This window comes from uncultured Microbulbifer sp., assembly GCF_913055755.1.
Lineage (GTDB): Bacteria > Pseudomonadota > Gammaproteobacteria > Pseudomonadales > Cellvibrionaceae > Microbulbifer.
Genome location: NZ_CAJXKH010000018.1, coordinates 1 through 46,360, shown reverse-complemented (window position 1 = coordinate 46,360; position 46,360 = coordinate 1). Strand labels below are relative to the sequence as shown.

General features: G+C 59.5%; 38 protein-coding genes. 14 read left to right on the top strand and 24 right to left on the bottom strand.

Features of this window, described 5'->3' with window-relative positions; all coding sequences use genetic code 11:
- The 5 genes from QZ511_RS05380 to cydP all read right to left on the bottom strand — a co-directional run.
- Window positions 1-249 (bottom strand): hypothetical protein (locus QZ511_RS05380; RefSeq protein WP_295800090.1); only part of this gene is annotated, 249 nt, incomplete at its 3' end.
- Between the two features lie 44 nt (window positions 250-293).
- The gene (gene cydX, locus QZ511_RS05375; RefSeq protein ID WP_295800086.1) at window positions 294-413 is read right to left on the bottom strand and encodes a cytochrome bd-I oxidase subunit CydX; all 120 of its coding nucleotides are present in this window, start codon (window positions 411-413) and stop codon (window positions 294-296) included.
- 12 nt (window positions 414-425) lie between these two features.
- Window positions 426-1,559: a cytochrome d ubiquinol oxidase subunit II gene (cydB, locus tag QZ511_RS05370; RefSeq protein ID WP_295800083.1), complete on the bottom strand. Its 1,134-nt coding sequence runs from the start codon at window positions 1,557-1,559 to the stop codon at window positions 426-428.
- 11 nt (window positions 1,560-1,570) lie between these two features.
- Window positions 1,571-3,142: a cytochrome ubiquinol oxidase subunit I gene (locus QZ511_RS05365; RefSeq protein WP_295800081.1), complete on the bottom strand. Its 1,572-nt coding sequence runs from the start codon at window positions 3,140-3,142 to the stop codon at window positions 1,571-1,573.
- Window positions 3,143-3,331, bottom strand: a complete 189-nt coding sequence (gene cydP, locus QZ511_RS05360) for a cytochrome oxidase putative small subunit CydP (protein WP_295800078.1) — start codon at window positions 3,329-3,331, stop codon at window positions 3,143-3,145.
- 430 nt (window positions 3,332-3,761) lie between these two features.
- Here cydP and QZ511_RS05355 point away from each other — a divergent pair, with 430 nt between their 5' ends.
- Together QZ511_RS05355 and QZ511_RS05350 are read left to right on the top strand one after the other, a co-directional pair.
- Window positions 3,762-4,739 carry an alpha/beta hydrolase gene (locus QZ511_RS05355; RefSeq protein WP_295800073.1) on the top strand — a complete coding sequence of 326 codons (978 nt, stop codon included), beginning with the start codon at window positions 3,762-3,764 and terminating at the stop codon, window positions 4,737-4,739.
- A gap of 228 nt (window positions 4,740-4,967) precedes the next feature.
- Window positions 4,968-6,044: a peptidase M42 gene (locus QZ511_RS05350; RefSeq protein ID WP_295800070.1), complete on the top strand. Its 1,077-nt coding sequence runs from the start codon at window positions 4,968-4,970 to the stop codon at window positions 6,042-6,044.
- On the opposite strand, the gene QZ511_RS05345 is transcribed toward QZ511_RS05350, so the two are convergent.
- From QZ511_RS05345 to mltF, 5 genes are all read right to left on the bottom strand, one after another.
- Window positions 6,023-6,367, bottom strand: a complete 345-nt coding sequence (locus QZ511_RS05345; protein WP_295800066.1) for a hypothetical protein — start codon at window positions 6,365-6,367, stop codon at window positions 6,023-6,025. The two genes, QZ511_RS05350 and QZ511_RS05345, sit on opposite strands and share 22 nt — an antisense overlap.
- Before the next feature lie 146 nt (window positions 6,368-6,513).
- Window positions 6,514-8,232: a D-lactate dehydrogenase gene (gene dld, locus QZ511_RS05340; RefSeq protein WP_295800062.1), complete on the bottom strand. Its 1,719-nt coding sequence runs from the start codon at window positions 8,230-8,232 to the stop codon at window positions 6,514-6,516.
- A gap of 15 nt (window positions 8,233-8,247) precedes the next feature.
- Entirely contained in the window at window positions 8,248-8,532 is a 285-nt protein-coding gene (locus QZ511_RS05335) for a PepSY domain-containing protein (RefSeq protein WP_295800059.1), read from the bottom strand.
- A gap of 45 nt (window positions 8,533-8,577) precedes the next feature.
- Window positions 8,578-8,997, bottom strand: a complete 420-nt coding sequence (locus tag QZ511_RS05330) for a hypothetical protein (protein WP_295800056.1) — start codon at window positions 8,995-8,997, stop codon at window positions 8,578-8,580.
- Between the two features lie 131 nt (window positions 8,998-9,128).
- Complete coding sequence (gene mltF, locus QZ511_RS05325) at window positions 9,129-10,601, bottom strand: membrane-bound lytic murein transglycosylase MltF (protein WP_295800054.1); 1,473 nt, start codon at window positions 10,599-10,601, stop codon at window positions 9,129-9,131.
- A 532-nt stretch (window positions 10,602-11,133) separates the two neighbouring features.
- On the opposite strand from mltF, the gene purL reads away from it, so the two are divergent.
- From purL to QZ511_RS05310, 3 genes are all read left to right on the top strand, one after another.
- A complete protein-coding gene (purL, locus tag QZ511_RS05320; RefSeq protein ID WP_295800049.1) occupies window positions 11,134-15,012 on the top strand; it encodes a phosphoribosylformylglycinamidine synthase in 3,879 nt (1,292 codons plus the stop codon).
- 230 nt (window positions 15,013-15,242) lie between these two features.
- On the top strand, window positions 15,243-15,572 hold the full coding sequence (locus tag QZ511_RS05315; RefSeq protein WP_295800047.1) for a DUF1801 domain-containing protein: 330 nt from the start codon (window positions 15,243-15,245) through the stop codon (window positions 15,570-15,572).
- 72 nt (window positions 15,573-15,644) lie between these two features.
- Complete coding sequence (locus QZ511_RS05310) at window positions 15,645-15,968, top strand: TfoX/Sxy family protein (RefSeq protein WP_295800045.1); 324 nt, start codon at window positions 15,645-15,647, stop codon at window positions 15,966-15,968.
- Between the two features lie 57 nt (window positions 15,969-16,025).
- On the opposite strand, the gene QZ511_RS05305 is transcribed toward QZ511_RS05310, so the two are convergent.
- On the bottom strand, window positions 16,026-17,144 hold the full coding sequence (locus QZ511_RS05305) for a cation diffusion facilitator family transporter (protein WP_295800042.1): 1,119 nt from the start codon (window positions 17,142-17,144) through the stop codon (window positions 16,026-16,028).
- Between the two features lie 240 nt (window positions 17,145-17,384).
- Between QZ511_RS05305 and QZ511_RS05300 the strand changes: the two genes are divergently transcribed.
- Entirely contained in the window at window positions 17,385-19,400 is a 2,016-nt protein-coding gene (locus QZ511_RS05300; protein WP_295800041.1) for a DUF3604 domain-containing protein, read from the top strand.
- Window positions 19,401-19,455: 55 nt separating this feature from the next.
- Here the strand turns inward: QZ511_RS05300 and QZ511_RS05295 are convergent, their stop codons facing one another.
- From QZ511_RS05295 to QZ511_RS05260, 8 genes are all read right to left on the bottom strand, one after another.
- A complete protein-coding gene (locus QZ511_RS05295; RefSeq protein ID WP_295800039.1) occupies window positions 19,456-21,024 on the bottom strand; it encodes an arylsulfatase in 1,569 nt (522 codons plus the stop codon).
- Window positions 21,025-21,097: 73 nt separating this feature from the next.
- On the bottom strand, window positions 21,098-22,162 hold the full coding sequence (locus QZ511_RS05290; protein ID WP_295800036.1) for an HAD family hydrolase: 1,065 nt from the start codon (window positions 22,160-22,162) through the stop codon (window positions 21,098-21,100).
- A gap of 184 nt (window positions 22,163-22,346) precedes the next feature.
- Complete coding sequence (locus tag QZ511_RS05285) at window positions 22,347-23,576, bottom strand: BatD family protein (RefSeq protein WP_295800034.1); 1,230 nt, start codon at window positions 23,574-23,576, stop codon at window positions 22,347-22,349.
- Complete coding sequence (locus QZ511_RS05280) at window positions 23,573-25,159, bottom strand: VWA domain-containing protein (RefSeq protein WP_295800030.1); 1,587 nt, start codon at window positions 25,157-25,159, stop codon at window positions 23,573-23,575. Before QZ511_RS05280 ends, QZ511_RS05285 begins: the two co-directional genes overlap by 4 nt.
- Complete coding sequence (locus QZ511_RS05275; protein WP_295800028.1) at window positions 25,156-26,175, bottom strand: VWA domain-containing protein; 1,020 nt, start codon at window positions 26,173-26,175, stop codon at window positions 25,156-25,158. Before QZ511_RS05275 ends, QZ511_RS05280 begins: the two co-directional genes overlap by 4 nt.
- Entirely contained in the window at window positions 26,172-26,705 is a 534-nt protein-coding gene (locus tag QZ511_RS05270; protein WP_295800025.1) for a DUF4381 domain-containing protein, read from the bottom strand. Before QZ511_RS05270 ends, QZ511_RS05275 begins: the two co-directional genes overlap by 4 nt.
- A complete protein-coding gene (locus tag QZ511_RS05265) occupies window positions 26,692-27,738 on the bottom strand; it encodes a DUF58 domain-containing protein (RefSeq protein ID WP_295800022.1) in 1,047 nt (348 codons plus the stop codon). Before QZ511_RS05265 ends, QZ511_RS05270 begins: the two co-directional genes overlap by 14 nt.
- 24 nt (window positions 27,739-27,762) lie before the next feature.
- Entirely contained in the window at window positions 27,763-28,782 is a 1,020-nt protein-coding gene (locus QZ511_RS05260) for an AAA family ATPase (protein ID WP_295800019.1), read from the bottom strand.
- 280 nt (window positions 28,783-29,062) lie between these two features.
- Between QZ511_RS05260 and QZ511_RS05255 the strand changes: the two genes are divergently transcribed.
- Window positions 29,063-31,264: a multiheme c-type cytochrome gene (locus tag QZ511_RS05255; RefSeq protein ID WP_295800017.1), complete on the top strand. Its 2,202-nt coding sequence runs from the start codon at window positions 29,063-29,065 to the stop codon at window positions 31,262-31,264.
- A gap of 93 nt (window positions 31,265-31,357) precedes the next feature.
- Here the strand turns inward: QZ511_RS05255 and QZ511_RS05250 are convergent, their stop codons facing one another.
- The gene (locus tag QZ511_RS05250; RefSeq protein ID WP_295800013.1) at window positions 31,358-32,869 is read right to left on the bottom strand and encodes an arylsulfatase; all 1,512 of its coding nucleotides are present in this window, start codon (window positions 32,867-32,869) and stop codon (window positions 31,358-31,360) included.
- Between the two features lie 125 nt (window positions 32,870-32,994).
- Window positions 32,995-34,002: an AraC family transcriptional regulator gene (locus QZ511_RS05245; protein WP_295800010.1), complete on the bottom strand. Its 1,008-nt coding sequence runs from the start codon at window positions 34,000-34,002 to the stop codon at window positions 32,995-32,997.
- Between the two features lie 611 nt (window positions 34,003-34,613).
- On the opposite strand from QZ511_RS05245, the gene QZ511_RS05240 reads away from it, so the two are divergent.
- The 7 genes from QZ511_RS05240 to QZ511_RS05210 all read left to right on the top strand — a co-directional run bounded on the left by QZ511_RS05240 (window position 34,614) and on the right by QZ511_RS05210 (window position 44,246).
- Window positions 34,614-35,594, top strand: a complete 981-nt coding sequence (locus QZ511_RS05240; protein ID WP_295800006.1) for an NAD(P)-dependent oxidoreductase — start codon at window positions 34,614-34,616, stop codon at window positions 35,592-35,594.
- 52 nt (window positions 35,595-35,646) lie between these two features.
- A complete protein-coding gene (locus tag QZ511_RS05235; protein WP_295800004.1) occupies window positions 35,647-36,156 on the top strand; it encodes a 2,4'-dihydroxyacetophenone dioxygenase family protein in 510 nt (169 codons plus the stop codon).
- A 118-nt stretch (window positions 36,157-36,274) separates the two neighbouring features.
- A complete protein-coding gene (locus QZ511_RS05230) occupies window positions 36,275-37,336 on the top strand; it encodes a zinc-binding dehydrogenase (RefSeq protein ID WP_295800001.1) in 1,062 nt (353 codons plus the stop codon).
- Window positions 37,337-37,459: 123 nt separating this feature from the next.
- A complete protein-coding gene (locus QZ511_RS05225; protein ID WP_295800000.1) occupies window positions 37,460-39,328 on the top strand; it encodes a DUF1302 domain-containing protein in 1,869 nt (622 codons plus the stop codon).
- A 91-nt stretch (window positions 39,329-39,419) separates the two neighbouring features.
- Window positions 39,420-40,994, top strand: coding sequence for an AMP-binding protein (locus tag QZ511_RS05220; RefSeq protein ID WP_295799996.1), 1,575 nt, complete (start codon window positions 39,420-39,422; stop codon window positions 40,992-40,994).
- A gap of 153 nt (window positions 40,995-41,147) precedes the next feature.
- Complete coding sequence (locus QZ511_RS05215; protein ID WP_295799994.1) at window positions 41,148-42,644, top strand: NAD(P)/FAD-dependent oxidoreductase; 1,497 nt, start codon at window positions 41,148-41,150, stop codon at window positions 42,642-42,644.
- A 114-nt stretch (window positions 42,645-42,758) separates the two neighbouring features.
- Window positions 42,759-44,246, top strand: a complete 1,488-nt coding sequence (locus QZ511_RS05210) for a phospholipase D family protein (RefSeq protein ID WP_295799991.1) — start codon at window positions 42,759-42,761, stop codon at window positions 44,244-44,246.
- Between the two features lie 24 nt (window positions 44,247-44,270).
- Here the strand turns inward: QZ511_RS05210 and QZ511_RS05205 are convergent, their stop codons facing one another.
- The 3 genes from QZ511_RS05205 to QZ511_RS05195 form a co-directional block, all read right to left on the bottom strand.
- Entirely contained in the window at window positions 44,271-44,801 is a 531-nt protein-coding gene (locus tag QZ511_RS05205) for a hypothetical protein (protein WP_295799989.1), read from the bottom strand.
- Window positions 44,794-45,555, bottom strand: coding sequence for a DUF2092 domain-containing protein (locus QZ511_RS05200; protein ID WP_295799986.1), 762 nt, complete (start codon window positions 45,553-45,555; stop codon window positions 44,794-44,796). Before QZ511_RS05200 ends, QZ511_RS05205 begins: the two co-directional genes overlap by 8 nt.
- Before the next feature lie 49 nt (window positions 45,556-45,604).
- Window positions 45,605-46,360: outer membrane protein transport protein (locus tag QZ511_RS05195; protein WP_295799984.1), on the bottom strand; the 756-nt coding region annotated here is incomplete at its 5' end.

Genomic DNA, 46,360 nt, shown 5'->3' with positions numbered 1-46,360 from the left:
CAGGGCAAGCCAGCCGATCACCAGCAATGATGCCCACGCCAGTATTGCGCAGGCAAGTTGCAGGTTGCGCGGAGTGCGGCTCAGAATGCCCGACCCGTACACCACCCCGATACACAGGCCGGCCAGCAGCAGGCTGGTCTGCGCCAGTGACGGCGCAGCGCCGTCGCGATACAACAGCAGTGGCCAGAAGGTAACGCCCAGCGCGGTAATCAGCGAAATAATGAAGGTGGTGAGTCTCAGGGCTTTCATGGGCCGCTCGGAGTGGTTCGGTTGTGTAGTTTCGGGCAGTGCGCTCACTCTTCGAACTCCACTTGCCGCCGGTCCATGTCTTCCGTCACTTCCAGCCACAGCGCATTGACGATGGCAAAGGCGCAGGCCAGCAGCACGCCGAGTATCCAGGCGAAATACCACATAGATTGATCTCCTCAGTAACTGCTGTGTGAGTTTTCCTCGATATATTCCTTGCTCACCCGGCCAAACATCTTGCGGTAACACCAGATGGTGTAGAGCAGGATGATGGGCACAAACACCACCGCGGCGGCAAACATCAACCCCAGGGTCAGTTCGCTGGAGGTGGCATCCCACATGGTCAGGCTCATGTTCGGATCCCGGGATGAGGGCAACACAAAGGGAAACAGCGCAATGCCAGCGGTGAGAATGACACAGGCCACGCACAGGGAGCTGGTGATGAAAACCAGAACACTTTCCGCGCGGCTCAGCAGCAGGGTAAGGCCCGCCATTACGATGGCCAGTATTGGGATAAGCCACAGCAATGGCATTTGCTGATAGTTTGCCTGCCAGCCACCGTTGCCATAGGCCACGGTTTTCATCAGCGGATTGAGTTTGTCGCCGGCAGGTTTCATATCCACGATATGCATACCGTCGATGCCGAGCAGCAACCAGATACCCGCGAGTACAAACAGCACGATCACCGCGGCGGCGGTAACCTGGGTGACGGACTGTGCGCGCATCAGTACCAGGCCCTGGGTTTTCATCTGCAGCCAGGCGCCTCCCTGCATTGCCAGCATCGACACAGATAGCAGTCCACTCAGCAGCGCGAAGGGGTGCAGCAGGCCCCAGAAAGAGCCGTGGTAGCTCGCGCGCAGCAGGGGATCCAGTTCAAACGGCAGCCCCAGAAACAGGTTGCCGAAGGCCACGCCAAAGATCAGCGCCGGCACCAGCCCGCCAATGGTGAGCCCCCAGTCCCAGGCGTTTCGCCAGCGCGGGTCGTCAATTTTCGACCGGTAATCGAATCCTACCGGGCGGAAAAACATCGCGCAGAGAGTGATGATCAGTGCCACATACAGGCCCGAGAAAGCGGCGGCATACACCATCGGCCAGGCGGCGAAAATCGCCCCGCCGGCGGTGACAAACCACACCTGGTTGCCCTCCCAGTGGGGGCCAATGGAATTGATCATCACCCGCCGGTCCATGTCGGACTTGCCGATGACACGCAGCAGCATGCCCACGCCCATATCGAAGCCGTCGGTGATCGCAAACCCGATCAGCAATACCCCGATCAGCGCCCACCAGATCAGCTTGAGTGTTTCGTAATCCATCGGGGAGCTCCTTACGCTTGCGCTCGTGGGCTATCTGTCAGCTCGAAGTGATATTTACCGGTGCCCAGGCTCGATGGACCGAGGCGGGTAAAACGCAGCATCAGATAGACTTCGACAATCGCCAGCGCGGTGTAAAAAGCGATGATCGCGGTCAGGCTGCCGATCACCTCGCCGCGGCTGATCGAGGATGCGGACATGTAGGTGGGCAGTACTTCCGCGATGGACCATGGCTGGCGCCCGTACTCCGCCACGATCCAGCCACACTCGGCGGCGATCCACGGCAGGGGCAGCGACCACAGGCAGGCGTAAAGAATCCCGCGGTGGCTGGAACTGCGGTGGCGGGCGGACTGGATAAATGCGGCAATAAACACCAGCAGCATGATGAAGCCGGCGCCGACCATGATGCGGAAGGTCCAGAACAGGGGGGCGACCCTGGGAATCGAGTTTTCCGCTGCGAGCCGGATCTGCTCGTCAGTGGCATCGGTGATATTTTCCGTGTAGCGCTTTAGCAGAAGGCCGTAGCCCAGGTCGTACTGCAAATCGGAAAAGGCATTTTTGGTTTCCTGGCTGGTGTCGCCGCTGCGCAGTTTTTCCAGCAGGGTATAGGCCTCGATACCCCGGCGGATACGCTTTTCATTGTCGGGGATGATGCGGTCGAATCCGACCACCTCTTCATCCAGGGAGCGGGTGGCGATCAGGCCCAGCATCCAGGGGATCTTCACTTCAAAGCGGTTTTTTTTCTGTTCCTGATCGGGAAAGGCGATCAGGGTGAAGGACGCTGGCGGTTTCTGTGTTTCCCACTCTGCCTCCACCGCCGCCAGTTTCACTTTCTGTACATCGCCCACGGTGTAACCGCTTTCATCCCCGAGCACGATCACCGACAGGATGGACGCGAGGCCGAAACTGGAAGCGATGGCGAAGGAGCGGCGGGCGAAGGGGATATCCCGCCTCTTCAGCAGGTAATAAGACGACACACTGAGTACGAACATGGCCCCGGTGACATAGCCCGCAGCTACCGTGTGTACGAATTTCACCTGGGCGACCGGATTGAAGAGGACGTCCGCAAAGCTCGCCAGTTCCATCCGCATGGTGTCGTAGTTGAATTCAGCGCCGATCGGGTACTGCATCCAGCCGTTGGCAATCAGGATCCACAGCGCCGAGAGGTTGGAACCGATGGCCACCAGCCAGGTACACACAAGGTGTTGCACCTTGCCCATGCGATCCCAGCCAAAGAAGAACAGTCCGATAAATGTCGACTCGAGGAAAAACGCCATCATGCCCTCGATGGCCAGCGGCACGCCGAAGATGTCTCCGACATAATGGGAGTAGTAACTCCAGTTTGTGCCGAACTGGAATTCCATGGTGATGCCGGTGGTCACCCCGAGGGCAAAGTTGATACCGAACAGCTTGCCCCAGAACTTGGTCATGTCCCGATAGATGGTCTTCCCGGACATGACGTAGCAGGACTCCATGATCGCCAGGATAAACGACAGACCCAGTGTCAGCGGAACGAACAGGAAGTGGTAGAGGGCGGTGAGGGCAAATTGCAGTCGGGACAGGTCGACAACGGCTTCATCAATCACTTAGCGCTCCTTGTCTGTGTGATCGAGGGGTTGGGGCGAGGTTTCCGTATGCAGAAAGCGCGAAGTTACCGGCTCGATGTTCTCAGTATCGGGACTGAAAAAGAAAATCTTGAGCAGGATGATCAGAATTAACTTGATAACAAGAACGGCACCCAGTTCCAGCAGCAGGCGACGATCGGTAAGGGACATAGTTTTTCCGCCAGTTCATCGAGGATGAGACGCTGCGCGACACCAGTCTAGCAACAGCTTGGCGACATGGTGGTAGATAGCGGAAGTTTGGCGTGTAAAGGCAGGTGTTTCAGCCGGGCAGCAGGGCGGCAACCACGAGCACAATGCCCAGGTTGCTGAGCAGCAGGACGGTCAGTTGTAACGGTCTCATCATGGGCCTCCATCTTGTCTTTATTCTATCTAGGGCCATCTAGACACAATGGTATTACCAAAAATCGTGACGTAAAAGCCTGTATTTGTTCATTTTTCCTCAAAAAGGCACTGTGTTAGCATCGCTTGGGGTGCTTATTGGTCAGTCCGGAATTAGATGTCTGGTGGAATTGGGCGACCAGATCGATGCCCTAAATATAGTTTGCAGCGAGTGGCGATTAACGCCGGGCAGGGGGAGAAGATGTCAATATTTTGCAGATATACCGCAGCGGCACTGGCGCTGTTACTGTTCGTCATTCAGGCAGAAGCCTTTCCGGTGGACGATTCGTTTACCGCGGAAAAGGCCTACGCCAAAGCCCGCAAGCAGTACCCGCAGATAGAGATTGCCCGGGTGGAGCCGGCGCAAGGGGTAGCGGTTGCGAGAAACCTGGTCTACCGCGAACTGGGGGCCCGGCAACTGCACCTGGACCTGTTTGCCCCTGAAACTACAGAAAATACCGCCCGGCCGGCGGTACTGCTGGTGCATGGCGGCGGCTGGCGATCCGGCAACCGCACGCTGCAGGAGCCCCTGGCCACCTATCTGGCCAACCGCGGCTTTGTCTCTGCCACGGTGGAGTATCGGCTGTCGCTGGAGGCCCGCTACCCGGCGGGCGTCCAGGATGTCAAAGCCGCCGTGCGCTGGCTGCGCGGGCATGCCGATGAGTACGGTGTGGATCCGGCGCGGATTGCCATCCTTGGTGCCTCCGCCGGCGCGCAGTTGGCGACACTGGTTGGGGTAACCCCAGGGGTGGCGCATTTTGTGGAACAAGGCGAAAAGGCCGACCGCGATGCAGAGTCCATTCAGGCGATCGTCAATCTGGATGGGGTGGTGAGTTTTACCACGCCGATGGCCCTCAAGCACGAAAACGACCCGCGCAAGAACCCGTCCGCCGCCGGCGCCTGGTTCGGTGGGCGCTACCAGGAGGTCCCCGATCTCTGGCACCAGGCATCGCCGCTGGAGTACGCAGGCGACCAGTCACCGCCAACCCTGTTCATCAATTCCAGCCACCCGCGCTTTCACGCCGGGCGCGACCAGTACCGGGACAAGTTGCGGGCTGCCGGTATCGCCACCGAAGTGATGACCCACCCCGACACCCCGCACCCCTTCTGGCTGTTCCAGCCCTGGTTTGAGCCCACTGCGGAACGGGTTGCCAGTTTTCTGCAAACGACACTGAAATAACATTCGTACCAACGGGTTTTCCGTGGATATACTCGCGGAAAATTTTCATGCTTCAAAAGTTGGATGCGAAGGTGACGCTGCCGGGTACAGCCTTGTGAGACCTTCACCGCCATGGATGGCGGTGCAGAGCCCCCAGGGATGGGTGCACGGCGTGTCTCACAAGGCTGTGCCCGGTAGCGACACTGCCACCGCTTTATTTGTGCCCGTACTGCGCGGAGTTTCAGATTTATGCAACAGGCTGATCAATTCATCGACTTGCTTAAACTGCTGGTGCGTAGCCCCAGTGTGGTGGGGGCCGAACATTCATTCCTGCGGGTACTGCAGCGGGAGCTGGAAGAGCGGGGCGCAAAGGTCACCTGGTACGAGGGGTTACTGGTGGCCCAGGGCAAACAGCCGCGCAGTGCCATGTTTTCCGCACATATCGACCGCCACGGCCTGATCTGCACCGGCCCCAACGAATTCCAGTACGCCGCCTTTGTCTCCGGGCGCCGTTCCGACCTGCTGGGTAACTCGGTATCGGAAAAGCTGATGACGAAAATCGTCGACCGCTTTACCGGTGTGCCGGTTACCGCCTATGAACCCTGGTCCGGCTCCTATCTTGGCGCCGGGCATATCAAAAATGCCTACGTCTGCGAATACCGCAACAACCTCATTTTTGAAGTGGACGGGCTCGAACACCTGGTAGCCGGCACCCCGGTTGCGTTCACCGACCGCCTGCGGGTAGCGGATGGCATCCTCAGTGCGCAGCTGGACAACGTGCTTACCGCCGCGCATCTGGTGCACCTGTTTTCGATCGGGTTTGAAGGGACCGCGTTCTTTACCGCACAGGAAGAATCCGGCAGTAGCTGGCGCTACTTGCTGGAGTGGTTCCGCCGCTTTAACGGCGGCACGGAAAAGCTGATTGTGGTGGATACCAGCCCGTATCCCGACCGGCGCGCGGCGGACCAGCAACAGGTGGTGTTGCGGCGGCGGGACGCCAATGCGGAGTTCAATCGGGGGACTACCACAAGATTGGAAAAGCTGTGTCTGCGGCACGGCACCGTGTTCAGCTTCAAGGATGCCTATATCGACGAACAGAACAGTATTGCCCTAGCCCAGGGGCAGGAACCACAGTCCCTTGGGAGTACCGAGCTGGGGCGAATCGTGGCGGCCTCCAATGGCTTTGTGCAGGGCACTACCCTGCAAATCCCCACGACCGGCTATCACACCATGGAAGAGTCCGCGTCGTTCAGCGCCAACAGTGCGTTCAGTGAGCTACTGGTAGCACTGGCGGAAGGGGAACCTCAGAACTCTTCGCTCATCTGATAGCGGCAGTTGCCGCAGTAAGGCCGGTCCGACTGGATGACCCCGGTGTGGGGGTGCACCCGCAACAGGCGTTTTTTATTGCCGTGGAACGCCGCGATATTCCAGTAACCGTTGCGGAAGCGGGGTTCGCTGAACGAGTGGAATCCCAGCCGTTTCAGGCGCTGCTGCACCGCCCCCAGGCTGAGGGTGAGCTCATCCGGCCCGCCGTCCAGATCGGGACCGTACAGGCCGGGGGGGATGGGTGCGTTTGCGGGGCCGGAGAACTGGAAATCCTGCGCGGTAAACGGACCTGGCTGCTGGGCCAGCACAGAAATCGAGAACAAGAGCGCGCTCACCGGTATAAAAAGACCTGCCGTGACACTGGCAAACTGCATGGCATTCCCCAAATTGCCTTTATCCAGTCATTGGTAGGGTGGCGTTCGGGGAATTCCAAAAAAATATTCAGCTGCTCGTGGTTGTTGCGGTAGCCTCAGTGTCCGCCGCAGCAACTGCGGTGCAATTTGCTCAGTTTGCCCACTCCGGGATTGAAGGTGTTGGTGGGGTCGAGAGCCTCAAAAAATGCCTTCTGCGCATCCGCCGCCTGATACAGGTGACCCACATTGTGTTCCGCAGGATAGCGGGCGCCGCGCTGCTGCAGATGCGCCAGCATCGCGCGCTTGACGGCCTTGGGGTCCGCATCTTTCTTCAGGATGTAGTCCTGGTGAAACACGTTGCACAGGAAGTGGCCGTAGTAGAGCTTGTGCGCTATCTGCTGGTCTATTTCCCGCGGTAATTGTTCCAGCCACTCCAGGTCGTTGCGCCGCAAGGCGATATCCAGCGGCAGCAGTTCCCCCACTTCCCGGTGGTGAACACTCTGGTAGCGGATGGCGGCGCCGGCGGAAACAAAGCGGTGCAGCATGGCCTTGCGTGCCTCCTGATCGCTGCACGGGAAGAAATCTCCGCTGTTTTCCTGCCTGGCGAAAAAGCCCTTTAACCATTCTCTGGCTGGCTCGATGCCGGTGTCCGCCATTTTCAGGATCAGGTGATGATCATATTGCTGGCGGAACTTCCGCATCCGTGCCGGCAGGTGTTGCGGCAACAGGCGGCCGAGCCACTGCAACAGGCGGTCGCTCAAAAATCTCGGCAGGAATCGGCGTTTCGCCAGCCAGGCGTCCATGCGACCCTTGGTGCTGAAAAACTGCGGCATATATTCGGTGCCGAGCTTTTCAATCATAAAGAAACTGTCTTTGCCGTACTTTGCGGCCATATCGAACATATCCCGGTGCAGGTACTCCCCGAGCACCGGGATCTCCGGCAATTCACTCAGCAGTCCGCGCCGCAGGCGGGCGAATACCGCGGGGTCGTTGCTACCGATATAGAACGTCTGGGTTTTCTGCGCGGTGGGGAAGGTGTCGAGGCGCACCGCAAACACCGCTACTTTTCCCGCACAGCCACTGGCCTCGAACAATCGTCGCGGGTCGCCATTGAAACGAGAGGGGGTTTCCGCATGGACCTCGCGGATTCTGTCCACATACTCCCGGTCGGAGGCCATCCGCGGTGTACTGTCGGTGTCCGAGCGGGGCAGGTCTCCGATGGACAGGAAGTTGCCCTGTTCCAGGTTGTGCAGGATTTCTTCCGGGGTTTCCCCCAGGTCGATCCCCAGGTGGTTGACCAGCTCCAGCTTGCCGGTGGCGTCGACCCGCGCATAGAGCGCGAGTTCTGTATAGGCCGGACCGCGCTGGCACAGTGCGCCGCCAGAGTTGTTGGCAATGCCCCCGACAATGGAAGCGCCGATACAGGAAGAGCCGATCTCCGAGTGCGGCGAGCGCTGCAAAGGTTTCAGCAGCTTTTCCAGGCTGTGCAGAGTGGCGCCGGGCAGGGCGACTGCCTGCTGGCCACTGTCCAGCAGGTGAATGCCGTTCATACGCAGGGTACTGATGATCACCACTTCGCGGTCGTAGTCGTCGCCGCTGGGGGTGGAGCCCTCGGTGAGGCCGGTATTGGCCGCCTGCAAAATGATGATTGTCCCGGCATCCACACAGCATTGCAGCGCGCGCCAGAAATCGATCAGGTGATGGGGGAATAGCACCGCAAGGGCGTCGCCCCCGCCGGAGCGAAATCCTTTGCGGTAATGCTCGGTACGTCCGGGATCGGTGAGAACCTGATCCGCGCCGAGCAGGTCGGTCAGTTGCCGAACCAGTTTGTGCATAGATGAGTGAGCCTGTCAGTCGGAATCCTTGCGAACCTCCACAATTTCTCCACTGTTGGGGTCCACCTCGAGCTGGTACTTCTGCCCTTCCTTGTAAGCTTCCACTTCCCATCGCGCATTGTCCAGTGATACCTCCACAACCGGGGTGTAACCCTGCTGTTCCAGCTGGGTCAGTATCACTGACAGGGCCATGGCTCCGGGCGGGGGCTTTTCATCATTCGCGAGGGCCGGCTGCAGGACTGCGATGGAACACAGGGTGCCGGCGACAAGTCCGGCGAGTATTGAATGGGTTTTTTTCATTACTCCTCCAGAGGCTGGAAGTTTACCGGCGCTTGCCGGTGTCAATCAGTTGCCGCTATCTGTTTTGGACAGGCGCTGCTGCATCATAAAACACCACTCGTCGCTGCCGGGGTCCGGGCCGTGGGCGCCATCGCCGCCGGTGAGTTTGTCCACCGCCATAAACCATTCATCCGTACCCACGTCCGGCAAACCGCTGGGATACTGTTCCGCGATAACTTCGCTGTGAATGCTCTGCACCTGTTCATTCACCCACTGGAACCAGGTGTCGGTACAAATCAGCTGTCCTTCGGAATTGGGGCTCTCGGCCGTATTGCGCTCGTCCGCGGCGGGTTCGCCAGCTGGGGAATCGAGCGGAGCTGCGCTGTCCGGATCGTGGGTTTCCGATTTGCGACCACAGCCACCGAGGACAAGTGCAGACATCAGCGCGGCGATCAGAAAGTTTCGGGTACAGGGATCTCTGCTCATAAGCGGCCTGCCTGGGGTTGCTGGAGAATGTTTTGGAATTGCCAGTAAGCATAGGTGGAATTTGGCGACTTGCACGGCGCAAAAAAAATCCCGGAGTGATCCGGGATTTTTGAGGGCTGGTGGAGACCGCGTCAAAGTGCGGAAGCGGACCCGGCGGCCTCTGCGCCACTGGCATCCGCCAGGGATTCCGGCTGGTCATTCGCGGCGGCAATGCGCTGCTCTTCAATGCGGCCGTTCCAGGTCAGCAGGGCCTGGTAGTGGCGGATGTTCTGCACGTAGGTCACCGGTTCCCAGCCGCGGGCGTAGCCGTGCTTGAGGTGCTTGAAGTACTGGCGTTTGGCCAGCAGCGGCAGGTGTTCGCGTACATCCTGCCAGCGGTCCGGGTTGCCGCCCAGTTGCTGGGTCAGCACGCGGGCGTCTTCCAGGTGACCGTAACCGATGTTGTAGGCCGCCAGCGCCATCCAGGTGCGATCCGGCTCGCGGATACGCTCGGGGATCTTGTCGCGGGCCTGTACGAAGTAGCGCGCGCCGCCCTCGATGCTTTCGATCGGGTCCAGGCGGTTTACGCCCAGTTCGCGGGCGGTGGCGCGGGTCAGCATCATCAGGCCGCGCACCCCGGTGGGGGATTTGGCGCGGGGGTTCCAGTGGGACTCCTGGTAGCTCAGCGCCGCCAGCAGTTCCCAGTCGAGGTCGTATTCTTTGGCCACCCGCGACATCTCCTCCTTCCAGCGGGGCAGGCGCTCGCGGGTCAGCTGGGCAAAGGTCTGCGCCCCGCCCGCATTCATTTTGCTCACGTGGCCGAAGTAGAGTTCGCGCAGTTCCGCCACCAGGCCGCTGGTGTTGGCGCGCAGCATAAAGTTACGCGCGGCGCGGTACAGGGTGTCGTCGTCACCTTTCGGGAAGGCCCAGGAAACCGGCTGGTACTGGGTCAGGTTGAACGCCACGTAGGTCTTGGGATACAGCCCGCGGTGCACCGCGTAGGCGTTGGAGTCCACCACTGCGTAGTGGTACTTGCCCTGGTTGACCATTTCCACCAGTTCCATGGCATCCACGTCAGAGATCTCTTCCCACAGCAGTTCCGGGTGGCGCGTGGACAGCTTGCGCAGCTGCTCCGCGTGGGCGCTGCCGGCGATCACCGCCACGGTCTTGCCTTCCAGGTCGGAAATGGTACGCGGGCGCGCTTCGCCGAGGCGGTAGATGACCTGCTGGCGGATTTCAAAGTAGGAGGGGGCGAAGCGCACCCGCGCCCGGCGCTCCGGGGTCACGGTGAGGCCCGCTGCAGCCAGGTGGGCATCGGACTCGGGATTTTCCAGCTCCAGGTACAGGTGCGAGAGGTCGTGAACGTCGCGGATTTCCAGCTTGACCCCGAGCTCGCTGGCGAACGCCTCGAGCATGCCGTATTCGAAGCCGGTGTACTGGCCGTTGGCATCTTCGTAGTAGGTAGTGGGGCCGTTCTGGGACAGAACCACCAGTTTACCCGCGGCCTTGACCTTCTCCAGGGTGCTGGGCGCCTTGCTGGCCACCAAAAGCGAGGCGCAACAGGCCAGCGCGACGCCCTTTACCAGGCGGCGGCTGTAGCGCAACAGTCGGCTTTTCATGATCATAGGCTTTCCCCTTGAATCCGTTCATTAGCATTATTGGTCCGCAAGTTGCCGGTGGAGCAGCCCGGAATCCGGGGCTGTAAGTTCTCACCGGCAGCGGCTTCCACTGCGACGGGCGCTATCCTTTGCGCCTCGGTTGTATGTCCTGTTCCGGTTGGCTGTCTATTATTTAGCCAGTCCGGGGCAAAAGCGCGGGAATTTTACCTCAAACCCGGTGCGCCTGACCAATCGAAGTGTTTTGGCGTTTGCCGCTTTGTGATCGATCGGCTTGTTTTCGCCCATCGTTCAGTGTAGTAGCTGGTGCCCTCGGGTTCCGCTTTCAAGGTGTATGGGGGTAGCTTTTGGCGCCACTTTCGCAGCGATACGGCTACCTGGCACCGCTTACGCGACGCACTTCTTTATTAGAGTGTTGGAGCGGCGGTGCTTCAGGTACAATGCGCGCGCTCCGATTCCCGGTGTTCCTGCGCGGCGCTCCTTTTTGCCGGTTGCTTCCGCCCGCAGGCGCTCAATTCCAGACAAGAGGCCAACTCCCGCGATGCTAGTTCTGCGTGGTGCTCCCGCACTGTCGAAATTTCGCCATCAAAAACTCCTCACCCAACTTCGCGCGCTGCAGCCTGCCATAGGCGACGTATACGCCGAGTTTGTGCACTTTGCCGACAGCAAAAAGCTGGGCGACAAAGACCAGGCGCTGCTGGAGCGCCTGCTGCAATACGGGCCCACTGAAGAGAAGCACCAGCCGGAAGGCGAGCTGCTACTGGTGGTTCCGCGCCCGGGCACCATCTCGCCCTGGTCCTCCAAGGCCACCGATATTGCGCACAACGCCGGCCTGACCCAGATCCACCGTCTGGAGCGGGGTGTTGCCTACTACATTACCGGAGCCAAATTAACCGAAGCTGAACGGGGCGACCTGGCGGCGCTGCTGCACGATCGCATGGTAGAGAGTGTCTACTCCCAGTTCGAGCAGGCGGAACAGCTGTTCCAGGTGGAAGAAGCCCGCCCAATGAGCCGGGTCGACGTGCTCGAAGGGGGCCGCAAGGCGCTGGAAACCGCCAACGTCAGCCTGGGCCTGGCCCTGGCGGAAGACGAGATTGACTACCTGCTGAAGAGCTTTGAAGAGCTGGAGCGCAACCCCACCGACGTCGAACTGATGATGTTCGCCCAGGCCAACTCCGAGCACTGCCGTCACAAGATCTTCAATGCCAGCTGGACCATCGATGGCGAAGACATGCCGCACTCCCTGTTCGGCATGATCAAGAACACCTACCGCAAGGGCGGAGACAATGTGCTTTCCGCCTACGCGGATAACGCCGCGGTGGTGGTCGGTCACGAAGCGGGCCGCTTCTATCCGGACCCGGAAACCAAGGAATACGGCTTCAGCCAGGAGGCCATCCACCTGCTGATGAAGGTGGAAACCCACAACCACCCCACTGCCATTGCACCATTCTCCGGTGCCGGCACCGGTGCCGGCGGCGAGATCCGCGACGAGGGCGCGGTGGGCCGCGGCTCCAAGCCCAAGGTGGGGCTGACCGGCTTCACCGTGTCCAACCTGCAGATCCCCGATTACCTGCAGCCGTGGGAAGTGAACTACGGCAAGCCCGAGCGCATCGTTACCGCCCTCGACATCATGATCGAGGGCCCCATCGGCGGGGCTGCGTTCAATAACGAATTCGGCCGACCCAATATCTGCGGCTATTTCCGTACCTTCGAGGAAGACTTCGGCGGCGAGCGCCGTGGCTACCACAAGCCGATCATGCTCGCAGGTGGCTACGGCAATATCCGTGAAGACCACGTGGAAAAGCCGGAATTCCAGCCCGGTGCCAAGCTGATCGTGCTCGGCGGCCCGGCGATGCTGATCGGCCTCGGCGGCGGTGCCGCGTCCAGTATGGCGAGCGGCTCCAGTTCCGAAGACCTGGATTTCGCCTCGGTACAGCGCCAGAACCCGGAAATCGAGCGCCGCTGCCAGGAAGTCATTGACCAGTGCTGGCAGTTGGGCGGCAACAACCCCATTGCCTTTATCCACGACGTGGGTGCCGGCGGCCTGTCCAACGCCTTCCCGGAGCTGGTGAAAGACGGCGGCACCGGCGGCAGTTTCGAGCTGCGTAATGTGCCCTCCGACGAACCCGGCATGAGCCCGCTGGAAATCTGGTGTAACGAATCCCAGGAGCGCTACGTACTGGCAGTAATGCCGAAAGACCTCAAGCGCTTCGAGAGCATCTGCGAGCGCGAGCGCGCGCCGTTTGCGGTGGTGGGCGAGGCCACCAGCGAGAAACACCTGACCCTGAACGACAAGCAGTTCGACGCCAAGCCGGTGGACCTGCCCATGTCCGTGCTGTTCGGCAAGCCGCCGAAGATGCACCGCGAGGCGGAGAAGGTCGAGGTGGCGACCACGGCGTTCGATACCAGCAAGATCGACCTGAATGAAGCCGCCGAGCGGGTGTTGCGCCTGCCCACGGTGGCCAGCAAGAACTTCCTGATTACCATCGGCGACCGCACCGTAACCGGTCAGGTGAGCCGCGATCAGATGGTCGGCCCCTGGCAGGTGCCGGTGGCGGACTGCGCCGTGACCACTGTGGCCTACGACAGCACCGCCGGTGAAGCCATGTCCATGGGCGAGCGCACCCCGGTGGCACTGCTGGACGCGCCTGCGTCCGGTAGGTTGGCGGTGGGCGAGGCGATCACCAACATCGCCTGTGCACCAATCAAACAGCTGTCCGATATCAAGCTTTCCGCCAACTGGATGTGTGCCGCGGGCCACCCGGGCGAGGAAGAAAAGCTGTACCGCACGGTAGAAGCGGTGGGTATGGAGTTGTGCCCGGATCTGGGTATCACCATTCCGGTGGGCAAGGACTCCATGTCCATGCGCACCGCCTGGAACGATGGCGGTATCGACAAGGCGGTCACCGCACCGCTGTCACTGGTGATTTCCGCGTTCTCTCCGGTGAGCGACGTGCGCAAGGTGGCAACGCCGCAACTGCGCCGCACCAAGAAGGGCGAGAGCGAGCTGCTCATGATTGATCTGGGCGCGGGCAAGAACCGCCTCGGTGGTTCCTGCCTGGCGCAGGTGTACAACCAGCTGGGGGACAAGCCCGCGGACCTGGACGATGCCAAGCGTCTCAAGGGGTTCTTCGAGGTGATGCAGGAGCTGATCGCCGAAGACAAGGTGATCGCCTATCACGACCGCGCCGACGGCGGCCTGTTCGCCACCCTGGCAGAGATGAGCTTTGCCGGCCGCGTGGGTATCGATGTGGAAATCTTCGACCTGGGCGAAGACCCCATCGCCGCACTGTTCAGCGAAGAGCTGGGTGCGGTGCTGCAGGTGCCAGCGGCGGAAGCGGATATGCTGCAGATGCGTTTTGCCGCGGTTGGTGTTGCTGCGCATCAGATCGGCGAGTTGAACGACAAAGAACAGTTGCGTATTACCCGTAACGGCAAGGAAATCTTCAACCGTGCCCGCGCCGAACTGCAGCAGATCTGGTCCGAGACCAGCTACCGCATTCAGGCCCTGCGCGACAATGCAGACTGCGCCAAGCAGGAATTCGATGCCATCGCCAAAACCGCGAAGCAGGATCCGGGTCTGTCGGTAAACCTGACCTACGACATCAACGAAGATATTGCCGCGCCGTACGTCAAGAAAGGTGTGCGTCCGAAAGTGGCGATCCTGCGTGAGCAGGGCGTCAACAGCCAGGTGGAGATGGCGCACTCATTCCACCGCGCCGGCTTCAATGCCGTCGACGTGCACATGAGCGATATCCTTGCCGGCCGCGTCGAACTGGACCAGTTCAAGGGCCTGGTGGGTTGTGGTGGATTCTCCTACGGTGACGTACTCGGCGCCGGTGAGGGCTGGGCCAAGACCATCCTGTTCAACGATCGCGCCCGCGACCAGTTCGAAGGCTTCTTCAACCGCAAGGACACCTTCGGCCTGGGCGTGTGTAACGGCTGCCAGATGTTCTCCGTGATCAAGGAACTGATCCCGGGCGCGGACCACTGGCCGCGCTTTGTGCGCAACCTGTCCGAGCAGTACGAGGCGCGCTTCGCGCTGGTGGGCGTGGAGGAATCCCCGTCTGTACTGTTCAAGGGCATGGCCGGTTCCTGGATGCCGGTAGCGGTAGCCCACGGGGAAGGACGCGTGGAGTTTTCCGACCAGAAGGCACTGGAAGCCTGTGAAAAATCCGGCACCATCGCCATGCGCTACCTGAACAACAACCAGCAGATTACCGAGACCTACCCGGCCAACCCCAACGGCTCGGCCAACGGTATTACCTCCCTGTGTTCCGAGGACGGCCGCGTCACCATCATGATGCCGCACCCGGAGCGGGTCGCCCGCGCAGTCAGCAACAGCTGGCACCCGGACGACTGGCAGGAGGATTCCGGCTGGATGCGACTGTTCCGCAACGCCCGCGTGTTCGTCGACTGATTGACCGTCACACGCCATATTGCCCGTAAGTGCCTGCTTGCGGGCAAGCCCAGAGCCCCGGTTTTCCGGGGCTTTTTTGTGGGCGGGGGGATTTTGGTGTTGGGCCAGAAGGGAGAGGAGGTGCGATGCGCGGGGAAGGAGTCTCCCGTCTGACGGGCAATTTTCATATTCTCGGCTACACTTAAAGCAATAATGGCAATAACTTTTCATGCACGGTGAAGATTCCGCAATTGCCTGCTGACTATCTCAGCCAGCTACCAGCAAACCGCAGCGAACGACTGACGTCGCTGCATTGCTTTATTGTCGCGCAATTCCCCGAGGTAAAACTTTCCTTCAAGTACAAGATGCCCACCTACGAGTCGGGATCGGGCTGGGTGTCCATCGCCAGCCAGAAGCACTACGTATCGCTGTATACCTGCGAGCGCAAACATATCCAGCCCTATATCGACGCGCACCCCGGGGTGAAGTGTGGCAGCGGCTGCCTGAACTTTCGCGATAGTGACACTATTGTTCTGGACGATCTGGTTGCGGTCCTTTCATCCGTGTTTGAACCGGGATAGCAATTTGCACAGGGAATGGGAAACCAATAAAAACGACACGAATCACAAGTTGGTAACAGTAAGGAGGCCGCAATGGCTTACAACAAAATGCTCGTGGAAAAGGTGCGGGATCTGCTGGGGCAGAGTGATGGTCTGACGGAAAAGCAGATGTTCGGCGGCCTGGCGTTTATGCTGAATGGCAACATGGCCTGCGGAGTTGTGGGTGAGGAGTTGATGGTACGGGTCGGGCCGGAAAATTATGACGATGCGCTCAGCGAGCGCTATACGCGCCCGATGGACTACACCGGCAGGCCGCTCAAAGGGATGGTTTATGTAGAAGAAGATGCCATCGCCGCAGACCTGGACGGCTGGGTTACCCGCGGTGTGGAGTTTGCCGGTTCACTGCCACCGAAATAATGATTTCATCACCGGCGCCGGCTCGGGAACCGGCGCGCGGTAAATTGCTGACAGCCCTCAGCTAATCGCTTCCAACTGGCCCGGGTCATCCAGTTTGGATGGCGCCGCAATGCCGTCAATTTCAATGGTGAGGTGGAACACCTGGGGGCAGCGCTTTTTCAATTCCGCTTCCAGGGAGTCGATCAACTGTTCCGTGGCCTCTAGCGTCGCCTGAATGGTGGCCCGGGTTTCCGCGTATTCCAGCACCGCTTGCGTACGCCGGTGTTCCGGCACCCGTTCCAGCAGTTCCCGCTCATGGGTGGCGATGCGCTCGCGCATATGGCGCATCAATACCTCCTCCCGCAGCTCAACTTCCGCCACTACCACGGTGTGTGTCTCGTCGACGATCACCGAGCGCAGGTCGTGGTAGCGCTCGATTTCACTGTGGCTGCGAACGATATCCTGGAAAGTGCGCTCGGCATCGTGATCGCGCACGCTGGTGAGATAGCGCATGTTGATCTTGCCGAGGAAAATGGCCGTGAATCCGAGCATCAGGGCAATCAGTACCGAAAATCCGATATCCCACATGGGGTTGCCGGTGGACTGGGTCATGCCGATACCGGTTGCGGCGAGAATCACGCCGGTCACGGCGATGCTGTCTTCCAGCAATACGGCAATCAGGGTCGGGTCGTCTGCGTTTGCCAAGTAGCGGAAAGGATTGCGGATACCCTCAGCCCGCATACGTGACAGGAACTCCCTGCCTGCCACGAGCAGGACATAGCCCTCAAGGATAAAGGCTATGACCAGGACCACCGCAGAAATCCAGATCGGGGCGATTTCCAGGCCGAGCACCGCAATGGCTTCCGGACGCTCGATATGCCCGAGGTTATGCCAGGCGTGCCACGCATGGGCCAGGCCGAGGCCGCAGCCGATGGAAAACAGGCCAATGGCGCTCCACAGGTTCCACAGATATTTCTTCTGGCCGTGGCCGAATGCATATTCTCTGTCCGCCGGCCGCCCGCCCCGGGTGAGTCCGATCAGCAGGAATACCTGATTCAACGTGTCCATCAGGCTGTGGACCGCTTCGTTCATCATCGCTGCCGAATGGGTAACCAGTGCTGCGATGCCCTTTAATACAGTGATGATTGCATTGACGCATATCGCGTACAAAACGGCCTTTTTTGAGCCTTGAGCCATGGTTCCCCCAGTTTGCTGCCATTCAGCGAATCAGATTCATTCATTAAATCAATTGCACGTCGTGCGTGTCGACATAACACAGGGACAGAAGAGTATAGGAAACCGATGGCCATGACAGCATTTACCTGGGAAGCGGCATAGGCGCCAAGCGAGCTATATGAAATGCGACAGTGCCTATACTTTCGGAGCCCGAATTCCAGGTGGTTCGGTAGATCCGCGCTCAATTCCTCTGAGGTATCTATGAAAATTCTGTGTCAATCAATCTCTATACCACTTCTCGCTACAGCGATTGCGCTGTCGGCTTGCAGCAGCGAGCGGGAAGATAAAACCGCGGCTGGCGTCGATATAGGAAAGGAAGAGACCAGGGCGGAAGATAAACCACAGGTCGATGCCGAAACACAGCCGGCTGATGACCAGTCAACTGGTAAGGAGCAAATCCTCGGCGAGGAATTCGGTGCGGATACTGGCAAAGTCGCCAATTCAGGCACTTCTACCCACTCCACCCAGGCCTATTTTGGTGATACCCACGTACACACCGGCTGGTCTGCCGATGCCGGCATGGACGGCGCCACGCTCACGCCGGAAGATGCCTATCGCTTCGCCACCGGTGAGGAGGTGACCTCCAATAGTGGCCTGAAAGCCAAACTCAAACGGCCCTACGACTGGTTCATGATTACCGACCATTCCGATGGTATGGGTGTCATCAACGAAATCGTCGACGCCAACCCGGAAATGATGGCGAACGAGACCCTCAAGCGCTGGCACGACGCCCTCACATCGGGAGATGAGAAGGCAGCCTCTGACGCCAAGAGTGAGCTGGTGGTGTTGCAGTCCGAAGGCAAGCTACCGAAGGAGGTGATGGATCCCAAATGGATGAAATCCGCCTGGGAGAAAACCGTCGATGCCGCGGAAAAGTTTTACCAGCCCGGGGAATTCTCCACTTTCATCGCCTACGAGTGGACAGTGAATGCGGGTGGCGGCGACAACCTGCACCGCAATGTCATTTTTCGCGACGACGCCAGCAAGACCCGCAACCTGTTGCCGCTGACCACGTTTGAAACCCAGGATCCGGAAAGGCTCTGGGCCTGGATGAAGGCCTACGAGGACAAAACCGGCGGAAGGGTGCTGGCGATTCCCCACAACGGCAACATGTCCAACGGCCGCATGTTCGAAGAGAAACGCTTCGACGGCTCGCCGATGACCAAGGAGTGGGCAGAAATGCGTGCCCGCTACGAACCGCTATACGAGCTTACCCAGATCAAGGGGCAGAGCGAGTCCCACCCCAGCCTGTCGCCGGAGGATGAGTTTGCGGACTGGGACCTGTGGGATCGCGGCAACCTGATCCTCAAACCCAAACCCCCGGGCTCCTTTAAATACGAATACTGGCGCCCGGCGCTGAAGGCCGGCATGCGTCTGGAAGAGCAGCTGGGTACCAACCCCTTCCAGTACGGCGCCAATGCGGGCACCGACAACCATGTGGGACTAACGACTCCCATAGAAGATAATTTCTTCGGCAAATTCAAATCCCTCGAGCCCAGCAACAAAACCCGCTGGGAATATCCCATATTGACCGGGCCCACCGGAGCATACGTGGGCTGGGAGCAGGCCGCATCCGGCCTGACCGGTGTATGGGCGACGGAAAATACCCGCGAGGCGATCTGGGACGCCATGATGCGCAAGGAAACCTTCGCCACCACCGGTCCCCGTATGACGGTGCGGTTTTTCGGCGGATTTGATTTCGAACCCGCGGATGCCGAGGGGGATCTGGAAGCGGCAGGCTATGAAAAGGGCGTGCCCATGGGCGGCAAGTTGAAAGGTGCAAAGCCCGCTCAACGGGTGAAGTTCCTGGTAGCGGCGATGAAAGATCCGGAAGGGGCCAACCTGGACCGGGTCCAGATCATCAAGGGCTGGTTGGATGGCAACGGCGAAGCCCACGAAAAGGTGTACAACGTGAAGTGGTCAGGGGATCGCAAACTGGACGGGCAGGGGCATATCCAGCATGTGGGTGATACGGTTGATTTGAAAACCGCGGAGTACGACAAAAACGCCGGCGACGCGCAGTTGATCGGCTATTTCGAGGACAAGGAATTCAATCCTTCGCATAAAGCGGTGTACTACGTGCGGGTGCTGGAGGTTCCAACCCCCAGATGGACGCTGTATGACAAGGTAAGAAACAAGATAGAAATGGACAAGAAGGTGCCGCTGACATTACAGGAGCGTGCGTTTAGTAGTCCCATCTGGTATTCCCCTGATTAGCTGCAGGAATGAAAAAAGCCCGCACATTGTGCGGGCTTTTTTGTGGATGAAACCATCAGTTACTGCTACCGGCCCCCGCTTTCAGCTGTTCCTCAATTTTCTTGAGGTTGAAAGAACCTGGGGTCTGGCTGGGGGGATATTCCTGCATGGTTTTGAGGAATTTCCCGGCCATCTGCTGCAGGGGAACGAAGACAAATGCACGGTCAAGTAGCCAATCATAGTATGTGTTGGCATTGTGCTGAGCGCGTTCGAGCGGATCCCTGCGCAGATTGAAGAGCAGTGGTACGCGCAGCTCGGTAAAGGGCTCCATCCACACACCGAAGGCCTTGCCGCGGTTTTCCAGGAAGACCGCTTTCCAGGCGTCGTAGCGCATGGCCACGATCTGACCGTCGTCATTCACGTAGATGAACTCGTGGCGGGGAGATTCCTCGGCACTGCCGGTAAAGTAATCCAGCATGTTGTGACCGTCGATATAGTTTCTATATTTACGACCAATCAACTTTGTCCCTTTCATCAATTGTTCCTTGATGTTGGGATTGCCACCGGCAGCCGCGAAGGTCGGCAACCAGTCTTCGTGGGCAACAATGCCATTCAGGGTTTTACCTGCGGGGAACTTGCCCGGCCAGCGTACAAACGCGGGCACCCGGTAAGCCCCCTCCCAGTTGGAGTTTTTCTCACTGCGGAAGATGGTGGTGCCCGCATCCGGCCATGTATTGAAGTGTGGGCCATTGTCGGTGGAGTAGAACACGATGGTGTTGTCGGCAATCTTCAGCTGATCGAGTAAATCCAGCAGTTTGCCCACGTGCATGTCGTGCTCGACCATACCGTCCTGGTATTCGTTTCCGGTCGGTCCAGACAGCCCCTTGTGTTCCTCCTTCACATGGGTGCGAAAGTGCATACGGGTGGCATTCCACCAGACAAAGAACGGCTTGCCGGCGTTGACCTGCTGCTTGATAAAGTCCATGGCCGCGGCCAGGGTTTCTTCATCCACGGTTTCCATGCGCTTTTTGGTAAGCGGTCCGGTATCTTCGATCTTGCCGTCCGCGCTGGCCTTGATTACCCCGCGCGGGCCAAATTTCTTGCGAAATTCCGGGTTTTTCGGGTAGTCGCGATTCTCCGGCTCTTCTTCCGCGTTCAGGTGATAAAGATTGCCGAAGAATACATCAAAGCCGTGGTTGGTCGGCAGGTGTTCGTCGCGGTCACCGAAGTGGTTTTTGCCGAACTGGCCGGTTGCGTAGCCGAGGCTTTTCATCACCGCAGCGATGGTCACGTCGGACTCTTGCCAGCCTTCTTTCGCACCGGGCAGGCCAACTTTGGTCATGCCTGTGCGCACAGGCACATTGCCGCCCATAAACGCGGCGCGGCCGGCGGTACAGGACTGCTGACCGTAGTAGTCTGTGAACGACAGGCCCTCTTTGGCGATGCGGTCGATGTTCGGAGTTTTGTAGCCCATCATGCCTTTGCTGTTGGCACTGATATTCCACATGCCAATATCATCACCCCAGATCACTAGGATGTTGGGTTTGTCCTGGGCCTGGGCGGCGCTGTTGCCGAGGCACATCAGGGCTACGGAGGTGACCGCAATCGGCACACGTAGCAAGCGTTTGAGAGTGCTGCGAACCATTTTTTTCCTCCTGGAGGATTACAACAATAGGTTTTCGGTGTGTGGTTGGTTGCGTGGATGAATGATGGGCGAGTTACTGCCCGGCGGGTGGGAACACCACTTTCCAGTCGTTTTTCATATCGATGACTGTCCAGCCTTTTTTGCCGGCGTCGTCCAGCGCTTTGTTCAGCTGGCCGACGTGGGACTTGCGGTCGTAGGCCCATTCGCGCTTGGCGTCGGTGTGGTGCACTATCAGGCCAAAACGCGCGCCGTCGCCGGCGGTGGTCCACTGCAGCATCTGGTAGTCACCGTCGGAGTTGCCGGCGGCGAAGATCGGGCGCTGGCCAATATGCTGGTGGATACCTACCGGCTTGCCTTCCTTATCGTCCACCAGATTGATCTCCGGTAATTTGACGATGACCGGTTTACCGTTGCGCACCTCGTACTTGGCCTTGAGGCTGGAGCCGACCACCTGATCCGGCGGAATGCCGTAGGTCTGTTCGGCGAATACCCGCATAAAGTCGATACCGCCGCCGGACACAATGAATGTCTTGAAACCGTTCGCACGCAGGTAGGTGAGCAGTTCCAGCATTGGCTGGTAGATCATTTCGTTAAACGGACGGTTGGTTTTGGGGTGACGGGCGGTCTTTAGCCAGCTCGCCACATTCGCATGGAATTCTTCCGCGGTCATATTGGCGTGGGTGGCGGCAATGATTTTCATCAGCCCTTCCTTGCCGCTGGCGACCACGCCCTCCATATCGTCTTTCAGCACGGACGCGAAGGGTTCCTGGGTTTTCCACTCCGGATGCTCGGGCGCCATTTTCTTGACCTGGTCGATGGCGTAGATCAACTGGAAATAGATTGGCTTTTCCGCCCACAGGGTGCCGTCATTGTCGAAGGTGGCGATGCGCTGGTTCTCCGGCACAAAATCCGCAGATCCAGCGCGCGTCACGTTTTGCACATATTCGACGATGGCCTGCTTGGTTTTGCCGTCATTCCAGGAGGGGAGCGGGTCCGTCTCCGCCGCCAGCTGCTGGGAGAAGACAAAGCACAAGCCCGTCAGTAGTAACAGGGGCGCGATACGGACCGTGCGGGTGAAACGGGACAGGGCGGCGAACGCTGCGCGGACTCGCCGCGTGGGGTGTTGGCAAGAATGCATACTACTCCTCGTCAGCCCCGGGCGCGGTGCCTGGGCGCTACGAATATTGCTTCTACGCTTAAAGAATAGTCACGATTTGCTCCTTTGTCGGCTGACTTGAGATCAATGGTGCCGACAGGGTGACTCGCAGGTCTTGTGTGGCGGCGGGGCGGGGGGGCACGGGCAAGGAGGCTCGGCGAGAGTATCAGGGGTTGAGCGGAGGCAGGCCCCCGGCCCACTTGCGCCGAGAAGTGGGCGCCAGCGTGGCGACGGCCCGTTGCAGGGATTGCCAGAGGGCGGCGTCGGCTGCACCGGCGGCGCCATAGCGGGCGGCGCCCAGGGCCAGTAGCTTGGAGCGGACCTGGTCGTCTTCGTTACCGGTGTGACGCGCCCACGCATAGTAGGCGTGTAACGCGCCGTCGTAGTCTTTATCGCTTACCGCTGTTCTGAGGTGCTGTAGTGCGGTGCGGCCAGTTTCCCGGTTGGCTGTTTGCTGTTGTCGTTGCCAGCGGACAAAGCGCGGTCGCGCGTAATACCAGCCGAGCATCCACAGCATCGCAGTGCCCACCAGTAGCAGGGCCAAGTTCCATAGCGATACTCGACTGGAAAGTGGCGGCTTGCCGGCGCGGACTGTTACCGCCGCCACTTCTGTGCTTTCTATCTTTCCCGTATCCAGGTTGTACCAGCGCAGTGTGATTGCCGGTAGTTCACCACCGCCGGCGGACTCCACCACGTAGGTCACCTTTTCCCTGCGCACCCCGCCGTCTTGCGTGTCTTTTGCCTGCGGCGTATCCGGATAGGCGGCGATGCCCTGCGGTGCGCCGGTGCCCTGCATGGGTGGCAGGAACATCACGGTCGAGCCCTCGATGGTGGCGGTCACGGTGCGCGAGAAACTGTCCCCGGGTTTCAGCTTTTCCGGGTTACCGTCAATCTGTTGCTCAAGTGTGAGGCCGGTGGCGGCAATGAACGGTTTTAGATTCTCAGCACCCTTGGGCGCCCGTGCGTTGAGGGTGATGGTGGGTATCGCAACCGTGCCCTGGATATTGTCGCCTCCCTGGGGATTTTTGTAGTGCAGCGTCAGGTTTTGCTGTGGCAGGGCATACCGGCCGGGAGCGAGGGGAATCAGTCGGTAATAACGAGTAACGCCGGACCAGGTGTTGCCGTTGATTTCGCGGCTGACAGAGACCGTCGAGCGCCCCGGGGTGGTAATGGAAAGGTTGGTATTGTCGACCTGGGGAAATTCCACCGGCTCGGTCAGCCAGGTGGGCACCAGTATTGTCACCGTCACTGTCACCGCCTCGCCGGGCACGGTTTCACTTTGCGACAGCGAGGTTTCGATGATCGGGCGGGGGCTCGATGATTGCGCCAGGCCCGGGCCGGCAACAAGCACCAGTAGTAAAAGGCAGGTAACCTTGTAGAACAGTTCGCGGTTCATTGTTCGCCCGTTTGCGGGTTTTCCGCTTCCACCGCAAAGCGCTGCTTCAGGAAATCGCTGGTGCTGGTGTCGAGGGTGGACATCCACTGTTCGGCGCTGACGGTGGTGGTGTCCTGTTCCCCCTGTTTTTCCACCGGCTGTTGCGGTTGCTGCTCGGGATCGAAGGTTTCGTCTTCATCTTCGGACTGCTGCAGTTCTTCCTCCTCGTCACCGCGGGATTTTTGCATATAGGCGAGGATTTTTTTTGCCTGGGCGAGGTTTTCTTCGGCACCGGGGAACTGTGGCTCGCTCTGCAGCACCTGCTCGAAGGCGGCGATGGCATCCTCGTACTGGCCGCTTTTTATCTGGGCCATGCCGCGGGTAAACACGGCCTCCGGTGTGGTCAGCGGTGCGAGCGTATTGGCCGCGTCTTCGTAGTGGCCCGCCTGATATTGTGCGTAGCCCTTGCGGTAGGGATCATCGAAAAAGCCGGCCGCCCGCGCGTAGTCATTGCGGTTGCTGTACAGCTGGCCCAGCTGGTCCGGGGTAAACAATTTCTCCAGTGGACCCGCCGGTTGCGCCCCGGCATTTTGCGCCGTGCCGGTCAGCACAACCGCCAGAGCGAGTGCGATGCTCCCCGCCGGCATAGCGTTGCGCCCGATCACAAATCCGCGGCGGAACCAGAACAGCATCAATATTGCCGCGGGCCATGCCAGCCACCAGGCGCGGTCGTTCCACTGCAGGTTGTCATCTTTGACCAGCGCGTGGCGGAACGCGGAATTGAAGTAGCGCTGGAAACCTTCGAGGTCGCGCTTGTCCGGCGTCACCCGGGCCACCCGCGCGCCGCGAATATTATCTGCGCCGGCAATTGCCTTGTTGCCCGGAACCAGTATCAGCAGTCCCAGGCTGTTGTTGCCGTCGCGCTGGTTGAAGGCCTGCAGGTCTTTTTGTTCGATACCATCGCTGAAAAAGAGGATGCCACCGGGTGTCTGTTCAGCGGCGAGAATGGATTCCGCGAGTTTCAGTGCGGCGGCCGCGTTGTTACCGGGCACCGGCATGATGTCGACCTCCAGCCCTTCCACATAGGGCCGCAGCAGGTTTTCATCCTCGGCGAGCGGCACTACACGGTGCGCACTGCCGGCATAGGCGACCAGAGCGGTGGGCGCGCCATCGCGGGTGGCGAGCAGGTCCAGTATTTTCTGTTTGCCCCGCTCCAGCCTGCTCGGGGGCACGTCCGGCTCCTGCATGCTGTCGCTGACCTGTATCACCAGTACCAGCGGCGCGGTCTTCGCCATTAGTGGATCCGGCAGGCGCGTCCAGGCGGGGCCGGCAGCGCCCACACTGAGCAGCGTGAGCACCAGTGCAGCCAGGTCTGCCGGGCGCAGCTGCCAGCCGCGCCCGGCAGGTTCTCCCACACTCAGGGCGCGCGCCAGGTGCGGGGCAACATGTGCGCTAGCATTCTGCGCATCCGGCGCCGGCCGGCGCAGCCACCACCACAGGCTGAGGATAACCGGCAGCGCCAGCAGACAGCTGGGGCGCAGGAAGTGAAAAGCGCTGAAAAAGACGCTGAAAAAATTGCCCAGTTCGCCACCGAATGCATTCACGGCCCGACCTCCGCGGAAACACCGGAGCTACCTGCACGCGCCAGACGGATTGCCTGCGCGAGGAAACCCAGCAGTGCCAGCACCAGCGCGGCGGCCAGTGGCCACCAGGCCAGGGAGCGGTGGGGGCGATAGGTTTCACTGTCCACCAGCTTGGGTGCCAGCTTGTCGATCTCACGGGTAACGCGCTTCAGTGTCTGCTGGTCGTTGGCGTAGTAAAAGGCACCACCGGTGCGGCTGGCGATGGCTTTCAGGTTTTTCTCGTCCAGCCGGTTTTCCGCGTCGCCCTGCGGGTCGCCCACGCCAATGGTGAGAATCTTTACCTGGCGCTGGGCGGCAATGGCGGCGGCATTGATCGGGCTCATGGTGCTGGCGGTATCGCTGCCGTCACTCAGCAGGATCAACAGGCGCTGTTTGACGTCACTGCTTTCAAACTGGCGGATGGAGAGACCGATGGCATCTCCCAGTGCAGTGTGGGGGCCGGCCATGCCCACATCGGTCTGCTGCAGCAATTCCAGCACCGTGTGCAGGTCGGTGGTGAGCGGCGCCTGTACAAACGCCTTGCTGCCAAACACGATCAGTGCCAGGCGTTCGCCTTGCCGTTGCTGGATAAATTTCGCGAGCACACTTTTGACGCCGGCCAGCCGCTGTTCGCGGGTGCCGTCGCCGGTAATGAAATCCTGCTGGTCCATGGACCCGGAAATATCCACCGCAATGATCAGGTCGCGGGCGGGCTTTTGCAGCGTCACGGCTTCCCCTTCCTGCTCCGGCCGTGCCAGCGCGCAGACAATCAGGGCCCATACCAGGGCGCCGGTCAGTACCTGCCACAGCCGGCGTTTGCGCACCATCGCGCCGGCGCCGGATTGCAGTCCCAGGTGTTCGATCAGCTGCTGGAAAAACGGCACGCGCAGCGCCGGCACGCGCTGGCGGTGGGGCGGGGCGATTTTCCAAACTACCAGTGGCAGGGGCAGCAGCAGGAAGGCCCAGGGAAACGCAAAGCTCAGCCCGCTCAACGTCATGGCGTCGTGGCTCCGTGGGTGGACTGTTGTTCCCGCGCAGGTTCCCGCAAAACCCTGTTCCCCGCCCGGTGTCTTCTGATCCAGTGCGCGGCGAGCCGGGCCAGCTCCGGTGACGGGGGCTGGTCCGCGCGGTAGGCGCCGTGCACCAGCTGATGCCCCGGTTCGCCGGAAAAATTGGCACCCGCACAATGCCGGTTGAGAAAATCCAGCCAGTCGTTGCCGGTCAGCGCGGCGACCTGCTGGCGCGGGAAGGTGGCGAGTGCGGTGCGCCGGACGATCTCTGCGATGATTGCCGGGTCGTCTCCCGATTGCGCCAGTGCCTTGAGCGCGGCGCGCCGGTAGGCATTGGCGCGGTAGCGTTTGAGTGCGTACCAGGCGAGGAGTAACAGCAGCAGAAGTAAAAAAAGTAACAGACCTTTGGCCAGCGGTGTTTGCGGCCACAGGGAGATGGTATCCGGCGCCGGCGGTGGCACCAGTTGCGCGATCAGGTCCGGCAGGGTTTCTTCTGCGGCGGGCTTATCCTGTTGCATCGGTTGCTCCTGCACTGGGCTTGCCGGACGCGGATGCAGTCGTCGCGGAAGCCAACCCCAGGAGTCGGCGCAATTGCGGCAGGGTGTCTTCAGCGGCGGACAGCGATGCCAGGGGAATCCCGAAGCGGCGGTGCCAGTCTTCGATCACCGCCCGTCGCTCGCGGTTGAAGGTGTTCATGGCGCCGTGGGTGGCGTCATCGCCGGTATCGAGGGTCGCCTGGCGTTCGCCGTCGGAAATGGCGCTGACAAAGCCCTTGGGCATGGTTTGCCCGGTGGGGTCGCTGACCGGCATCAGGATCACATCATTGCGCCGCGCAATGCCGCCGACCAGGCGGGTGGTGGCATCACTGGTGATATCGAAGTCGCTGATCAGCAGGATCAGGTGGTCGCGCCGGGCAATCTGGGCCACGGCTTTCAGTACCGCATCCAGCGACGTCGCTTCGGCTACCGGCGCGTTGGCGTGCAAGGCTTGATTGGCGTCTGCCAGTGCGGTGAGGAAATGGGTGAGGGCGGCGCGGCTGCGCTTGGGGCGCTGGCTGAATACTGCGTCGTCAGTCACGACGATGCCGCCGACGCGATCGTCCTGGTGCAGTATGGCGAAGGCGGCGAGGGCGGCCGCCTCGGCGGCGGTGACCGATTTCATTTTGTAGCGGGTGCCAAAGAACATGGACATACGCTGGTCCACCACCACGAGGGTGGGGCGGTCGCGCTCTTCGGTATACACGCGCACGTGGGGCTCGCCGGTGCGGGCGGTGACATTCCAGTCGATGGCGCGGACGTCGTCGGAGGGCCAGTACTCGCGCAACTCCTCAAAGTTGAGACCGCGTCCGCGCAGCTTTGATGCGTGGCGGCCGGCGAGCACGCTGCGGGCCGGCTGCCTTGGTAGCAGGTTCAGGCTCTGCGCGGGGCCCTCCAGGGATTGCAGGTAAGGCAGGTCCAGGTGCACCCGGTAGTCGCCATTTTCTGCCACCGGGGCGGGCTCGGCGATACCGGCACGGCTGAGATTCCTGTGACGGGTGAGAAAATCGAACATGGCAGGCGCTCCCAGAAACGCCGCTCAGGGCAGGGCGACGTTCTGGATCAGGGTATCGATCACCCGGTCCGCGGTGATGCCCTCGCCCTGGGCTTTGAAACTCAGACCCAGGCGGTGGCGCAGGCAGTCGTGCACCACTGCGTGAATGTCCTGTGGATCCACGTAGTCGCGGCCTTCCAGCCAGGCGTTGGTGCGCCCGGCCTTGTCCAGTGCGATGGAGCCCCGCGGGCTGGCGCCGATCTCGATCCAGCGCGCCAGCTCGTCGGAGATTTTCTGCGGATGACGGCTCACCTCAATCAAATCGGCGATATAGCGCGCCATGGCATCGGAAGTATGAATGGTGGCAATTTCCCGGCGCGCGTCGAATATCGCCTGCTGCGGAATGGCTGCGGATTGTTCTGCCGGCTCTGTCGGCACCGCGGCGGGATCGGTCACCGGTGCTTCGGCGGCGGCGATTTCCTCGCCTCGCACCAGTTCGATCACCGAGACCTCGTCTTCCACCGGTGGGTAGGTAATCAGCACATGCATCAGGAAGCGATCCATCTGCGCCTCCGGCAGGGGATAGGTGCCTTCCTGCTCGATGGGGTTCTGGGTGGCCATCACCATAAACAGTGGCGGCATTTTATGGGTCTTGCCGGCCACGGTGACCTGGCGCTCTTCCATTGCCTCCAGCAGGGCCGACTGTACCTTGGCGGGTGCCCGATTGATTTCGTCGGCGAGGACGATATTGGCGAAGATGGGACCGGGGTGGAAACGGAACTCTGAGATCCCGCCTGGGGACGTGTCATTCCGGTAGAGCATATCGGTACCGGTGACATCCGCCGGCAATAGATCCGGCGTGAACTGGATGCGGCTGAAATCCGCCTCCAGGTTTTTCGCCAGGGATTTAATGGCGCGGGTTTTCGCCAGTCCCGGCAGACCTTCGACCAGCAGGTTGCCATTGGCGAGCAGGCCAATGATCAGGCGGCGAATCACATCCCGCTGGCCGATGATGGATTGACCCATCGCGGATTCCAGTTGCGCAATCTGTTCTCTCGCCGACATACAGAACCTCGCTGTCTTCCCCTATTAACGCTAGCAGAGGGAAAGCAGATACCTGCCATGATACGGCTATAATGGGGCCATAAATTTATAAATCGGAGTGACCATGCGCACGTTGCTGCCTGTTCTGTTCTTGCTGTTATTGGTTGTCGGGTGCGGTAAAAACAACGACAGAGTGTCATCAGAAGCCACCAGCTCAGAGCGCAGGGCGGAACCACAAGCCAGCAGCGCGGTTAACAGCGAATCCAGTAGCGAAAAAAATATAGCGGCGCTCGCGAAGCCGGTGAAAAACGCTGCCTCCCCGCAGAAAAATACGCACTCCCGGCGTGCGGATGGTCTGGCGTATATTGGCGCGGAACAGTGCGCCAGCTGTCACCAGCAGGCCTTTGATCAGTGGCAGCATTCCCACCACGACCTGGCGATGAAAGAAGCCACTGATAAAACCGTGATTGGCAATTTCGACGACGCGGAGTTCGATTACTACGGTACCGTTTCTAAATTCTTTCAGCGCGATGGAAAATATTTTGCGAAGACCGACGGCCCGGACGGAAAGCTGCACGAGTATCCGGTGGCCTACACCTTCGGAGTGGAGCCTCTGCAGCAGTATCTGATCGAGATGCCCGGTGGCCGGCTGCAGGCATTGTCCATCGCCTGGGATTCCCGCTCAGAAGAAGCCGGTGGCCAGCGCTGGTTCCACCTCTACCCGGATGAGGAGATCAAGCCGGGTGATCCGCTGCACTGGACCGGGCTCAGCCAGAACTGGAACTTCATGTGCGCGGATTGCCACTCCACCAACTTTCAGAAGAATTACGACGCCAGCTCGAAAAGCTTTGCCAGTACCTGGTCCGAGATCAATGTGGGCTGTGAGGCCTGCCACGGACCGGGTTCCGGTCACGTGACCTGGGCGAATGCCCCGGCGGAGAAGCGGAAAGACTACGGCGCCGGCAGGGGGCTGGAAATCTCCTACCGCGATCGTCTACAGGGCGCCTGGCAGATGAATATGGAGACGGGGATTGCACAGCTGGTAAAAAAAGATGGCAATGCGAATATCCACAAAGAGCTACAGGTGTGTGCCCAGTGTCACTCCCGGCGCAGCACCGCGTTTCCCGGCGCCCATCCCCAGAGCGAGTTCTTCGATCACTTTAACCTGGCGTTGCTGGATGAAGGGCTGTATCACGCGGATGGCCAGATTGACGACGAGGTCTATGTCTACGGTTCTTTCCTGCAGAGCAAAATGCACGCGGCCGGTGTCACCTGCAGCAATTGCCACAACCCCCATAGCATGGAGCTGCGGGCGCAGGACAATGCGCTCTGCGCCCAGTGCCACCTGCCGGAAAAATTCGATACCGCAGAGCACCATTTTCACCCGGCCGCCAGCGAGGGTGCCCAGTGCGTGAACTGCCATATGACCGACAAGGTATACATGCAGGTGGACGCGCGGCGGGATCACAGCTTCCGTGTGCCGCGGCCGGATCTGTCCCAGTCAATCGGTTCCCCGAATGCCTGTACCGGCTGCCATGCGGACAAGGGCGACAAGTGGGCCACACAGATATTGGAGGCAAAATATGGCAAGCCGGACCCGCACTATGGCGAGGCGTTGCATGCCGGCCGTACCGGGGCGGCGGATGCCGAGTCCAGGTTGTTGAACCTGGTGATGGATGAGTCCCAGCCTGCGATTGCCCGTGCCACAGCGGTTTCTCTGTTACCGGATTACCTGTCGCAGACCAGTGCCCAGGTCCTGCAGGTGGTTGCTCAGGGAGATGACGCACTCTTGCACCTGGGAATGGCCCAGTCTCTGGACCGGGTGGCGGAACAGGTTCGGCCGGCGCTGGCGATTCCGCTGCTGTACGAGAACGAGCGCGTGATAGCCGCCGAGGCCGCCAATGCCATTGCTGCGACGCCAATCGATCGTTATCCGGCACCGGTGAAGGAGATGTTTGCCAAGGGGCTACAGGACTACCTGGCATCCGAGACCTTCAATTCCGATCGCCCGGAATCCCTGGTGAACCTGGCGGGGTACTATGCGCAGCAGGGAGATACCCTGAAGTCGGAATCCTATTTCCGCAAAGCCATTGAGCTTGAGCCGAGCTATAGCCCGGCCTACGTCAACCTCGCCGACCTGTATCGAAGCGCCGACAGGGAGGCTCTGGGGGAAAAGGTGTTGCAGCAGGGGCTTGAAGCCTCGCTGCACAAAAGCCCGATCCAGCACGCGCTGGGACTTTCACTTGTACGCCAGAAAAGAATGGATGAAGCGATGGATTACCTGCGGGAATCGGCTCACGCTGCGGTCACGTCGCCACGCTATATCTATGTGTACGCCATCGCGCTGAATTCTTCCGGTAGGCCGAATCAGGCGATCAAGGAGCTGGAGCAGGGGCTGCAGCGGTTTCCGCAGGATCGACAGATCGTCTCCGCTCTGGTGTCCATCCATCGCGAACAGGGCAATGAAAAGGCGGCACAAAAGTATCAGCATCAACTCGAGTAAATGGGGCGGGATCCGGGAATGAAAAAAGCGCGGCCAGATCCGGCCGCGCTTTTTTATGCACTATTTTTTTGCACTAGAGATTGTGAGGCGGGATCAGCGGTTTTCGTTGACCTGCATCGCCGCGTCAATCGCCTTGTTGATGTTCAGTGACGCTGCCTTCTGGCGTGGCGGGAACTCCTTGAAGGTGGCCAGATGCTCATTCAGTATCTGGATTGCCGGCTGCATCACCCAGCTCTTGCGCATGATCTGATGAAAGCCGGTAATGCCGTCGTAATGCTCCATCGGGTCTTTGCGCAGATTGAATAGCTTGGGCATGGTGTGGGTGACCATGTCCTCGTAGTAGCGCCCACCGGGCTTGGTGGCAAAGTGCATCTTCCACGGTCCGACGCGCAACGCGGTCAGCTGGGATTCGTAGTAGTAGAAGATTTTGTTGCGCGCGGACTTTTTGCTTTTCCCGGTCCAGTAATCGAGGTTGTTTTCACCGTCGATGTACACCTTGTCGGACTTTTTCAGTTTCTCGCGCAGGTTGGGTTCGCCCAGTGCCGCGGCAATGGTGGGGAACACATCCTCGTGGGAGGAGATGCCGTTCAGCTCCAGCCCGGTGGGAATATGGCCCGGCCAGCGCACCAGGAACGGCACGCGCACACCGCCTTCCCAGGTCGTCATCTTCTCGCCGCGGAATTTTGTGGTGCCGGCATCCGGCCAGCTGCTCTGTTCAGGACCGTTGTCCGTGGTGTAGATGACAATGGTATTGTCGGCGATGCCAAGCTCGTCCAGTTTGTCCAGCAGTTTGCCCACCTGGCCGTCGTGCTCGATCAGGCCGCTGCCGAACACATCATCTTCGCTACTGATATTGGTGGCGAGATTGCGGCTTTCGGGCTTCAGGTGGGTATACACATGCATACGGCTGGTGGCGTGCCAGATAAAGAACGGCTTGCCTGCCTTGTTGGCTCGCTCCATAAAGTCCAGGCTGCGCTCCAGGATTTCCTCGTCGAAGGTTTCCATGCGCTTGCGGGTCAGGGGACCGGTGTCCTTGATGCGCCCGTCCGCGTAAGACTCGATCACGCCCCGTGGGCCAAATTTCTTTTTGAATTCCGGGCCTTTCGGGTAATCCGCCTGCTCGGGTTCCTCGGAAACATTGAGGTGGTAGAGGTTACCGTAGAACTCGTCGAAACCGTGATTGGTGGGCAGGTGCTCGTCCAGATCCCCTAGGTGGTTCTTCCCGTACTGGGCGGTCATATAGCCACGCGCTTTAAGGAATTCCGCCAGTGTCGGGTCTTCCTCCTGGATACCGAGTGGGTTACCCGGTTGTCCCACCGTCGTGAGGCCGGTACGCACCGGCAATTGCCCCATCAGAAAGGCGGCGCGCCCCGCGGTACAGCTGGGTTGCGCATAGTGATCGGTAAATAGCGCGCCCTCTTTGGCGATGCGGTCGATATTGGGGGTGGGGTAGGTCATGCCGTGGGAGTATGCGCTTAGGGAAAGCTGCGCCACATCATCCACCATGATGGCGAGGATATTGGGCTTCTCGGCGGCCAGAGTGGCCATTGATGTACCGACCAGAAACAGCCCGAGCAACGCGAGAGGCCTGCACAGTCTTTTCATGGAATACCCTCCTATAGCAAACGTCGAAAAGATAATACTGTGACGTTTAAATAAGCATAGAAGAGAATATGGGTCGTAATGCGAAGGGAGCGTATACCGGTCGGTCGTGGATATCGTCCTGGTTGTTATACCTGCTGATTACCCCTCGCCTCAGAAGGTGATAGCCCGAACCAGCGCCTGAAGCTGCGACTGAACACCGCGAGGTCGGCATAGCCCAGATTCAGCGCGATATTTGTCAGTGGCATGTTGCTGCTCAAAACTGCTGTTTCAGCCACCTCTTTGCGGGTTTCTTCCAGTAACTCGCGAAAACTTGTATTGCTCGCATCCAGTGCGCGCTGCAGCTTCTTGGCGTGCATACCGAGGCAGAGCGCCACGTTGGTTTTATTGCAGTCCCCTGTGGGCAACAGGCCGAGTATCGCGTGTTTTACCAGCGGGGTCAGGTCATGTTCCGAATCTCTTTTCAGCTGCTCGAACTGGGTGAAAATGACCTGGTCCACCAGGCCTTCCAGGATACGCGGCTTTTTGTCCAGGGTTTCCCGGTCGATAAAAAAACTATTGTGTTCTGCGTTAAATTCCACCGGACATGAGAACGCCTCGGAGTAGAAATCCCGGCCATTTTCCGGTGGTGGGTGACGGAAAAATACCCGGCTGGAATGCCACTGCGGCCCGGCCATATCCCGCACCAGCTGGTAGATCATACCGAGGCTCAGGTCCTCCAGCTGTGGGTAGCGGCCAGTTTCGGCGAGGACTATTTCCAGGCGCAATTCGGTTTGGCCTTTGGTGGCGGGATTCAACGTAAGGATTGCGCCCTGGGCGTGTAGATGTGCGTGCTTGCCGCCGACTGACAGTGCGTCGACGATGCTGTCCTGGCGGGAAAGGTAAGTCCCGAACAGTCCCAGAACATGCAGGCCCTGTCCCGTCGAAAGATGCAGGCCGAAGGTGTCATCACCGGTTTCCCTTGCCGCCAGTTCCAGTAACGCCCCGAGGCTCTGGTAGGGAATCAGGTTGTCGGGTTCACGTAACTGGCTCGCGGGGAGTCCTGCGGCTTTCAGCAATTGGACCGGGTTTGCGCCAAGTTTACGTGTCAGCTCGTCAAACCCATACAGGGCCCCGGCCCTGACAAACTCCGTCATGCTCGTGTCTCGGATCGCTCAATGGCCGCGTTATGCGGTGGTCGTTTACTGGCGCTGGTTCGTGACTATTCCGAGGCAGCTTATCGCCTTTGTCTCAATTTGCAAAGCGCGTGTCTCAAAAAATCAAACCGATCCGGTGACGATCCATTACTCTCAATCCCGTTCCTGTAGTGGCCAAGGGTAAATCGAAATGACCGACCAAGGCCCAGCATTCATAAAAATAAAGCTGAACGCTAAACACAGAATGAGGACACCGAGCGATGAATGAGTCACTCCAAAAATCCGGGTCAACCCAGTGTGGCCTGCAGAATTTTTCCCGGTGCGGACAGCAACCGCTGCCGTCACCTGTTTCCCAAACCCGATTTCCGTCCGGTGGCTTACCGGCCGAGAGTATTTCCGCGCCGTAGCTTCAGGCGGGCAGTCATCTTCGCCATTGCGGTAACCGCATTTTGAGGCCGGATGACGTTCGCAGACTGAAGTGTCGCGGCAGTAATTTTGATTGACGGCTCGGCTGTCCGACAAATCAAGTATCCGCTAACTCGACTATCCGCGGAAATGCCTCACAACAATAACCAAGATAATGAAATGAAAACTAACTGGAGGATGCCGGAGTGAAAGATGTATTTGTGACCGGCGCCGGCGGCTTTATCGGCCGCCACCTGGTGGCGCAACTGCTGGAGCAGGGCTGCAATGTCACTGCCCTGATGCTCGCAGGCGAGCCGGTACCGGCGGCCTGGGAGGGGCGGGTGCGCACCGTTACCGGTGATGTGCGCACGCTCGCGGCGCTGGTCGATGAAATTGGCGAAGTCGACACCATCTTCCATCTTGCCGCTGTGGTCAGTGACTGGGGCGCGCGCCAGGAGCATGTGGACATCACCGTACACGGAACTGAACAGGCGATATTGCTCGCGCTGAAATGGAATGCGCGAATTGTGGTGACCACCAGTGTGGCAGCGTTCGGCAGCGCTATGGGCACGGGCATACTCAATGAAGAGACTCCGCGGGGCATGCCCGCGTCCAGTTACGAATACGCGAAACAATTACAGGAAGATGTCACCCTTGAGGCAGTGCGCGAGCACGGGTTACGTGCGGTCATCGTGCGACCGGCCAACGTATATGGCGTTGGCAGTGTATGGGTAAACCGGTTTCGCGAATTCCTCGCCGATGAAAAGCCCTCGCTGATGGGCGACGGTGACTGGGATGCGGGTCTGGTGCACGTACATAACCTGATCGACGCGCTGCTGCTGGCGGCCAGCCGCGAAAACGCGGGCAATGGGGAAATTTTTGTGATTTCCGACGGGCACGGCGTTACCTGGAAGCACTATCTGGACGCGTTGGCACAGACGCTGTCGCTGCCCGCACCAAAAAGCATTCCCAATATTATCGCGCGCCTGCTGGCGCCGGTAATGGAATTTTCCGGCCAGTTGATCGGGTTGAAAAAGGCGCCGCCGGTGACGAAGCTCGGTTATCGACTGACCGGTGTGGAAAGCGTGTACGACGCGAGCAAAGCAAAATCTGTGCTCGGCTACCAGCCGAGAATAACCTTGGACGAGGCCATGCGGGAAATTCGGCAGGCTTACGCCCAGTCCTGAGAGAAATCACTCTTATAAAGAGTGGCGCAAGTAAAATGAGAGGAAACAAAACATGACTATTCCATTTCCGATTCACTCGCAGGACTCCCTGCTGACCATCAATACCGACGAGCAGCCGTTTGTAAAGAATGCGTTGCCGGGCGTACACGTAATGCCTTGTTTCCTGGATACCGAAAACGGCGTGTGGGTACTTCGCGTACAGTTCGAGCCGGGTACTGTCCTGCCCAGACATTTCCACACCGGTTGCGTGCACCTTTACACCATTTCCGGTAGCTGGCACTACACCGAATATCCGGATCAGCCGCAGACCGCCGGTAGCTATCTCTACGAACCGGGCGGTTCCGTGCACCAGTTCCAGGTTCCCGAGACCAATACTGAGATTACCGACACTTTTATGGCGGTATTCGGCGCAAACATCAATTTTGACGAAAACGATGAGTTCATGAATGTGATGGATGCTGGCTGGATCGAAACGATCATGCTGGAAGCGGCCAAGGCGCAGGGCATTGTCCCGCGCTATATCAAACCGAAGTCTACTGCGGGTTACTCCGACGAAGCGTGATGGAGAAGGGAGGATCTCAACACCCTTGAATTCCTCTCAAACATAACAGCGTAGCCTGTTCCGGAAAATCGGATGTGCTGCGCTGTGTACCTGCTCCAGTAAAAAATCGGAAAATATTATGGCAAATATGCAATCTGTTGTGTTGCGCGATGGCAACGTGCGGCTGGAAACCCTCGAGCGACCCACGCCTGGCCCCGGACAGGTGCTGGTGAAGTCCCTCGCCTGTGGTATCTGCGGGTCCGACCTGCACCTGGCTCGTCACACCGACGAAATATTCTCACTCTACCAGCAGATGGGCATGCTGCCTGCCGAGCTTGAGGCCAAACCCGATATCATGCTCGGTCATGAATTTGCTGCCGAGGTAGTGGAGTACGGCCCGGAAACGAAAGGTGAACTCCCCGTCGGCAGTCGCGTTACCAGTGTACCGATCCTGATGTCCGAGAACGGTGCCGGTATCGGTGTTTCCCCCGGTATTCACGGCGCCTACTCGGAATTTTTCCTGCTGGACGAAGCCCTGATGCTGCCGCTGCCGGAGGGTGTTTCGCCCCAGGCCGCAGCAATTACGGAGCCACTGGCTGTGGGCCTGCACGCGGTCAATCGCTCCGATATTAGCGAGAACGATGTGGCACTGGTCGCCGGTTGCGGCCCCATCGGTCTCGCGGTGATTTCCGCATTGCGCTTGCGCGGTATCACAAAAATTGTCGCTTCCGATCCGCAGCCCACCGCGCAGGCAATGGCGCAGGAGTTTGGCGCGAGCACAGCGGTCAACCCCATGGAAGAGGACGAAGTTGCAACGGCCGCGGAGCTCGCCGGTGAAGGTCGTGTGATCATTTTTGAATGTGCGGGTATCCGCGCGCTGCTGGACAGTTTTATCCGCCGTGCGCCGCAACGCGCCAGCCTGATCGTGACAGGTGTGCATACCGAGCCTACCGAGGTGAACTTCGCCTTTGCAATGGTAAAGGAGATGGACATCAAGTTTACCTACTACTACACGCCAGAGGAGTTTGCCGAATGCCTGCAGACGATTGCTCGCGGCGAAGTGAACTGGAAAGCGCTGTGGACCGGCACCGTGGGTATCGACGGCGTGCCCGCCGCATTTGAGACTCTGATGCAACCAAATTCACACATCAAGGTGATTGTGGAACCGTGGCGCTCTGGCGGCCTGGAAAACACGGAATAGATAAACTACGGCTGGCCCGCGCCTATGCCGGGCCAGTATAGAAAACGACAAGGAATGGTTATCTGGTAGCGATTGGCTCACCGTTGCAGAGCCTAAAAAAATAATGATTGAGAGAATGGCAAGATGTATTTCAATTTTCTGGTCGGTCAACCGCAGAGGAAACTCTGTGTCGCAATTCGTACCCTGATCCCTTCACTGGCACTCGCCTGTACTACCGCAAACGCAAAAACACTTGAACTGGGTGACATAACCGCAGAGCTGCAAGGCAGCGTAAATATCGGCGCCCAGTGGATGGCGGAGACTCCCAATCCGGACTTTATCTATCAGGGCAATGCCGACCGCATCGGCTATGGTGCTGCCGGTGAATTCAATCCCAACCTCGGCCGCGATATGGACGACGGTCGCCTGAATTTCCGCGAGCAGGGTGATCTTGCATCCCTGCCGCTGGTGATCAGTGGCGAACTCAAGCTGAAGCGTGGAAATCTTGGATTAAATTTGCGGGGTAACTTCTGGTACGACCAGGTGCTGGAGAACCGCTCTGTGGATTTCGGAAGCGCCGCCGCCGGATACGGTGAAGGCGTTGTGCTCGGAGATTCCCGTGCCGACGCGCTGCGGGATTACCGCATCGAAGCTTATGCCTACGGCGATTTCAAGCTGGGCGAGCAGGACCTGCATCTCGGCGTCGGCAGTAAGACCCTGAAGTGGGGCGAGGGGCTGTTTTTCCAGAACGGGGTCAATGGGGTAAATCCTTATGATGTCGCGGCACTTCGCATGCCCGGTACCCGCTTGCGCCTGTCGGTACCGATGATATATGGCAAGTACGCGCTGAGTGGCAGCCTTGCGCTGGAAACATTTTATCAGTTGCAGTGGCGTCGAACCGTGCTGGATGGATGTGGTACTGCCTTCTCCGGCTACGACTATATCGAGTCGTCCTGTGTCGGCGCTTATCCGCAGGGGCCCGATGAAATTGTGGCCAGTGCCGCGCGACTTTATATCGCACGCGGCGAGGATCGTGAGGCACGCGACGGCGGCCAGTTCGGTGTTTCGTTAAAGTACAAGGCGGAAAGCCTGAATACCGAGTTTGGCGTCTTTGCCATGAACCTCCATTCGCGCGAGCCATTTGCCAGCCTGACTGTCAGTACCCACGAAACCCCGGGTACCGGCTGGCGCAACCCGCTGGAGGATCCTGCGAACCTGGAGGGCAATGGTAATTATTTTGTCGACTACCCGAAAGATATCCGTACCTTCGGTATCAGCTTCCATTCCGATCTGTTCCAGGCCACCCAGCTTTTCGGCGAGTTGAGCTACCGCCCCAATCAACCGGTGCAACTGGCAACCGGAGACCTGATCCCGGCATTTGCCAGCAGTCCGGAGTTCCTTGCCTCGGTGATCGGTCAGCCCCTTACCCTGGGTGACGACGCGATCAATGCTGCGCCGGGTTCTGTGTACCAGGGGTACGACCGGCGGCAGATATCCCAGCTTTCCCTGGGCGCCATCCAGCCTATCCCCAACGTGCTGGGGTCACGTGCACTGGTACTGGTGGCGGAAGCCGGCCTGAAATACATGCACGACCTGCCGCCACTCAGCGAGCGGCGCTATAACAAGCTGGACGTCTACGGCACCGACTTTGCCGACGGCAGTGCCGTGGGTTGTGCCCTGGGTGCCCCGGTAGCGGCGTATCAGAAGTTCGCCTGCAGTGCCGATGGGTTTACCTCTGAACTGTCCTGGGGCTACCGTTTGCGCGCAGAACTTCTGTATCCGGAGCTGGTCGAGAACCTGGTAGTCAAACCGTATCTTATGTATGGCGCAGATGTGCGGGGCTGGTCATGGGATCGTAACTTTGTGGAGGGGCGCCAGCAGGGCACCCTCGGACTTAGCGCAGAGTACGATCAGCGCTATACCGTCGACCTTCACTGGGCGGGCAGTGGCAATACGCCGCTGGCTCGCACGGACCGGGATTACGTCGGTCTGACTTTTTCGGCTTCCTTCTGAATTTACGGTCCGGGTTAACAACCGGAGCACTTTAACGGATCACTCGAGCAGCGGGTAGCACGGTGCCCGCTCTGTCACTGGAGCAAATACAATGACAGAAAATGTATTGAACACTCAGTACAACAACCTGGCGGAATATTTGTCGCAGAAGCTGACACACTACGCCGATTTGCCCGCTTACCACTGCCTCGGCAAGAGCGTGACCTTCGCCGAGATCGACGAATATTCCCGCAACCTGGCGCGGTGGCTGCAACATGAATGCGGACTTGAGGCTGGTGACCGCATTGCCATCCAGTTGCCAAATATCACACAGTTCCCGATTGCCGCCTATGCGGCGTTGCGTGCCGGACTGGTGGTGGTGAATACCAATCCGCTGTATACGCCGCGGGAAATGCAGCACCAGTTTTCTGATTCCGGCGCCAAGGCGCTGGTGATCCTGGCGGATTTTCTCGACAAGTTCGACGAAATCAAGGCGTCCACCGGGATCGAGCATGTGCTGGTCACCGGGCCCGCAGACCTGCTCGGTCAGCCGGTAGCGGTACCGGATGGTTACCACGGTTTTGTTGCGGCAATCGAGCGCGGCGCGGATTGTCTGCAATTGCAGGAGAGCACGGCGGCACGCAACGATATTGCCGTACTGCAATACACCGGCGGTACCACCGGTGTCGCCAAGGGCGCGAGCCTCACCCACGCGAACCTGCTGGCGAATACCGGGCAGATGCTGGCGCGTATTCTGCAGCGTGGGAAAGAAGGCGAAGAGATCTTCGTGTGTCCGCTGCCGCTGTATCATATTTACGCGTTTACCGTGAACATGCTGACCTTTTTCGGCATGGGCAGCATGAATGTCCTGATTCCGAATCCGCGGGATATCGACGGCTTCGTAAAGGCAATTGCGCCGTTTCGTTTCACCGGACTCGCGGGCCTCAACACGCTGTTTGTGGGGCTGTGCCGCCACCCGCAGTTCCAGCAGCTGGATTTCAGCGGACTGAAAATGACTTTCTCCGGTGGCACCGCACTGACCAGCAATGCCGCGGAACTTTGGCAACAGGTTACCGGCTGCCCGGTAACCGAGGGCTGGGGCCTTTCGGAAACATCACCGGTGATCTGCCTGAACGAATTCGGCCGCGAGGAAGTGGGCGCCGTGGGCACGGTGCTCGCAGATACCGAAGTTCAGGTGTGGGACGAAGACGGCAATCCGCTGCCCCCGGGGGAAAGTGGCGAGTTGGTGGTGCGCGGCCCGCAGGTCATGCTCGGCTACTGGAACCGGCCGGAAGAGACCGCCAAGGCTATCCAGCATGGATTCTTCCGCACGGGCGATATCGGCCTGATCCAGCCTAATGGCAATATCCGGATCGTGGATCGCCTGAAAGACATGATTATCGTGTCCGGCTTCAACGTTTACCCCAATGAGGTGGAAGACGTCCTGTGCCGTCATCCCCAGGTGGTAGAAGCCGCGGTTGTCGGGGTTCCCAGTGAACAGACCGGCGAGGCAGTGTGTGCGCACCTGGTGATGGATGGCGAAGTTGAGGAGCGGGAAATTGTCGAGTTCTGCCGCACCCAGCTGACGGCCTACAAGGTGCCGAAACAGATTGTGCTGCACAAGGAACTGCCCAAATCCACGGTGGGCAAGATCCTGCGCCGGGAACTGAGGTCGGTGCCCGCCTGAGTCGAGGGCGGCATCACGGCACAAACGCAGCCTGTCGCTGTGTTTGTGCCGGCCTTCCGAGGTCGGGGACACCATCGGCCCATATTGACTTCACAACGCGACGAAAACTCGCGACACTGGGGACAGAACAATAACGTCCCCAGAGTCCGCGCGATGCAACAGCAACAGTTTGATACCCTCATTATTGGTGCCGGCCTGTCCGGTATCGGTACCGCCTGCCACCTGAAACAGCACTGCCCCGACCGGCAATTCGCGATTCTCGAGCGTCGCGACCGCCTCGGTGGCACCTGGGACTTGTTCCGCTACCCGGGAATCCGCTCGGACTCCGACATGTTCACCTTCGGCTTCAGTTTTCGGCCCTGGAATGGCGACCAGGTGCTGGCCGATGGGCCGTCTATCCGCAACTATCTCCAGGAAACCGCAGAAGAATACGGGGTCACCGAGCAGATTCATTTTGGGGTTGATCTCCAGTCTGCCAACTGGAGCAGCGCGGAGCAGCGCTGGACGCTGACCGGAGTGCTCAACGGCGAAGCTGTGACCTATCGCTGCCGGGTTCTGATCTCCTGCACCGGCTACTACGATTACGCCCGGGGCCATGCACCGGCATTTACCGGCACGGAAAATTATCGTGGCCAGCTGGTGCATCCGCAGCACTGGCCCGGGGATCTGGATTACACCGGCAAGCAGCTTGTGGTGATCGGCAGTGGTGCCACGGCGGTTACCCTAGTGCCGGCGCTGGCGGAAAAGGCCGCCAGGGTGACCATGTTGCAACGTTCGCCTACCTACATCCTGTCCATGCCCGGGCGTGACCGCCTGCTGGGGCTGCTGAAAAGACTGATGCCGGAGTCCTGGGTGTATCGCTTCGCCCGCCGCCGCAACCTGACTCTGCATCGCCTCCTGTTCAAGGTCTCCAAACGCTGGCCAAACCTGATGCGTCGGTTGATGTTGCGCGGCGTGAGGAAGGCGTTGGCTGGCAGCGCCGATATGCGGCACTTTACTCCGGTTTACCAGCCGTGGGACCAGCGACTGTGTGCGGTTCCGGATGGAGATCTGTTCGAAGCGATCAAAGCAGGGCGCGCCGCGGTAGTGACCGACGAGATAGACCACTTCACCGAAAGCGGAATGCGGTTGAAATCCGGTGAAGAACTGGAGGCCGATATCGTGGTGACGGCCACCGGCCTGAAACTGCAGTTACTTGGTGGCATGTCCCTGTCTGTCGATGGTCAGCCGGTAGATATGCGCAACCGCCTGACCTACAAGGGTGTACTGATGGAAGGTGTGCCGAATATGGCCTGGGTCTTCGGCTATACCAATGCCGCCTGGACGCTCAAGTCCGACCTGTCTGCCGGCTATATCTGTCGCCTGCTGAATTACCTCGAGGAGCAGAAACAGAGCGTCTTCCTGCCTGTGGACCGCGAAGGCTGTGTGGCCGACGAGTCGGTGATGGCGGCGCTGCGATCCGGATACGTTCAGCGCGCCGACGGGATTCTGCCGCGCCAGGGTACGCGCTATCCGTGGCGTCTGCTGAATGACTACGAACGCGACAAGAAAATTATGCTGGCGGGACCGCTGGATGACGGAATCCTCAATTTCTACCCGCCGGTGACACGGGCGCAGGCGAGTGACGAACAGGAATTGGTAGCAGGGTAGTGCTGCGCTTCTGCGACTAGACTGGAACGGTAGGGTTGGCCGTATTTCTCACGCCGCAGCCGGTGTGTGCGGGCAATCGTCTCCACATCTGCAAACCGCAAGCCAGGCACACCGATGGCCACCGATCAGCGAGAAGCCTCCACCCGCCTCCGTGCGGCATCAGATTCCCGCCTGGCGGAAGGTATCCGGGCGGCTGCCGCCGGTCATTCCGCCAGTGCGTCGGGGTTTCACCTGCTGGACGATGGCCTGTCGGCATTTGTTGCCCGCGCGGTATTGATTGAAGAGGCGAGCGTCTCCCTCGATCTCAAATACTACATCTACGAAGACGACAGCGTCGGCCGCCTGTTGACCAGCCTGTTGCTGAAGGCGGCGGATCGCGGCGTTCGCGTGCGGCTGCTGGTGGATGATCTCGGAACCCGTGTGGTCAACCCCTGGGTTCTGGCGCTGGACCGCCACCCCAATATGCATATCCGGGTATTCAATCCGGTAGAGGGGCGCAGTGGGGTGCGCCGGCTGCTGGAACAGGCGGTAAATCTGGGTCGCATCAATCACCGCATGCACAACAAACTCCTGATTGCTGACGGCCTGGCCATGATCACCGGTGGGCGCAATATTGCCGATGGCTATTTCGCAAAGTCTTCAGTGGAATTTCTCGATGTGGATGTACTGGCGATCGGTGCGGTGCTGCCGCAGGCCGGGCAGATTTTCGATGACTACTGGAACAATCCCGTTTCGGTGCCGGTGGCACAACTGCTGATCGCCGACGAAGACACCCACCGGCTCGACGAGTTGCGCAAACGCACCAGCAAGCTGCTGGCCGACGAGGCCAAGAGTGAATTTACCCGTGCGCTCGAGCAATCTGCAATGGCAACGGCGCTGTCGCACGGGGAGGTCGGTTTCCAGTGGGGTAAGGGGACTCTGTTGGCAGACCCTCCGGAGAAGGCGCTGCAACCGGACAGGATTCCGCGAGACCAATACCCCGGATACCAGCTGGAACAAATCATTCGCAAATGCCGCCAGCGCCTGAATATCAGCGCAGCGTATTTTATTCCCGGGGTTATCGGCAGGGAACTGTTTACCGGTCTGGAGATGCAGGGGGTATCGGTCAGTATTCTCACCAATTCCCTCAGCAGTAATGATGTGGCCGTTGTACACGGTGCTTACGCGCGCTACCGCAAGCGGTTGTTGCAATCCGGAGTCGACATCTGGGAACTGCGCACCATAGCCGGGCAGAAGCGGCGCAAGCAGTGGTTTCGCGGGGAATCCAGGGCGACCCTGCACGCGAAGACGTTTGTCATGGATCACAACCGCGGCTTTGTCGGCTCGATCAATCTGGATGGTCGCTCTCTGCTGCTCAATACCGAGATCGGGTTGTTGATGGAAAATCCCGAGATCAATCGACAGCTGCACGCACTGTTTACCGAGTGGATTGCTCCGGATTCTGCCTGGGCGTTGAGGCTGTCGGCGAAGGGGGCGCTGGAGTGGCACGGGGAGGATGAAGAGGGCCACCCGATGGTAGAGCGCAAAGACCCGGAGACGACCCTGTGGCTGCGTACACTGTCGTGGCTACTATCCTGGTTGCCGATCGAGTCCCAGATATGAGCGGCGAATTATCGCACTCCCTGTTCAGGGTGCGGGGACTACTTCATAGACCACCTGGGTGCCGGCATAGCTGGGGCGATACCAGGTGCCCCCGCACTCCTGATAGACCACGCCGTTGACGACCCGTTGGATGCAGCCAGCAGGCAGGTTGTAAATGATCGCCGCGGCGGCCGCTCCCGTGGCAGCGCCTGCCCAGTAACCCGGTCTCGGGTATGGCCAGTAGCGGCCGTGATGATGCCCGTCATGGTGATGGTCGTTGCCGCCATGGTGATCACCGCCGCCGCCATGGGGCGGGCGATGTTCCGGACGCGGGCGGTGACCTGGAGCGGGCCTGTGACCGCCGCCGTCTAAAGGTCGCGCCGGGCGCACTGGTCGCATGCCCCTACCAGCGGAAAATCCGGGGTGGATATTCATGTGTGGGCCACCAAAGTGACCGCCGCCAAACCCCGGGCGCGCGAAAGATTCGCCAGCAACCCACAGCAGTCCCCCCGCGACAATGACAGCGGTTAGCGTTCTGGCGAAGATCGGGTGTTTGGAAAGAAAGTACTCAGTCATTTTCCACTTCCCTTGCCGTTGGCGCTTTAGCCGGGTTCAGCTTTTTAAACGGAATTTTGTGGAAGTCCTTGTCGATATCGGGGACAAACAGTTTATCGGTGATTGAAGTCCGCTCCTGCCAATTGATGGTGGCGGTAAAGCGGGGTTGGCCGAATGCGCGGTAACTGACCGTGGAAATCTTTAGTGGCAGAGGTTCTTCTTCCCGGGTTACCCAGACTTCCCAATCCTGCTGCGGCCCGCGAAATGCCCAGTGGTCGACTTTCTCTCCCTGAAGCTCGGACTCGCCGATATACACCGCGCTTTCCACGGGCAGTGCATCTGTGCCCTTTACTCCCCAGGCGATCAGGTCCACCAGCGGAATTTCCAGCCCGTATTCTTTCGCCGCGCCCATCAGGGCATCAATTGAGGAGGTGCTGGCTGCAATGGTTCCGTAATACTTTTCTTCCGGTGCAATGACGGTCAGTAGCGTGCCGTCGTGGTAAAGCAGTCGACTCAGACTGTCGCTATGCAATTCCACCATCAGCTGGTTCGGGCGCTTGAAATACACCCGGGTCGTACCTGCTATCTGGATCTTCTGGCCGTTGTCGAGCACCACGTCGGAAGTGAATTCGGTTTCGTAGGCCAGCCTGGACTTGCCCGACAGGTGCTTCTCCAGGGCGCGGACAATCTGAATGGCTTCCGCGGTGGCTACTGTATTGACTTTGTCTGTCGCGGCATCCTGTTGTGCCCAACTGAGGGGACCAAGCAGGGCCATGCAAAGGCAAGAGAGATGCAGAGCCTTCATGCCGGGCGCAACGCCTGTATCAGAGTTCAAACTGGACCGATGCGCCAAAAAAATGCAGCGCAGTGTCTTTGTAGGTCCCCTCAAGAAGGGGGCTAAACGGAGGCCGTCCTTGCTGGTCGATGCCAATATTGCCGGCCCAGCTCAGGTTGTAGTTGATATCCAGGTGAACCCCGGGGCACAGTTCCTTGCCGCCGCCCAGTCCGAATTGCCAGGCCTCACCGACAACCGTATCTGCGGTCACGGTAGCGTCGCTGGCCATATCACTGTCGTAGGCAATGCCGGTCGATAGATACCAGTCCTGCAGGAACCCGCGGGTAAACTCCTGCCTTACCCCAAGGGCGAAGTGACCGGTGTCTTTGTATCCGCGGTCGACAAACACGGAGGTCTGGTCCGGGTTATCCAGTGACAAACCGACACCGGCGTATTCGGACCAGTCCTGCCACGCGAGGTTGGCATACAGGGTGGTACCGGGCTGCAGAACCTGCTGCAGGCTGGCGGTAACCGTGGCGGGCACGGTCAGGTCAATTTCCGTGCGGGTTTCATCCAGCCGGCCCACCACGGGTTCAAACAGTGGCCCGAAACCCCGCAGGCGCAGGTCGTCTTTAAAGGTCGCCTCTACCTTGGAGGTGTAGGTAATACCGAATGTGGTGGTGGGCACCGGTCGGTAAATGACGCCCAGGTTGCCGCCATAACCCACATCGAAATCTTTGTACTTGAGGCTGGCATCGGCGTCGATGAGTCCCGCCCGCGGTGCCGACTGGTACTGGAAAAACAG

Bases quoted from the DNA above. Each gene is read 5' to 3' on its own strand.
- cydX (WP_295800086.1), bottom strand. From the start codon at position 413: ATGTGGTATTTCGCCTGGATACTCGGCGTGCTGCTGGCCTGCGCCTTT.
- cydB (WP_295800083.1), bottom strand. From the start codon at position 1,559: ATGGATTACGAAACACTCAAGCTGATCTGGTGGGCGCTGATCGGGGTA.
- cydP (WP_295800078.1), bottom strand. From the start codon at position 3,331: ATGTCCCTTACCGATCGTCGCCTGCTGCTGGAACTGGGTGCCGTTCTT.
- QZ511_RS05355 (WP_295800073.1), top strand. From the start codon at position 3,762: ATGTCAATATTTTGCAGATATACCGCAGCGGCACTGGCGCTGTTACTG.
- QZ511_RS05350 (WP_295800070.1), top strand. From the start codon at position 4,968: ATGCAACAGGCTGATCAATTCATCGACTTGCTTAAACTGCTGGTGCGT.
- dld (WP_295800062.1), bottom strand. From the start codon at position 8,232: ATGCACAAACTGGTTCGGCAACTGACCGACCTGCTCGGCGCGGATCAG.
- QZ511_RS05335 (WP_295800059.1), bottom strand. From the start codon at position 8,532: ATGAAAAAAACCCATTCAATACTCGCCGGACTTGTCGCCGGCACCCTG.
- QZ511_RS05330 (WP_295800056.1), bottom strand. From the start codon at position 8,997: ATGAGCAGAGATCCCTGTACCCGAAACTTTCTGATCGCCGCGCTGATG.
- mltF (WP_295800054.1), bottom strand. From the start codon at position 10,601: ATGATCATGAAAAGCCGACTGTTGCGCTACAGCCGCCGCCTGGTAAAG.
- purL (WP_295800049.1), top strand. From the start codon at position 11,134: ATGCTAGTTCTGCGTGGTGCTCCCGCACTGTCGAAATTTCGCCATCAA.
- QZ511_RS05310 (WP_295800045.1), top strand. From the start codon at position 15,645: ATGGCTTACAACAAAATGCTCGTGGAAAAGGTGCGGGATCTGCTGGGG.
- QZ511_RS05305 (WP_295800042.1), bottom strand. From the start codon at position 17,144: ATGGCTCAAGGCTCAAAAAAGGCCGTTTTGTACGCGATATGCGTCAAT.
- QZ511_RS05300 (WP_295800041.1), top strand. From the start codon at position 17,385: ATGAAAATTCTGTGTCAATCAATCTCTATACCACTTCTCGCTACAGCG.
- QZ511_RS05295 (WP_295800039.1), bottom strand. From the start codon at position 21,024: ATGGTTCGCAGCACTCTCAAACGCTTGCTACGTGTGCCGATTGCGGTC.
- QZ511_RS05290 (WP_295800036.1), bottom strand. From the start codon at position 22,162: ATGCATTCTTGCCAACACCCCACGCGGCGAGTCCGCGCAGCGTTCGCC.
- QZ511_RS05285 (WP_295800034.1), bottom strand. From the start codon at position 23,576: ATGAACCGCGAACTGTTCTACAAGGTTACCTGCCTTTTACTACTGGTG.
- QZ511_RS05275 (WP_295800028.1), bottom strand. From the start codon at position 26,175: ATGACGTTGAGCGGGCTGAGCTTTGCGTTTCCCTGGGCCTTCCTGCTG.
- QZ511_RS05270 (WP_295800025.1), bottom strand. From the start codon at position 26,705: ATGCAACAGGATAAGCCCGCCGCAGAAGAAACCCTGCCGGACCTGATC.
- QZ511_RS05265 (WP_295800022.1), bottom strand. From the start codon at position 27,738: ATGTTCGATTTTCTCACCCGTCACAGGAATCTCAGCCGTGCCGGTATC.
- QZ511_RS05260 (WP_295800019.1), bottom strand. From the start codon at position 28,782: ATGTCGGCGAGAGAACAGATTGCGCAACTGGAATCCGCGATGGGTCAA.
- QZ511_RS05250 (WP_295800013.1), bottom strand. From the start codon at position 32,869: ATGAAAAGACTGTGCAGGCCTCTCGCGTTGCTCGGGCTGTTTCTGGTC.
- QZ511_RS05245 (WP_295800010.1), bottom strand. From the start codon at position 34,002: ATGACGGAGTTTGTCAGGGCCGGGGCCCTGTATGGGTTTGACGAGCTG.
- QZ511_RS05235 (WP_295800004.1), top strand. From the start codon at position 35,647: ATGACTATTCCATTTCCGATTCACTCGCAGGACTCCCTGCTGACCATC.
- QZ511_RS05230 (WP_295800001.1), top strand. From the start codon at position 36,275: ATGGCAAATATGCAATCTGTTGTGTTGCGCGATGGCAACGTGCGGCTG.
- QZ511_RS05225 (WP_295800000.1), top strand. From the start codon at position 37,460: ATGTATTTCAATTTTCTGGTCGGTCAACCGCAGAGGAAACTCTGTGTC.
- QZ511_RS05220 (WP_295799996.1), top strand. From the start codon at position 39,420: ATGACAGAAAATGTATTGAACACTCAGTACAACAACCTGGCGGAATAT.
- QZ511_RS05215 (WP_295799994.1), top strand. From the start codon at position 41,148: ATGCAACAGCAACAGTTTGATACCCTCATTATTGGTGCCGGCCTGTCC.
- QZ511_RS05210 (WP_295799991.1), top strand. From the start codon at position 42,759: ATGGCCACCGATCAGCGAGAAGCCTCCACCCGCCTCCGTGCGGCATCA.
- QZ511_RS05205 (WP_295799989.1), bottom strand. From the start codon at position 44,801: ATGACTGAGTACTTTCTTTCCAAACACCCGATCTTCGCCAGAACGCTA.
- QZ511_RS05200 (WP_295799986.1), bottom strand. From the start codon at position 45,555: ATGGCCCTGCTTGGTCCCCTCAGTTGGGCACAACAGGATGCCGCGACA.